Annotated in this window: 53 protein-coding genes and 2 riboswitches (1 of these 55 running past the window's edge); of the genes, 26 read left to right on the top strand and 27 right to left on the bottom strand. The window is 67.7% G+C overall.

All coding sequences use genetic code 11. From position 1 onward, the window contains the following. Positions 1-61: 61 nt before the first annotated feature. From RLN94_RS13865 to folE2, 3 genes are all read right to left on the bottom strand, one after another. Entirely contained in the window at positions 62-286 is a 225-nt protein-coding gene (locus RLN94_RS13865; RefSeq protein WP_300893876.1) for a hypothetical protein, read from the bottom strand. 128 nt (positions 287-414) lie between these two features. Continuing rightward, complete coding sequence (locus RLN94_RS13860; protein ID WP_350124259.1) at positions 415-1,083, bottom strand: hypothetical protein; 669 nt, start codon at positions 1,081-1,083, stop codon at positions 415-417. A 196-nt stretch (positions 1,084-1,279) separates the two neighbouring features. After that, the gene (folE2, locus tag RLN94_RS13855) at positions 1,280-2,386 is read right to left on the bottom strand and encodes a GTP cyclohydrolase FolE2 (protein WP_350124256.1); all 1,107 of its coding nucleotides are present in this window, start codon (positions 2,384-2,386) and stop codon (positions 1,280-1,282) included. Positions 2,387-2,530: 144 nt separating this feature from the next. Between folE2 and RLN94_RS13850 the strand changes: the two genes are divergently transcribed. Continuing rightward, complete coding sequence (locus RLN94_RS13850; RefSeq protein WP_350124253.1) at positions 2,531-2,878, top strand: ArsR/SmtB family transcription factor; 348 nt, start codon at positions 2,531-2,533, stop codon at positions 2,876-2,878. Next, entirely contained in the window at positions 2,871-3,401 is a 531-nt protein-coding gene (locus RLN94_RS13845; protein ID WP_350124250.1) for an SRPBCC family protein, read from the top strand. Before RLN94_RS13850 ends, RLN94_RS13845 begins: the two co-directional genes overlap by 8 nt. A 134-nt stretch (positions 3,402-3,535) precedes the next feature. Here the strand turns inward: RLN94_RS13845 and metZ are convergent, their stop codons facing one another. Beyond that, positions 3,536-4,714 carry an O-succinylhomoserine sulfhydrylase gene (metZ, locus tag RLN94_RS13840; protein ID WP_502949410.1) on the bottom strand — a complete coding sequence of 393 codons (1,179 nt, stop codon included), beginning with the start codon at positions 4,712-4,714 and terminating at the stop codon, positions 3,536-3,538. A 62-nt stretch (positions 4,715-4,776) separates the two neighbouring features. Then, a riboswitch (SAM riboswitch) is annotated at positions 4,777-4,855 on the bottom strand. A gap of 126 nt (positions 4,856-4,981) precedes the next feature. Between metZ and RLN94_RS13835 the strand changes: the two genes are divergently transcribed. Further along, positions 4,982-5,923 (top strand): DUF726 domain-containing protein, encoded by a 942-nt coding sequence (locus RLN94_RS13835; RefSeq protein WP_350124247.1) that lies wholly within the window; start codon positions 4,982-4,984, stop codon positions 5,921-5,923. A gap of 71 nt (positions 5,924-5,994) precedes the next feature. On the opposite strand, the gene RLN94_RS13830 is transcribed toward RLN94_RS13835, so the two are convergent. Together RLN94_RS13830 and RLN94_RS13825 are read right to left on the bottom strand one after the other, a co-directional pair. Next, a complete protein-coding gene (locus RLN94_RS13830; RefSeq protein ID WP_350124244.1) occupies positions 5,995-6,606 on the bottom strand; it encodes an inner membrane-spanning protein YciB in 612 nt (203 codons plus the stop codon). A 10-nt stretch (positions 6,607-6,616) separates the two neighbouring features. Then, positions 6,617-7,519 (bottom strand): EamA family transporter, encoded by a 903-nt coding sequence (locus tag RLN94_RS13825; protein WP_350124241.1) that lies wholly within the window; start codon positions 7,517-7,519, stop codon positions 6,617-6,619. 70 nt (positions 7,520-7,589) lie between these two features. Between RLN94_RS13825 and RLN94_RS13820 the strand changes: the two genes are divergently transcribed. Continuing rightward, the gene (locus tag RLN94_RS13820; RefSeq protein WP_350124238.1) at positions 7,590-8,072 is read left to right on the top strand and encodes an MgtC/SapB family protein; all 483 of its coding nucleotides are present in this window, start codon (positions 7,590-7,592) and stop codon (positions 8,070-8,072) included. Positions 8,073-8,077: 5 nt separating this feature from the next. Here RLN94_RS13820 and ftsY read toward each other — a convergent pair whose 3' ends face one another. Continuing rightward, positions 8,078-9,472 carry a signal recognition particle-docking protein FtsY gene (ftsY, locus tag RLN94_RS13815; RefSeq protein ID WP_350124235.1) on the bottom strand — a complete coding sequence of 465 codons (1,395 nt, stop codon included), beginning with the start codon at positions 9,470-9,472 and terminating at the stop codon, positions 8,078-8,080. A 58-nt stretch (positions 9,473-9,530) separates the two neighbouring features. Beyond that, positions 9,531-10,121: a lysoplasmalogenase family protein gene (locus RLN94_RS13810; protein ID WP_350169125.1), complete on the bottom strand. Its 591-nt coding sequence runs from the start codon at positions 10,119-10,121 to the stop codon at positions 9,531-9,533. A gap of 126 nt (positions 10,122-10,247) precedes the next feature. Here RLN94_RS13810 and RLN94_RS13805 point away from each other — a divergent pair, with 126 nt between their 5' ends. Beyond that, entirely contained in the window at positions 10,248-10,493 is a 246-nt protein-coding gene (locus RLN94_RS13805) for a hypothetical protein (protein WP_350124229.1), read from the top strand. 12 nt (positions 10,494-10,505) lie between these two features. On the opposite strand, the gene RLN94_RS13800 is transcribed toward RLN94_RS13805, so the two are convergent. Further along, positions 10,506-12,191 (bottom strand): NAD(P)H-dependent oxidoreductase subunit E, encoded by a 1,686-nt coding sequence (locus RLN94_RS13800; protein ID WP_350124227.1) that lies wholly within the window; start codon positions 12,189-12,191, stop codon positions 10,506-10,508. 185 nt (positions 12,192-12,376) lie between these two features. Between RLN94_RS13800 and RLN94_RS13795 the strand changes: the two genes are divergently transcribed. Further along, positions 12,377-13,441, top strand: a complete 1,065-nt coding sequence (locus RLN94_RS13795) for an alkane 1-monooxygenase (protein WP_350124224.1) — start codon at positions 12,377-12,379, stop codon at positions 13,439-13,441. 32 nt (positions 13,442-13,473) lie between these two features. After that, on the top strand, positions 13,474-13,869 hold the full coding sequence (locus tag RLN94_RS13790) for a hypothetical protein (RefSeq protein ID WP_350124221.1): 396 nt from the start codon (positions 13,474-13,476) through the stop codon (positions 13,867-13,869). 93 nt (positions 13,870-13,962) lie between these two features. Here the strand turns inward: RLN94_RS13790 and xseA are convergent, their stop codons facing one another. Both xseA and RLN94_RS13780 read right to left on the bottom strand, forming a co-directional pair. Continuing rightward, complete coding sequence (gene xseA, locus RLN94_RS13785) at positions 13,963-15,453, bottom strand: exodeoxyribonuclease VII large subunit (protein ID WP_350124218.1); 1,491 nt, start codon at positions 15,451-15,453, stop codon at positions 13,963-13,965. Positions 15,454-15,498: 45 nt separating this feature from the next. Then, on the bottom strand, positions 15,499-16,059 hold the full coding sequence (locus RLN94_RS13780) for a type 1 glutamine amidotransferase domain-containing protein (RefSeq protein ID WP_350124215.1): 561 nt from the start codon (positions 16,057-16,059) through the stop codon (positions 15,499-15,501). A gap of 142 nt (positions 16,060-16,201) precedes the next feature. Between RLN94_RS13780 and purD the strand changes: the two genes are divergently transcribed. Next, complete coding sequence (purD, locus tag RLN94_RS13775; protein WP_350124212.1) at positions 16,202-17,464, top strand: phosphoribosylamine--glycine ligase; 1,263 nt, start codon at positions 16,202-16,204, stop codon at positions 17,462-17,464. 116 nt (positions 17,465-17,580) lie between these two features. On the opposite strand, the gene RLN94_RS13770 is transcribed toward purD, so the two are convergent. Then, positions 17,581-18,411: an FG-GAP repeat domain-containing protein gene (locus tag RLN94_RS13770; protein WP_350124209.1), complete on the bottom strand. Its 831-nt coding sequence runs from the start codon at positions 18,409-18,411 to the stop codon at positions 17,581-17,583. Then, positions 18,411-18,734, bottom strand: coding sequence for a 2Fe-2S iron-sulfur cluster-binding protein (locus tag RLN94_RS13765; RefSeq protein ID WP_350124206.1), 324 nt, complete (start codon positions 18,732-18,734; stop codon positions 18,411-18,413). Before RLN94_RS13765 ends, RLN94_RS13770 begins: the two co-directional genes overlap by 1 nt. 126 nt (positions 18,735-18,860) lie before the next feature. Here RLN94_RS13765 and RLN94_RS13760 point away from each other — a divergent pair, with 126 nt between their 5' ends. Then, positions 18,861-19,250: an OB-fold nucleic acid binding domain-containing protein gene (locus tag RLN94_RS13760; RefSeq protein WP_350124203.1), complete on the top strand. Its 390-nt coding sequence runs from the start codon at positions 18,861-18,863 to the stop codon at positions 19,248-19,250. Between the two features lie 39 nt (positions 19,251-19,289). Beyond that, the gene (locus RLN94_RS13755; RefSeq protein ID WP_350169120.1) at positions 19,290-20,207 is read left to right on the top strand and encodes a peptidoglycan-binding domain-containing protein; all 918 of its coding nucleotides are present in this window, start codon (positions 19,290-19,292) and stop codon (positions 20,205-20,207) included. Positions 20,208-20,227: 20 nt separating this feature from the next. Here the strand turns inward: RLN94_RS13755 and RLN94_RS13750 are convergent, their stop codons facing one another. Beyond that, complete coding sequence (locus RLN94_RS13750; RefSeq protein ID WP_350124197.1) at positions 20,228-20,497, bottom strand: hypothetical protein; 270 nt, start codon at positions 20,495-20,497, stop codon at positions 20,228-20,230. Positions 20,498-20,537: 40 nt separating this feature from the next. Continuing rightward, entirely contained in the window at positions 20,538-21,638 is a 1,101-nt protein-coding gene (locus RLN94_RS13745; RefSeq protein ID WP_350169118.1) for an Mrp/NBP35 family ATP-binding protein, read from the bottom strand. 261 nt (positions 21,639-21,899) lie between these two features. Between RLN94_RS13745 and RLN94_RS13740 the strand changes: the two genes are divergently transcribed. Both RLN94_RS13740 and RLN94_RS13735 read left to right on the top strand, forming a co-directional pair. Beyond that, positions 21,900-22,115 carry a DUF1127 domain-containing protein gene (locus tag RLN94_RS13740; RefSeq protein ID WP_350124191.1) on the top strand — a complete coding sequence of 72 codons (216 nt, stop codon included), beginning with the start codon at positions 21,900-21,902 and terminating at the stop codon, positions 22,113-22,115. 281 nt (positions 22,116-22,396) lie between these two features. Then, on the top strand, positions 22,397-23,686 hold the full coding sequence (locus RLN94_RS13735; protein WP_350124189.1) for an ArgE/DapE family deacylase: 1,290 nt from the start codon (positions 22,397-22,399) through the stop codon (positions 23,684-23,686). Positions 23,687-23,726: 40 nt separating this feature from the next. On the opposite strand, the gene RLN94_RS13730 is transcribed toward RLN94_RS13735, so the two are convergent. Both RLN94_RS13730 and RLN94_RS13725 read right to left on the bottom strand, forming a co-directional pair. Next, positions 23,727-24,278, bottom strand: coding sequence for a sugar O-acetyltransferase (locus RLN94_RS13730; RefSeq protein ID WP_350124187.1), 552 nt, complete (start codon positions 24,276-24,278; stop codon positions 23,727-23,729). A gap of 26 nt (positions 24,279-24,304) precedes the next feature. Then, positions 24,305-24,571, bottom strand: coding sequence for a hypothetical protein (locus RLN94_RS13725; protein WP_350124184.1), 267 nt, complete (start codon positions 24,569-24,571; stop codon positions 24,305-24,307). 95 nt (positions 24,572-24,666) lie between these two features. Beyond that, positions 24,667-24,861: riboswitch (cobalamin riboswitch) on the bottom strand. A gap of 133 nt (positions 24,862-24,994) precedes the next feature. Between RLN94_RS13725 and RLN94_RS13720 the strand changes: the two genes are divergently transcribed. The 7 genes from RLN94_RS13720 (at position 24,995) to RLN94_RS13690 (ending at position 32,640) form a co-directional block, all read left to right on the top strand. After that, positions 24,995-25,870 carry a LysR family transcriptional regulator gene (locus tag RLN94_RS13720; protein WP_350124181.1) on the top strand — a complete coding sequence of 292 codons (876 nt, stop codon included), beginning with the start codon at positions 24,995-24,997 and terminating at the stop codon, positions 25,868-25,870. Positions 25,871-25,946: 76 nt separating this feature from the next. Further along, positions 25,947-26,930, top strand: a complete 984-nt coding sequence (locus RLN94_RS13715; RefSeq protein WP_350124178.1) for a membrane dipeptidase — start codon at positions 25,947-25,949, stop codon at positions 26,928-26,930. 63 nt (positions 26,931-26,993) lie between these two features. Further along, positions 26,994-28,637 carry a hypothetical protein gene (locus RLN94_RS13710; RefSeq protein ID WP_350124175.1) on the top strand — a complete coding sequence of 548 codons (1,644 nt, stop codon included), beginning with the start codon at positions 26,994-26,996 and terminating at the stop codon, positions 28,635-28,637. Continuing rightward, positions 28,634-29,287: a DUF3726 domain-containing protein gene (locus tag RLN94_RS13705; RefSeq protein ID WP_350124173.1), complete on the top strand. Its 654-nt coding sequence runs from the start codon at positions 28,634-28,636 to the stop codon at positions 29,285-29,287. Before RLN94_RS13710 ends, RLN94_RS13705 begins: the two co-directional genes overlap by 4 nt. Positions 29,288-29,441: 154 nt before the next feature. Continuing rightward, positions 29,442-30,305, top strand: coding sequence for a DUF2189 domain-containing protein (locus tag RLN94_RS13700; RefSeq protein ID WP_350124170.1), 864 nt, complete (start codon positions 29,442-29,444; stop codon positions 30,303-30,305). 74 nt (positions 30,306-30,379) lie between these two features. Continuing rightward, the gene (locus RLN94_RS13695) at positions 30,380-31,435 is read left to right on the top strand and encodes a proline racemase family protein (protein ID WP_350124167.1); all 1,056 of its coding nucleotides are present in this window, start codon (positions 30,380-30,382) and stop codon (positions 31,433-31,435) included. A 158-nt stretch (positions 31,436-31,593) separates the two neighbouring features. Beyond that, positions 31,594-32,640, top strand: a complete 1,047-nt coding sequence (locus tag RLN94_RS13690; protein ID WP_350124164.1) for a phosphatase PAP2 family protein — start codon at positions 31,594-31,596, stop codon at positions 32,638-32,640. A 123-nt stretch (positions 32,641-32,763) separates the two neighbouring features. On the opposite strand, the gene RLN94_RS13685 is transcribed toward RLN94_RS13690, so the two are convergent. Then, the gene (locus RLN94_RS13685) at positions 32,764-33,357 is read right to left on the bottom strand and encodes a riboflavin synthase (protein ID WP_350124161.1); all 594 of its coding nucleotides are present in this window, start codon (positions 33,355-33,357) and stop codon (positions 32,764-32,766) included. 142 nt (positions 33,358-33,499) lie between these two features. Here RLN94_RS13685 and RLN94_RS13680 point away from each other — a divergent pair, with 142 nt between their 5' ends. From RLN94_RS13680 to RLN94_RS13655, 6 genes are all read left to right on the top strand, one after another. Beyond that, positions 33,500-34,786 carry a capsule polysaccharide biogenesis protein gene (locus RLN94_RS13680; protein WP_350124158.1) on the top strand — a complete coding sequence of 429 codons (1,287 nt, stop codon included), beginning with the start codon at positions 33,500-33,502 and terminating at the stop codon, positions 34,784-34,786. Between the two features lie 96 nt (positions 34,787-34,882). Then, complete coding sequence (locus RLN94_RS13675; protein ID WP_350124155.1) at positions 34,883-36,028, top strand: polysaccharide biosynthesis/export family protein; 1,146 nt, start codon at positions 34,883-34,885, stop codon at positions 36,026-36,028. Continuing rightward, positions 36,025-38,052, top strand: coding sequence for a capsule polysaccharide biogenesis protein (locus RLN94_RS13670; protein WP_502949406.1), 2,028 nt, complete (start codon positions 36,025-36,027; stop codon positions 38,050-38,052). The genes RLN94_RS13675 and RLN94_RS13670 overlap by 4 nt, the downstream gene beginning before the upstream one ends. Positions 38,053-38,495: 443 nt before the next feature. After that, positions 38,496-39,734, top strand: a complete 1,239-nt coding sequence (locus tag RLN94_RS13665; protein WP_350124152.1) for an aspartate kinase — start codon at positions 38,496-38,498, stop codon at positions 39,732-39,734. Between the two features lie 58 nt (positions 39,735-39,792). Further along, positions 39,793-42,042: a phosphoenolpyruvate--protein phosphotransferase gene (ptsP, locus tag RLN94_RS13660; RefSeq protein ID WP_350124149.1), complete on the top strand. Its 2,250-nt coding sequence runs from the start codon at positions 39,793-39,795 to the stop codon at positions 42,040-42,042. Between the two features lie 496 nt (positions 42,043-42,538). Continuing rightward, positions 42,539-42,934, top strand: a complete 396-nt coding sequence (locus RLN94_RS13655) for a hypothetical protein (RefSeq protein WP_350124146.1) — start codon at positions 42,539-42,541, stop codon at positions 42,932-42,934. A gap of 2 nt (positions 42,935-42,936) precedes the next feature. Here the strand turns inward: RLN94_RS13655 and RLN94_RS13650 are convergent, their stop codons facing one another. Together RLN94_RS13650 and RLN94_RS13645 are read right to left on the bottom strand one after the other, a co-directional pair. Next, the gene (locus RLN94_RS13650; protein WP_350124143.1) at positions 42,937-43,704 is read right to left on the bottom strand and encodes an EcsC family protein; all 768 of its coding nucleotides are present in this window, start codon (positions 43,702-43,704) and stop codon (positions 42,937-42,939) included. A gap of 53 nt (positions 43,705-43,757) precedes the next feature. After that, positions 43,758-44,240, bottom strand: a complete 483-nt coding sequence (locus RLN94_RS13645) for a GNAT family N-acetyltransferase (RefSeq protein WP_350124140.1) — start codon at positions 44,238-44,240, stop codon at positions 43,758-43,760. Between the two features lie 103 nt (positions 44,241-44,343). Here RLN94_RS13645 and RLN94_RS13640 point away from each other — a divergent pair, with 103 nt between their 5' ends. Then, positions 44,344-44,949, top strand: a complete 606-nt coding sequence (locus tag RLN94_RS13640) for a flavin reductase family protein (protein WP_350124137.1) — start codon at positions 44,344-44,346, stop codon at positions 44,947-44,949. Positions 44,950-45,133: 184 nt separating this feature from the next. On the opposite strand, the gene RLN94_RS13635 is transcribed toward RLN94_RS13640, so the two are convergent. The 7 genes from RLN94_RS13635 to RLN94_RS13605 all read right to left on the bottom strand — a co-directional run. Beyond that, positions 45,134-46,147 (bottom strand): NAD-dependent epimerase/dehydratase family protein, encoded by a 1,014-nt coding sequence (locus tag RLN94_RS13635; RefSeq protein WP_350124134.1) that lies wholly within the window; start codon positions 46,145-46,147, stop codon positions 45,134-45,136. A gap of 84 nt (positions 46,148-46,231) precedes the next feature. Further along, positions 46,232-47,278: a diguanylate cyclase domain-containing protein gene (locus RLN94_RS13630; protein ID WP_350124131.1), complete on the bottom strand. Its 1,047-nt coding sequence runs from the start codon at positions 47,276-47,278 to the stop codon at positions 46,232-46,234. Then, a complete protein-coding gene (locus tag RLN94_RS13625) occupies positions 47,275-47,871 on the bottom strand; it encodes a heme NO-binding domain-containing protein (protein ID WP_350124128.1) in 597 nt (198 codons plus the stop codon). The genes RLN94_RS13630 and RLN94_RS13625 overlap by 4 nt, the downstream gene beginning before the upstream one ends. Positions 47,872-47,995: 124 nt before the next feature. Beyond that, positions 47,996-49,558, bottom strand: a complete 1,563-nt coding sequence (locus RLN94_RS13620) for a trimethylamine methyltransferase family protein (RefSeq protein WP_350158980.1) — start codon at positions 49,556-49,558, stop codon at positions 47,996-47,998. Positions 49,559-49,646: 88 nt separating this feature from the next. Beyond that, positions 49,647-50,540: a DMT family transporter gene (locus RLN94_RS13615; protein WP_350124122.1), complete on the bottom strand. Its 894-nt coding sequence runs from the start codon at positions 50,538-50,540 to the stop codon at positions 49,647-49,649. Next, positions 50,537-51,241 carry an HAD family hydrolase gene (locus RLN94_RS13610; protein ID WP_350124119.1) on the bottom strand — a complete coding sequence of 235 codons (705 nt, stop codon included), beginning with the start codon at positions 51,239-51,241 and terminating at the stop codon, positions 50,537-50,539. Before RLN94_RS13610 ends, RLN94_RS13615 begins: the two co-directional genes overlap by 4 nt. A gap of 9 nt (positions 51,242-51,250) precedes the next feature. Continuing rightward, positions 51,251-51,521, bottom strand: the 3' portion of a protein-coding gene (locus RLN94_RS13605) for a DUF3572 domain-containing protein (protein WP_350124116.1). Its footprint extends 14 nt past the window's final position; 271 of the gene's 285 nt are visible here — the last part of the coding sequence; its start codon lies beyond the right edge, outside the window; the stop codon is at positions 51,251-51,253.

Raw genomic sequence — 51,521 nt, 5'->3', positions numbered from 1 at the left:
GCCCGCCATTTATTACCAACACGGGGGGGGGGGCCCTGACCCCGCGCCCCCCGCAACGCGGTCAGATGTAGAACAGGTCGCGGAAGACGTAATATGGAATATCGTCCCGCTTCAGGCCCATCTTGGCGAGTTCCTCGTCGGATTTCGCCTCGAGCTTCTCGATCGCCTGCCGGCGCGATGCCACCCGGTGATGCGCTTCGAGCCCACGCATGAAGGATGCGAAAAAGCGGCTCAGGACGCCCTGCTTGGCGTCGGTTGCATGAAAGTTCGTCGTTGCAGTAGCCATTTGGAAACCTCGTCTGGTTCAGGTTCGGTTTCCTCCCTGCCACCCAAGCTAGGTCAGCAGTACTGACATGAGAAGGCTCAATTCGGTATGGCCGGTTTGCATCTGCTGCATCCCGGCCGGACCTGCCCTCACACGCCGGTCTTGCCGCTGTCGCTGCCGGTGGGCGGCATCGCCGGCGGGGCCGAGGGCTGGCGCGTGCGCTTGGCGGCAGTGTCGGCGGCCTCGGCCTTCGGCGCGTCGGATTTGGGCGCCTCGGCCTTGGCGGCGGGCTTGGGCGCATCGGATTTGGGTGCCTCGGCCGTGGCCGCAGGCTTGGGCGCGTCGGACTTGGCGGCGCCGGATTTGGGCGCCTCGGCCTTGGCGTCCGGTTTCGCCGCCTCCGCCTTTGGCGTGGCCTTCACCGGCTCGGCCTTGGCATCCGGTTTCGCCGCCTCATCCTTGGGCGTGTCCTTCACCGGCTCGGCCTTGGCCGCAAGCTTCGCCGCCTCCGACTTCTTCGCAGGCGCAGGTTTCGCCTCTGCCCTCTTCGCCGGCGCAGGCTTGGCCGCCGCTTTCCTGGCCGCCGTCTTCGCGGCCGCAGCCCGCGTCGCGGCCGGCGGCGTCGCATCAGCGGCCGGCGCCGCCTCGGCCTTCACCGTGCTCCGTGCGGCGCAATTATACGGCCGGCCCATGAACGGGTTCGTCGCAAGCGCCGCTTGGCCAAACACCTGCGCCACGCGCAGGTTGCTCTCGATCACGTATCCGGCCATCCGCATGCTGGCGGCCGACAGTTTCAGGGGGGCGGAGACAGGCAACATCGTCGTGTATCCTCTAGCTGTGGTGGCCCGCGCGGGATAGCGCGGAAACGTGACAGCAAGATAAACCCTGGCGCGTATCCACGAAACCACCCGTACCGCGACACGGGCGCCCGCTGACACGATCGCGCAAAAATCAGCCGAACCGCGCGCGAACCGCCCGGGAATCGCTCATCGGCACAACCCCAACGCCGCCGCCTCAGCCGACGTGGAACAGCGTCTTGAAGATCTTCGGATCGATGCTCTGGGCGGCGAATGTCTCGCCCTCGGTCAGGATGCTCACCGCGTCATGGCTGTGCAGGCTCTCCTGGTGGCTGGCCATGATCCGGAAATCCCCGATCCGCGCATCCTTCTGCAATTGCTCGCAAAACAGCCGCGCCGCATCCTCCACGAAGATCGGGTTCGCGGCGTTCAGCTCGGCAAAGGCCTGCTCGTCCTCGCGCTTGACCATCACCTGCGTCTCGGTCGGCACCGCCTTGCGCGCCATCTCGATCAGGTCCTCGAACCACAGGCAGCCCGTGCCCTCGCAGTTGATCTCGACCGAGATGCGCGCCACCGACCGCTGCGAATGCGGCGTGGCCAACTGCCCCCGGGCCTGCCGCGCATGTTCGCTCAGTTCCAGCGAGCACGGGCAGGTCGACGAATAGACATAGTCGAGATGCATGAACTTGCGCCGCACGCCCCCGGTCTCGACCAGCTCCAGCGCGATATCATAGAACTGGAACCCCTCCAGCCCCGACCGCAGCGAGCGGATCTTCATCGGGTAGGAAAACCGCATCTGGATCCGCGCATCCACGCTTTCGAGATCCGACATGTAATCGTCCAGCGCCGCCTCGATCACCTCGAAGCTGAAGGTCTTCTCGGCGTGCTTGTAGAAGCTCCGCATGATCCGCGACATGTTGATGCCCTTCTTGCCGGGCTCGAGGCTGACCGTCCCGGTCACCGAGGTCTCCAGCGTCAGGTCGCCGTTGTCGCGGGTATGAAAGCTGATCGGCAGGCGGAAATTGGAAATCCCCACATGCTCCAGATGCTGCTTCGCCCCCCGGATAAGCGAGGCCGGCCCGTTCTGCAGATCGGGCATCGACTTACGATAGGCGTCGTCCGGCTGGAAGGCCTCCGGATAGGTGCGGCTCAGCGCCGGATAGTTCGTCACCTCCCCGCGCGGCAGCAGCCGGGCAATGGCAGGGTCCAGATCGGCCACTTCCTCGGGGCTGGCGCTCGCCGCCCACGCGCGCAGCACCGACAGCGCCTGTTCGGCGTCGTCCCGGTCCAGCGCGTTCTCAAGCTTGCTCCGATGGATATTCATCAGCGGCCATCCCCTTCTGTCCTGCCGTCTATCACATAGTGCGTCCCGGCGGAAATTCCCAATCTCGCATAAATTTACGCCGAATGCGACAGACCGGATCATTTCCGCTCTCCCCGCTTGACATGCAACCATATGGTTGCATACATGGCCCCCATGACCGATGTCTTCCACGCCCTCGCCGATCCGACCCGCCGCGACCTGTTCGACCGGCTGTTCCTGAACGGCGGGCTCACCCTCTCCGAGCTGGCCGAGGGCGCGCCCATGTCCCGGCAGGGCGTGGCCAAGCACATCGCCATCCTCGAGGCCGCCAACCTCGTCACAACCGAATGGGAGGGGCGCAACAAGCGCCACTTCCTCAACCCCGTGCCGCTGACCGGCATCGTCCACCGCTGGGTCGGCAAATTCGAAGACGCCCGCCTCGACGCGCTGGCCGAGTTCAAATCCCGCCTCGAAACACCCCCGGACAAAAAGGAAACCAAATGCCATGGCTGACGACCTCACCCCGGCCCACGACACCCGCGCCTCGACCGGCCAGCCCACCGCCTCGGATTTCGTCTACGCCGTCTACATCCGCGCCGATATCGACACCGTCTGGAACGGCCTGATCGATGGCGAGCTCACCCGCCGCTACTGGGGGCATGAGAACCGCTCGACCTGGAAGAAAGGCGCCCCGTGGGAGCATGTCCGCACCGATGCCGACGGCACGGTCGACGTGCGCGGCCGCGTGATCGAGATCGACCCGCCCCACCGCATGGTCTGGAGCTGGGCCTTCGGCAAGGAGGCCGACAACCCCGAAAAGCTCTCCCGCGTGACCTATGAACTGGTGGCCCTCGGCCCCGACACCAAGCTCACCGTCCGCCATGCCGAGCTCGAACCCGGCTCGCCGATGGATCAGGGCGTGCGCGAGGGCTGGCCGGCGGTCCTGTCGAACCTCAAGTCGATCCTCGAAACCGGCGAGGTGCTGCGCGAGGACCAATGGCCCGACCCCGGACAGGTCGAGCACCCCGACACCTAGGCGCGGCCCTTTGGGCCCGCTCACACCCATCGCGAGGCCGTCCGCAAGGACGGACGAGCCCCGCCCGCACCGATACGCCACCGACGCAATACCGACAAAATACCGACGTTATACCGACGTCGGAATTCCCCGTCTCAGACCGCCTCCAGCGCCTGCATCACGTCGGCAATCAGGTCGTCCGTATCCTCGATCCCCACCGACAGCCTCACCAGCCCCGGCGTGATCCCCAGAACGTCCTTCTGCTCGTCCGACAGCCGCTGATGCGTCGTGGTGGCGGGATGCGTCGCGATCGACTTCGCATCGCCCAAGTTGTTGGAAATCAAAACGATTTCCAAGGCATTCAGAAACCGGAACGCCGCCGCCTGCCCGCCCTTCACGTTGAGCGAGATCACCGTCCCCCCGGCCCCCATATCGCGCTTGACCAACTCATGCTGCGGATGGCTCCCATGCCCCGGGTATATCACCCGGTCGAGCTTGCCATGCCCCTGCAACGCCTCCGCCATCGCCAGCGCCGTCTCCGCCTGCGCCCTGACCCGCAACGCCATGGTTTCCATGCCTTTCAGCATCACCCACGCGGTAAAGGGCGACATCGACCCGCCGGTATGCTTCATGTAGGGCTCGACCGTCTTGCGGATGAACTCCCGCGAGCCCAGGATCACGCCGCCCAGCGTCCGCCCCTGCCCGTCGATATGCTTGGTCGCCGAATAGACAACCACGTCCGCCCCAAGCGCGATCGCCTTCGAATAGACCGGCGTCGCGAACACGTTATCCGCCACCACCTTGGCGCCCTTGGCATGCGCAATCTCCGCCACCGCCTTCACGTCCACCACGTCCAGCGTCGGGTTCGCCATCGTCTCGAAGAACACCAGCTTGGTGTCCTCCCTGACAGCCGCCCGCCACGCCTCCAGATCCGTGCCATCGACGAACGTCACCTCGACCCCGAACCGCGTCAGCACCTCTTCCAGGACATACAAACACGACCCGAACAGCGCCCGGGCCGAAACCACGTGATCCCCCGCCCGCAGCATCGAGATCAGCGCCCCCGACACCGCCGCCATCCCGCTGGCGGTGGCAAACGCATCCTCGGCCCCTTCCAGCGCGGCGATCCGCTCCTCGAACATCTTCACCGTCGGGTTGCCGTAGCGGGCATAGATGAACTCGTCCGGCCCGGCCTCGAGGAACCTTGCCTCGGCGGCCTCGGCGCTGTCATAGACAAAGCCCTGCGTCAGGAAGATCGCTTCGCTGACCTCGTTATACTGGCTCCGGCGGCTGCCCGCGTGCACCAGCTTCGTACGTGTATTCCAGTCTGTCATAATTCCGTCCTCCGGGCCCCTTTTGCCCATGAAAAAACCCCCGACGCGGCCAAGCGAAAGGGGGTTCCTTCATCCTGACCTCTTTAGCGGTGTTGTTTTACGTGGCCCGCAATCCGGTAACAAATCGCCACGCCGAACGCTTTAGCCCCGGCCCGCCGCCGCGTCAATCCCGCGCGGGCATTGTCACGGTCCCTTAACCGTAGGTTCAAATTAGTTTCGTATGGTGCGCGTAACCCCTCGCCACAAGATGTAGTGGGATTACGAGCAGTGCCGCTTCTTCAGATCTCCGCCGGCCCCGACGGGCCCGAACTCTACGGCGCGCCGCGCCCGCTCGGCCCGGCGCTGGCCGAGGGGCTGCAACACCCCGGCCCGGTGATCGTGATGATCCACGGCTTCAAGTTCGCCCCCGGTGACGCCTTCGACTGCCCGCACCGCCACATCCTCTCACTCGACCCGGCCCGCGACTGCTGGAAGGCGATGAGCTGGCCGCGCGCCCTGGGCTTCGGCTCGGGCTTCGCCGACGAGGGGCTGGGCCTCGCCTTCGGCTGGCCCGCCCGCGGCACCATCTGGCAGGCCTACGACCGCGCCGAAAAGGCCGGCCGCGCGCTCGCCACCCTCATCCGGCAGGTCCGCCACCTGGCGCCCGACCGCCCGGTCCACCTGCTGACCCATTCGCTCGGCGCCCGCGTGGCGCTCTCCGCCCTGCCGCACCTGGCCGAGGGCGACGTGGGCCGCGCCATCCTGCTCAACCCGGCCGAGTTCGGCGGCCGCGCCCGCGCGGCGCTCGCCACCCCCGCCGGCTGCGGGGCGGAGGTCTTCAACGTCACCAGCCGCGAGAACGACTTTTTCGATTTCCTGCTCGAACGCCTCATCGCCCCGCCCGAACGCGGCGACGGCACGCTGGCCCAGACCATGCCGCGCCGGCCCAACACCCTGACCCTGCAACTCGACCACCCCGGCACGCTGCGCGCGCTGAATGCCCACGGCTTCCCCGTGGCCCCGCCCAGCGGGCGGATCTGCCACTGGTCGTCCTACCTGCGCCCCGGCGTCTTCAGCCTCTACCGCACGCTCCTGCGCCACCCCGAGGCACTCTCCCAGGCCCGGCTCCGGTCGATCCTCCCCGACCGCCCCGACCCGCGCTGGTCCCGCGTGCTGCAATGGCCCGACTGGCGCGTGCCGTTCCCGGTCCGCCGCAATGCCTCGCTCTGAAGCGGCGCGGAAAACGCCCCTGCATTAACGGTTTGTTAACCTTCGCCGCACAGCGGCCGAACCGACAAGCCTCACGCCTTGTCGTCGCTCTCCCCTTGGGTGCCATGCTCCTTGAACAGGCCGCCCTGGAAGATGAAGAACAGGAAGATCGCCGCCGTCAGCCCGAAGGTCTTGAAGTACACCCACGTCTCCTCGGTCATCGTCCGCCAGATCACCTCGTTCAGGATCGCCAGCCCGAAGAAGAACAGCATCAGCCGCTTCGTCAGCAGCATCCACCCCCGATGGGTCAGCGGCATCACCCCTTCCATCACGTATTCCAGCCACGACTGACCGCGCAAAAGCCCGATCCCCAGCAGCCCGCCGAACAGCAGGTAGATGATCGTCGGCTTCATCTTGAAGAACCGCGGGTCGTTGAACCACACGCTCATCCCCCCGAAGACAAGGATCAGCACCGCCGTGATCATCTGCATCTTCGACAGATGCCCGGTCAGCTTCCACAGGATCGCCATCGACAGCAAAAACACCGGGATGAACCCGGCGGTGACCACGATGAACCCGTCATACTCCCGCCCTGCGATAAGGAACGTCCCGTCCTTGAGCCAGAGATACGCCACGAAGAACCCGATGATCGGGCCCAGTTCCAGCGCCGTCTTGAGCCCCTGGTTGATCTGCCGTCCTGCCATGTCCTGCCTTTCAGCCTCCGAATTCCACAATCACCGCGCCCACTGCGATCAGCGTCATCAGCGCGATCCGCCGCGGGCCCACCGTCTCGCGCAGCACCAGCCAGCCAATGAGCGCGGCAAACACCGTCGAAGTCTCGCGCAGCACCGCCGCCTCGCCCACCTTGTCCAGCCGCGTGGCCAGCATGATCGACCCGAACGACATATAAGCCACCAGCGCCCCGATCACACCCCTCGCCAGCAACCCGCCGGTCTCGGGCCGCACCTCCATCCGCCGCCAGCGCCAGAGCGCATAGATCGGAATGCAGATGCCGTCGACCAGGAACAGCCAGACGATGAAGGTGAAGGGGTTCGCCGTGGCCCGGATGCCATAGGCGTCGATCGTGGTGTAGAGCGCCACGAAGATCCCCGTCATCACCGCCAGCCCCAGCGCCGCGGGCAAGGTCTCCCGCGCCACCCGGATGGTCCGCAGGTTATAGACCGCCAGCCCGTAGATCCCCGCCAGCAGCACCGCCACGCCCAGCCACTGCACCGGCGTGAACACCTCGGAAAACAAGAGCCACGCGCCGATCACGGTGAACAGCGGCCCCGTCCCCCGCACCACCGGGTAGACCACCGTGTACGCCCCCCGCATATAGGCCATGCCCTGGAAGATCTTGTAGACAAGGTGCACCACCGCGCAGAGCGCGAAGATCGGCCACATATGCGGCTCCGGCCACGGCACCACGAACAGCGCCAGCGGCACCGACAGCACGAAATAGCTGGCGTCGATCGCGCCCCGGCTGGTCCACGGGTCGAACCGCCCCTTCTGCAGCGCCCCCATGACGGCGTGCAGGAAGGCCGCGAACACCGCCAGGCACATGGCCAGCGTATGCCCCGCCCCGGTCCCCTCCAGCGAGATCAGCCAGTCACTCATCCGCGCCCGGCCCCCCGGAACCGCAGCGCCCCGAAATCGTTAGACTGTCAGGTAGGAGACAAAGGGCACCATGTTCGACCATTTCGCCGACGTGTTCACTGGCAATTTTTCCGCCGTCCCGGCCTCGATGGCCTTTGCCCGGCTCACCGCGGCCGTGTTTCTCGGCGCGCTGATCGGCTTCGAACGGGAATGGCGCCACAAGCCCGCGGGGCTGCGCACCCATATCCTCGTCTCGGTCGCCGCCTGCCTGTTCGTGATCATCGGCCAGGAGCTTGCCGCCCTCGAATTCGGCGGCGACGGCGAACAGCAGAACGACCCGATCCGCATGATCGAGGCGGTCACCGCCGGCGTGGCCTTCCTCGCCGCCGGGCTGATCTTCACCTCCAAGGGCGAGGTCCAGAACGTCACCACCGGCGCCTCGCTCTGGCTGGCAGGCGCCGTCGGTCTCGGCTGCGGCGCGGGCCAGATGCCGCTCGCGGCCATGACCACCGCCATCGTGATCGTCGTCCTTCTGGTGCTCCGTCAGATCGAGAAGTGGATGGGCACCCACTGACGGGCTCACCGCGCCTCGAGCCCGGTCAGCGCGGCGGCGAACTCCTCCGGATCGAACGGCGCCAGATCGTCGATCTGCTCGCCCACCCCGATCGCATGGATCGGCAGGCCGAACTTGTCGGCCAGCGCCACCAGCACGCCGCCCTTGGCGGTGCCGTCCAGCTTGGTCATCACCAGCCCGCTCACATCCGCCAGCTTCTGGAAGGTCTGCACCTGTGACAGCGCGTTCTGCCCCGTCGTCGCATCCAGCACCAGCAGCGTGTTATGCGGCGCGCTCTCGTCCTTCTTGCGGATCACCCGCACGATCTTGGCCAGCTCCTCCATCAGGTCGGCCCGGTTCTGCAACCGCCCCGCCGTGTCGATCATCAGCAGGTCGGCGCCATCCTTCTGCGCCTTGTCCATCGCGTCCCACGCAAGGCTCGCGGGGTCCGAGCCCTCCGGCGCCGTCAGCACCGGAACCCCGGCCCGGTCGCCCCAGATCTGCAGCTGCTCCACCGCCGCGGCGCGAAACGTGTCACCGGCGGCAATCACCACCGACTTGCCCGCCGCCTTGAACTGGCTCGCCAGCTTGCCGATCGTCGTGGTCTTGCCCGACCCGTTCACACCGACCACCAGCACCACCTGCGGGCGGTTGGGATAAAGCGGCATGGGCTTGGCCACCGGCTCCATGATCCGGGCGATCTCGGTTGCCAGCAATTCCTTGATCTCCGGGCTGGACAGGCGCTTGCCCATCCGCCCCTCGGCCATGTTCGCAGTCACCCGCAGCGCGGTATCCACGCCCATATCCGCCGTGATCAGCAGCTCCTCGAGCTGCTCCAGCATGTCGTCATCCAGCGCCCGGCGCACCACCTTCTTCGCCTCGCCCCGGCCGAACAGCCGGTTCAGCAGGCCGGGCCGTGGCGCCGCCTCCGGCGCCAGCTCCCCCTGCGGGCCCGGAAGGGGCTCCGGGATCGGCTCCGGAATGGGGGCCGGCATCGCCTCGGGCGCCACGTCCCGCGCCGGCGGCACGTCGCGTGTCGGCACTTCCTGCGGCGGCTCCGTGGGCTCGGGCAGGTCCGGCTCCGGTGTCTCAGGGGGCGATCCGGGCGCGGGCGGCAGGTCGGGCTGCGGGTCTTCCCTCGGCGCATCCGGCACCGGCGGCTGGTCCGGCTGCGGCGCTTCCGGCGGGGCCTCCGCGGGCTTCGGCAGGTCCGGCTCCGGCGCCTCCTGCGGCGGATCCGACGGCTCCGGCAAATCCGGTTCCGGAACCCCCGGCGGCGCCTCCGGCGGCTCGCGCGGCTCGGATGGCTCGGGCGCCGCGGCCTCTTCCTCGCCCCCGTCCTCGACGATCGCGTCCAGCCCCTCCTCCAGCTTCGAGGAAGATTTGAACAAGCGTTCCTTTAGTTTCGAGAAAAACGCCATGGGCCCTCCGGGTTGCCTGCCCTTTTCACCTAATCCCATTGTCCGGGATTTGGAAGCCTCAGCCCGCCAGCGCCACCGCCATCATCACCTGCGCCCCGAAATAGAGCGCCCAGAGCACCACCGACAGCGCCCGGTCAAACCGTTCCGCCACGTCCCGCCGGAACATCTGCACCGCCAGCAGCGTGTCCGACAGCACGAACGCCCCCGCCCCCAGCGCCGCCAGCCACAGCGCCCCCGGCAGCGCCAGCGCACAGCCCGCCATCACCGTGATCAGCCCCACGTAGCCCCTGACAGGCCAGCGCATCTCGCCCGTATGCGGCGCCAGCCAAAGCTCCGTCGACACTGCCAGCGCGACCAACGCCACCAGCGGCACCACGGGCGGCATCCCGTCCACCAGCCCGAACAGCAAGGCAATATACGCCACATGCGCCAGCGCAAACGCGCACAGCCCAACCAGGAACGCCCGCTCCCCCGCCCGCGACAGCGCGTAATCCCCCACCGCCGACAACGCCAGCGCCGCCACCAGCCACACCGGCCCATCGGCCAGCGCCGCCCATAATGCCAAAACCGCCACCGGCACCGTCTTCACCACGCTGCGCCATACCGAAACCGGCCCGTGACAGAACCACAGGCCATAGATCACGGCCACACCGCACCCAAGGGCAAGGAGCGCACCCATTACCGGTTATTTACCATTCGCCGCCCATCATCTGCTTCTTCTGACGCGAAACCTGCGCTAAAGTCACGACATTCCAAGGCTTGCGGAGGGACAAACATGTCGGAAGCCACAACTACCAGACCAGCCACATGGCGCGTCGTCGTCGCCTTTATTCTCGACCTGCTTTTCAGTTTCTTAATATTCGGCTTCATCATCGCCAAGATCACCGGCGATACCACCGAAGGCGGGTTCGAACTGAACGGCCTGCCCGCGATCATCCTCTTCGCGCTGGTGATCATCTACATGGTCGGGATGCCACGCCTCGGCGGGCGCCTGTTCCAGAGGCTTTTCAAAGCGATCTGAGGGGCTTACCCCTCAGACCTCATCCGGGAAATGCTTCATCGTCAGGCGAATGGGGTTCGGCGCCGCCTGCCCCAGACCACAGATCGAGGCATCGCCCATCGCCTGGCACAGCTCTTCCAGAAGCGGCTGATCCCACCGGTCCGCCTCCATCAGCTTGACCGCCTTCTCGCACCCCACCCGGCACGGCGTACACTGGCCACAGCTTTCATCCTCGAAGAACCGCAGCATGTTGAGCGCGGCGTCCTTGGCGCTGTCCTTGTCCGACAGAACCACCACAGCGGCCGAGCCGATGAACGTGCCATGCTCCTGCAGCATGTCGAAATCGAGCGGCACATCGGCCATCGACGCCGGCAACAGCCCCGATGACGGCCCGCCCGGCTGATAGGCCTTGAAAACATGGCCATCGAGCATCCCGCCCGCCGCTTCGATCACGTCCGCAATGGTCGACCCGGCCGGCAACAGGTGCACGCCCGGCTTCTTGACCCGGCCAGACACGGAGTAGGAGCGCAGCCCCTTCCGCCCGTTCTTCTCGGTCCCGGCCAGCACGTCCTTGCCCTCACGCAGCACCCGCGTGACCCAGTAAAGCGTCTCGACATTGTTCACCAGCGTCGGCCGGTCGAAAATCCCCACCTGCGCCACGAAAGGCGGGCGATGCCGCGGCAGGCCCCGCTTGCCCTCGATCGATTCGATCATCGCGCTCTCTTCGCCGCAGATATACGCCCCCGCGCCCCGGCGCAGGTCGATATAGCCCTTCTCGACGATCCCCGCCTCCTCCAGCGCCGCGATCTCGCGCCGCAGGATCTCCAGCACCGCCGGATACTCGTCGCGCATGTAGATGAAGCAGGTCCCGGCCTCCACGGCCCAGCCGGCAATCAGCATTCCTTCAAGGAAAACATGCGGTTCCCGCTCGAGGTAAAAGCGGTCCTTGAACGTCCCCGGCTCGCCCTCGTCACCGTTCACGGCCAGGTAGCGCGGCCCTTTCTCGGCCCGCACGAACCCCCATTTCCGCCCCGACGGGAACCCGGCCCCGCCAAGCCCCCGAACGCCCGCATCCAGCAGCGTCTGCTGGATATCCTCGAACACGCCGCTCTTGCGCACCTCCACTAGCGTGGCATAGCCACCACTTTCACGATAGGCCGCAAGCCCTTGATATTCCGGCAAATGCGCGTGCGTGTCATCCGCCGCGATCGCCGCCTTCACCTTCTCCGGCGTCGCGTGGTCGATATGGTTGTGCCCCAGCTCCAGCACCGGCGCGGTGTCACACCGCCCCATGCATGGCGCCCGCAGAACCCTCACCTCCGACGCATCCAGCCCGCTTTCCAGCGCCGCCTTCAACTCCTGCGCCCCGGCCAGCTCGCAACTCAGCGAATCGCACACCCGGATGGTCAGCGCCGGCGGCGGTGTCTCGCCTTCCTTCACCACGTCGAAATGCGCATAAAACGTCGCAACTTCATAGACTTCGGCCTGCGCCACGCGCAGCTCTTCCGCCAGCGCCCGCAGGTGCGCCGCCGACAAATGCCCGAATTCATCCTGGATCAGGTGCAGATACTCGATCAGCATGTCTTTCCGCCGCGGCCCGTCGGCCAGAAGCCCGCGCACGTCCTCCCACGCCTGGTCCTCGAGCTGACGGCCCTTCGGCGTGCGCCGGCCCTTGCCGCGCCCCGATTTCCAGACACCCTTGCGCTCATCCAGTGCCATCCGACACCTCCTTTGACGTGGTTGTCCGGTTTCTACCGGTGGCCCGCCCGCAACGCGATGCCAAAAACGACAAACAAGCGCCCGGAAGCGTTGCGGTTTCCTTTACCGCGCGTGTAGTAGAGCTGTTCGGAAACGGGTTTCCCGCGCCGCATCTCCGGCGGTCGGGGGCGAAAGGACGGCAAAAAGTGCTTCTCTTCGCCGGTGTCACGGTCACGGCCTTCGTGCTTGTCGGTCTCGCCGCCCTCGTCGGCGGCGCCTGGCCCTGGCTTGCCGCCCTCTACCTCACCGGCTTCGTCTTCCTGTTGGACAGGCTCATGCCCGACACCATCGCCAACGCCGATCCCGACACGGAATTCCCGGCGGCCGCGCCCCTCCTCGTCACCCTCGGCCTCGCCCATTTCGCCCTTCTGGCGCTGGCCACATGGGCCGTCGGCGGCCCCAGCGGCCTTGCCCCGGCCGAGCGGGTGCTGACCGCCCTCGCCTCCGGTCTCGTCTTCGGCCAGATCTCCCACCCCGTGGCGCACGAGCTCATCCACAAACCAAGCCGCTTACTCCGCCACCTCGGCCGCTGGATGTACACCACCCTCCTCGTCGGCCACCACGCCAGCGCCCATCTCCTCGTTCACCATGTCCACGTCGCCAGCGCCGCCGACCCCAACAGCGCACCGCGGGGCGAGAATTTCTACCGCTTCGCCCTCCGCGTCGGCCGGCAATCCTTCCTCGCCGGCCTTCGCGCCGAAAACCGCCGCCGCCGGAACGCCTCGACCCCCGGCCTGCACCCCTACGTGACCTACGTGGGCGGCGCCCTCGCCACCATGGCGGCGGCCCTCCTCATCGCCGGGCCAACCGGCCTCGCCGCCCTCCTCGCCATGGCGATTTACGCGCAATTACAGATCCTTATGTCCGATTACGTCCAGCATTACGGCCTGCGCCGGGCCACGCTCCCCAACGGCAAGCCCGAACCCGTCGGCCCCCGGCATTCCTGGAACGCGCCGCAAGCCTTCTCCTCCGCCCTCACCGTCAACGCGCCGCGCCATTCCGACCATCACGTCACCCCGTCGCGCGCCTACCCGGCCCTGCAGCTCGACCCGGGCACCATGCCCTGCCTGCCCCGCTCGCTGCCGGTGATGGCCGCCATCGCCATGGTCCCGCCGCTCTGGTTCCGCATGATGAACCCGCGCTGCGACCGATGGCAGCCGGTTGACGCTACGTCGCCCGAAACCCGCGCCGACGCTGTCGAAATCGTCTAGCGCCCCGCCATCGCATCTGCCAAACTCGCCCCATGCGAAAAGCCCTTCTGTCCCTCTGCCTGCTGACCCTGCCCCTGCCCGCCTCGGCGGACGTCATGGACGCGGGAGAGTTCGAAGCCTACACCAAGGGCAAGACCTTCTATTACGGCTCGCGCGGCGAACCTTACGGCGCCGAGGAATACCTCGCCAACCGCCGCGTCCGCTGGACCTTTCTCGACGGCAAGTGCCAGGAAGGCGTCTGGTACGAGGATGACGGGCTGATCTGTTTCGTCTACGACAACCAGCCCGATCCGCAATGCTGGAGCTTCACGCGCCGCTCCGGCGGGCTGATCGCCCAGTTCGAGAACGACCCGGCCCAGACCGAGCTCTACGAGGTGCGCCAGACGGACGAACCGCTGATGTGCATGGGGCCCGACGTCGGCGTCTAGGCTTGTCCTTTCACGATGCGGACGGGCATCTTAAACATCGAAATGCCGCGAATGCTTTCCAAATCCTGACATAACGGGCTCAACCCGCAAATATCAGAACAACGACCCCTGGTCCGGCGCATCCGGCTTCGGTTTGCCCCTCTTCACAGCCCCGCCGCCGCCCGACACCACCGGCAGCCGCCCGTCGGCGAACTCGATCTCCAGCGCCCCGGCCTGCTCCGCCGCGGCCTTGGTGGTCACCACGCCGCCATCGCCCCGCACCACGGCATAGCCGCGCCTGAGCGTCGCCTCGTAGCCCACCGTTTCGCGCAGCCGCTCCAGCCCGTCGATCCGCTCGCGCCAGCGCTGCACCTGCCGCGTCCCGGCATCCGACAGCCGCCGCGACAGCGTCGATAAATCCCGCGACTTCCGTTCGATATCCCGCTCGATCGCCCCGGTGCTCAGCCGGCCCACCGCCGTCTCCAGCCGCCGCCGGTCGCTTTCCCACGCCCGCCGCAAAAGCCCGGGCCGCAACGCGCCGGAGCACTCGAAAAGCTGCACCCGCCTGAGCTGGACCGACCGCGTCAGCGCATTGGGCAGCCGCTCGGCCCAGCCATCCAGCCGCTGACGCGGCCCGTCCAGCAAGGTCTCGACCCGCGGCAAGGCCCGCGCCAGATCGCGCAGACGCTGCCCCCGGTCGCTGATCCCCTTGGTCAGCGCATGGGTCAGCCGCGCCTCCTGGTTGTCGAACCACGCCAGCAAATCCAGCCGCACCGGCACCGCCAGTTCCGCCGCCGCCGTGGGCGTCGGCGCGCGCACGTCCGCCGCGAAATCTATCAGGTTGGTGTCGGTCTCGTGCCCCACCGCCGAGATCAGCGGTATCTGCGAGGCCGCCACCGCCCGCACCACGATTTCCTCGTTGAACCCCCACAGATCCTCGACCGAGCCGCCACCCCGTGCCACGATCAGCAGATCGGGCCGGGGCAGCGCGCCGCCGGGCGTCAGCCGGTTGAACCCCTCGATGGCCCTGGCCACCTCCGGCGCACAGCGATCGCCCTGCACGGCGACGGGCCAGATCAGCACCTTGCGCGGAAACCGGTCCCGCAACCGATGCAGGATATCCCGGATCACCGCCCCAGAGGGCGACGTGACAACTCCAATGATTTCAGGAAGATACGGCCGCCTCTTCTTGCGGGCCTCGTCGAACAGCCCCTCCGCCGCCAGCGCCTTCTTGCGCTTCTCCAGAAGCGCCATCAGCGCGCCCACGCCGGCGGGCTTCACGTCGTCGATGACGATCTGGTAGCGCGACTGCCCCGGAAAGGTGGTCAGCCGCCCGGTGGCGACAACCTCCATCCCCTCCTCCGGCTGCACCGCCAGACGCTGGGACACCCCTTTCCAGATCACCCCGGCCAGCACGGCCCGGTCGTCCTTCAGGTCAAGATAGATATGCCCCGACCGCGGCCGCGACACGCGGCCCACCTCGCCCCGCACACGGACGAACCCGAACTCCCCCTCGACCACGCGCTTGACCGCGCCGGACAGCTCGGAGACGGAAAATTCTGGGGCGTTCTCACCCGGGGCCGGGTCATCGATCAGATCGGACATGACCCATTCATGCCCGATCCGATCGGCGATGAAAAGCGCCCGCGCCTACGCGGCGCGCTTGTTGTGGCGACCTTCGGCGATCTCTTCGATCATCTTGGCGCTGAAGGCCGGCAGGTCATCGGGGTTGCGGCTGGTGACAAGGCCGTTCTCGCAGACGCATTCGCTGTCTTCCCAATCGCCGCCCGCGTTGATCACGTCGGTCTTGATCGAGTGGTACGAGGTCACCTTGTTGCCTTTCAGCACACCGGCTTCCACCAGCATCCAGGGCCCGTGACAGATCGCGCCGATCGGCTTGCCGGCGGCCCAGAATGCCTTGACGAACTCGACGGCGGTCGGGTTCGCGCGGAGCAGGTCGGGGTTGATCTGCCCGCCGGGCAGCACCAGCCCGTCATAGTGATCGGGCTGCGCATCGTCGAGCAGCTCGTCGACCTTGACGGAGGTGCCCCAGTCGCTGCCTTCCCAGCCCTTGATCTCGCCGCTCTCGGGCGAGACGACATGCACCTCGGCGCCGGCTTCGCGCAGCGCCTTCAGCGGGTGTTCCAGTTCCGATTGCTCGAAGCCATTCGTCGCCAGGATGGCGACCTTCTTGTTGTCGAGACGTGCCATGTTGCGTGTCCTTTGGTTGAAGTGGATGTCTTGCCAACCCAACGTGCCCGAGCGCCGCCCTGTTCCCGCCCGTTTCCACCGCTTGCCACCTTCCGCCGCTGCCGCTATCGAGAGGCCGGAACCGGGCAAGGAGGCGTGCGCCATGAACATTCTCATTCTCGGCGGCGGCGGGCGCGAACACGCGCTGGCCTGGGCGGTCATGCAGAACCCGAAATGCGACAAGCTGATCGTCGCACCGGGCAATGCCGGCATCGCCGAAATCGCCGAATGCGCCACGCTCGATATCGAGGACGGCGCGGCGGTGGTGAATTTCTGCGACGTCAACGCCATCGAGTTCGTCATCATCGGCCCCGAGGCACCGCTCGCCGCCGGCGTCGGCGACCGCCTGCGCGACGCGGGCCTGCTGGTCTTCGGCCCCTCCGAGGCCGCGGCCCGGCTGGAGGCCTCGAAGAGCTTTACCAAGGAAATCTGCGACGCGGCCAAGGCCCACACCGCCGCCTATGGCCACTTCACCGACGCCGCCGCCGCGAAGGACTACGTGACAGACCAGGGCGCGCCCATCGTGGTCAAGGCCGACGGGCTCGCCGCCGGCAAGGGCGTGATCGTGGCGGAAACGGTCGAGGACGCCTACGCCGCCATCGACGACATGTTCGGCGGGGCTTTCGGCGGCGCCGGTGCCGAGGTGGTGGTCGAGGAGTTCATGGAAGGCGAGGAAGCCTCCTTCTTCATCCTCTGCGACGGGGAAGAAGCGCTCCCCATCGGCACCGCGCAGGACCACAAGCGCATCGGCGAAGGCGACACCGGCCCCAACACCGGCGGCATGGGCGCCTACTCCCCGGCGCCGGTCCTGACATCAACAATCGCCGACAAGGCCTTGAACGAGATAATAAAACCCACCCTGCGCGAAATGGTGAAACGCGGCACACCCTACCAGGGCGTCCTCTATGCCGGGCTGATGATCAAGGACGGCGAACCCCGCCTCGTCGAGTACAACGTCCGCTTCGGCGACCCGGAATGCCAGGTCCTGATGATGCGCCTCGGCGCCCAGGCCTTCGACCTCCTCCACGCCGCCGCCGAGAACCGCCTCTCCGAAGCCCGCGTCAACTGGGCCGACGATCACGCCATGACCGTGGTCATGGCCGCAGACGGCTACCCCGGCGCCTACGAGAAAGGCAGCACCATCAAGGGGCTGGAGGACGTGGCCGAAGACAGCTTCCACATGGTCTTCCACGCCGGCACGGGCCGCAAGGACGGCCATTTCGTCGCCACCGGCGGCCGCGTACTGAACGTCACCGCGCGGGGCGCGACATTGCGCGAGGCGGCGGACCGGGCCTACGGGATGATCGACAAGATCGACTGGCCGGAGGGCGTGTTTCGGCGCGATATCGGGTGGCGGGCGCTCTAAGCCTCTGGGATCGAATGGCCTTTGGCCATCCGACCGGAGCGAGGGGCCAGCCCGTCGCACCGCAGGTGCGCTTCATCAAACCGGCGCTCCCCGGGATATTTTTGGCCAGAAGAAGATCAGGGGCAGTTTGTTGCCGCGTTGAGGCTTTCAGGGCCGGTGTAAGGGCCGAGATCGCGGCGGGTGATCCGGCCTGATGTGAGCCGGGCCGCCACGATGCGGGTCCAGTCTGAGTTGGCAGTGATGATCTCCGTGGTGCCCCCACACCGCCGCACCCCGCCGGCAATAAAATCCCAGCCGATCCGGTGATTGGTGAACCCTTCACTATCCGCCACGTGCTCGAGCTTGCCACCCCGGAACCGCCACACCCGCAGCCGCTTGGTCAAATGCGGCCGGTCCACATAGGCCAGCTCCACATGCCCGTCGCCATCCAGGTCCGCCACCGCCACAGGCGCCAGCCAGCGATGCCGCTGTCCGATATGGGGCGTCGCCGCCACCAGTCTGGCGCGCCGGTCATAAACCGCCAGCTTCGCCCCCGTCGCCGCGTTCGACTGCACCGCCACGATCTCCGGCAGACCGTCGCCATCCAGATCCGCCAGCCGCGGCGCGATATCCTCGAACACCTCGCCCTGCGGAAGGATCACCTCCGCCGGGCAAGTGATGCGGCTGTCGCCGGGTATCCGCAGATGAATGGTCAGTGCCTTGGCGTCGCGCAGATCGCCCAGCACGCCATGCCCGTATTCGTCCGTTTCCTGCAAAAACCCCGCATGCATCACCAGCCGGGCGCTTCGCGGCGCCCAGCCTTCATGAAGCCCGCCACCGGGCGCCTCGTTGAGAATCTCGGCCTCGGCAAACCGCCCCAGCAGCCCCTCCCCGTCGGTCCGCGCCTCGCAGGCCCATCCAGCAACCGGCAGCAGCAGCCCGAAGGCAACGGCCGCCAGCCGCCGCATCAGATCTGCTTTTCCGGCATCTGCACCACCAGCCCGTCCAGCGCATCGCTCACCTTGAGCTGGCAGGTCAGGCGAGAGCGCGCCGGGTCGGGCTCGTATGCGAAGTCGAGCATGTCCTCTTCCATGTCGTCCTTCTCGGGCAGCTTCTCCACCCAGGCCGGGTCGACATAGACATGGCAGGTCGAACAGGCGCAGGCCCCGCCGCAATCCGCCTCAATGCCGGGGATGTTGTTGTCGCGCGCGCCTTCCATCACGGTCAGCCCGTTGGCCACCTCGACCACATGTTCGGTCCCGTTGTGCTCGATATAGGTGATTTTCGCCATGACTGCGGTCTCCCTCGCCTCGGATTTCAATGGTTCCTAGCCAAGCCATGTAGGAGAGGCCAGCCCCATTTGCGACAGGACGCGCCGGGAGTTGCGACAAATCCCGAATGTTCTATATTCGTTCTCATGAAAGTCGTCTCTCCCCCCCGCCCCGGCACATGGCCGCGCCCGCCCGCGGCGCTCGTCGCCGCCCGGCTTGACGAGCCGCCCGGCGGCGCCCGCGTCACCGTGGCCGGGCTGGTCATCCTGCGCCAGCGCCCCGGCACCGCCAAGGGCGTGATCTTCCTCACGCTCGAGGACGAGACCGGCGTGGTCAACATCGTCGTCTGGCGCAACATGTATGAACGCTTCCGCCGGGCGGTGATCTCGGGGCGGCTCCTGCGGATCACCGGCCGGGTTCAGCGCGAGGCCGGCGTCGTCCATGTCGTCGCCGAAGAGATCGAGGATGTGTCCCCGCTGCTAGACCGGCTGCTCGATCCCGATTGCCCGCTTCCCCGCGGCGGCGAAACCGGCTAGACTGCGCCGCAACAAGACCGCCCGCAAGAGGCATCGAGCATGAAAATCAACCTGTTACCAGCCGTTGTTGCGGCCACATCCCTGCTTGGCGCCTGCCAGGCGGGCCTGCCCGAGATGGCCGAACCCGCCGAGGTGGTCGCCCGCGACGCCCCCCCCGGCGCCCAGCCCGGCACCTGCTGGGCGCAGGACGAAACCCCCGCCGTGATCGAGACGGTCACCGAACAGGTCGTGGTCCAGCCCGCCGGGCTTGCCACCGACGGCACCGCCGGGACGCCCGCCGTCTACAAGACGGAAACGCAGCAGAAGATCGTCAAGCCGCGCAAGGCCACCTGGTTCGAAACCCCCAGCGAGTACCAGCTCACCCCGGAATTCAACACCTCCCTGCAACGGGCGCTCAAGGCGCGCGGCCATTACCGCGGCCCGATCAACGGCGAGATGGACGGCGTCACCAAGGCCGCCATCCGCGCCTATCAAAAGCCGCAGGGGCTCGATTCGGCCAAGATCTCGCTGGCCGCCGCCCGGCAGATGGGCCTCTCGCCGGTCGAGCTTCCCGGCGAAAAGGAACGCCGGCTCGAGGCCGCGGCCAAGGCCGAGAAGATCCTCAAGGCCGAGGAAGCGCGGATCGCCGCCGAACAGGCCGCGCTCCGCAAGGAGGCCGAGAAGATCGCCCGGCTCGAGGCCGAGAAGGACGAGGCTGCCCGGCAGGAGGCCGAACGCCAGGCCAAGGCCGTGGCCGAGGCCGAAGCCGCCGCAAAGCGCGAGGAAGAGCGCCGTGCCGCCCTCGAGGCCGAGAAAGCCGCAGAGGCCCGGCGCGAGGCCGAGGCCAAAGCCCGCGCCGAGGCCGAAGAGGCCGAGAAGGCCAGACGCGCGGCCGAACTGGAAGCTGCCCTCGAAGACGAGAAGAAGCGCAACAACGGCAGCCTCACCCCGCTGCCGATCTCCACGGAAAGCAACTAGGGGCGCGACTCCCGCGCCCCTCACGCCCCCCGCCGGGTCCGGACATAGATCAGCGGGTAGAACACCAGCGCCAGCCCCGCCCCGATCAGGATCACCATCCGCGTCAGGTCGCCCGCGCCGTCCCCGTCAACCCGTTGATAGATCATCCAGAAAACCAAGCCAAAGGCATTCGGCAACACAAGCACCGCCACCGCGTACATCCCGGCGAACCGCAGGCCGCCCTCCGCCTGCGCCGCATAATACGCGCAGCCCCAGACCCCCATGTAGATGCAGATGACCGCGATCAGCATGACCCGGATCTAGCGCGATCCGGCCCGCGGGCGACCGGCCTCAGGCCATCCCGCCCTGCACCAGCCGGTCGGCCAACTGCGCATAGGCCTGCGCCATCGGCCCGTCGCCCAGCGCGATGGGCTTGCCCGCGTCCCCCGCCAGCCGCGTATCGAGGTCGATCGGCAGCGCGCCCAGGAACGGGATCCCCAGCTTCTCGGCCTCCTTCACCACGCCGCCCTGCCCGAAGATATGCGCCTCAAAGCCGCATTGGGGGCAGTGAAACACCGACATGTTCTCGATCAGGCCAAGGATCGGCGTCTTCAGCGTGTTGAACATGTCCATCGCCTTGCGCGCATCCAGAAGCGCCACGTCCTGCGGCGTCGACACGATCAGCGCGCCGGTCGGCTGCGCCCGCTGGCTCAGCGTCAGTTGCACGTCGCCCGTGCCCGGCGGCAGATCGACGATCAGCACATCGAGCTCGCCCCAGTTCACCTGGCTCAGCATCTGCTTCAACGCCCCCATCAGCATCGGCCCCCTCCACACCACCGCCTTGTCGGGGTCGAGCATCAGGCCGATCGACATGAAGGTCACCCCATGCGCCTTGAGCGGTTCGATGATCTTGCCGTCGGGGCTGGCCGGGCGCTTGCTCTCGCCCATCATCCGCGGCTGGCTGGGCCCGTAGATATCGGCGTCCAGAAGGCCCACCTTGCGCCCCTGCTTCGCCAGCGCCACGGCAAGGTTCGACGACACGGTCGACTTGCCCACGCCGCCCTTGCCAGAGCCCACGGCGATCAGCGACTTGACCGAGGCCGGCCGGATCGAGCTCTGCCCTCCCTTCGGGTGCCCGCCCAGCTTCAGCGAGGGCGCGCCCTCGTCCGATCCGCCGGCCGGTTTCGGCGGCGCCTTGGTGCTCTGCTCATGCGCCGTCAGCGCGACCGAGGCACGCTCGACCCCCTCGACCGAGGCCGCCGCCCGCTCGGCCGCGGCGCGCAGCGGCTCCATCTTCTTGGCGATGTCGGCACTCGGAGCCTCGATGACGAATCGTGCCACTCCCCCCTCCACGGACAGCGCCCGCACCATGTCGCGCGAAATCAGGTTGCCGCCGTCGGGAAGCTCCAGCCGCTTCAGCTCGGCTTCGATCGCGGCGCGGATATCGGTCATGCCCATTCTCCCGTCAGTTCTGCTGCAATAGGTGGCAGATATTTCTGCACCTGCAAGGGGTAGATATTTTTCGCTTAAAAAACAGCCGTCTTGCCTTGTTTTAGGTCAGCTTTGCTTATGCATTTTCTGCATAGCAGCAATGCTTTTCTAGGTATTGTGCAGATGCAGCATTTGGCTATCTTTGTACTCAACGAGACGACATAAAAAGACGACGCCCACCAACGGCTGCTCGGGCCGGGGCACTCAGGAAAGAAAACGGATATGGCATACGCAAGCGAGAAGAGCGCCGCACAGACGGGCCTCGCCATCGAAATCAGCGCTGCAGCGCATCACCTGATGCAAGCGGCATACGACTACCTCGCCTATCGCGCAACCGTGCGCGAACTGTCCGAGCTGGACGCGGCCACCCTGGCCGACCTCGGTATCCACCGGTCCGGCATCCGCGCTGCGGCGCGGGAGGCAGTCTACGGCGAATAACAAGGTTCGGGTGTCCCTCTCCTCCTCCCTGGGACATCCGGAAATGGCGGCGGCACCTCTCCTCCTCCCTGGTGTCGTCGCCCAAAATACCGGGGCCAATTTTCGGCCCTGACAGCTGCGTAAGGCCCTACTCCTCCTCCCAGGGCCGAACGTAATGGAACGGCGGCGCCACTCCTCCTCCCAGGCGCCGCCGTTTTCATTTTCTCCCCCCTCTTTCGACATCCGCCTTGACGGGCCGCCCCCCTGCTGCTCCCCTCCCCGGGACCACAGAAGGAGCCGTCATGTCCGCCATCCCCGATAAAACCCGGAACGCCATTCTCGACGCGGTCGAGGCGGGTTTCGACGATCAGGTCGCCTTCCTCGCCGACCTCACCCGCATTCCCAGCCGCCGGGGCAAGGAAGGCGCGGCGCTCGATTTCATGGCCGACGCGCTCGCCACCCGCGGATGGGAGGTCGATGACTGGACCGTGCCGATGAGCGAGCTGGCAAGCGAGCCGGGCTTCTGCGATTCCGCCGGCTACATCACCGAAATCCGCGCCGTCAACGGCACGCTCGAAGGGGCGGGCTCCGGCGGCAAGTCCCTGATCCTGCAGGGCCATCTCGACGTGGTCCCCGAAGGCCCGGAAGAGATGTGGACAACCCCGCCCTACGATCCGGTCGTCAGGGACGGCTGGATGTACGGCCGCGGCGCCGGCGACATGAAGGCCGGCGACACCGCCGCCCTCTTCGCCGTCGACGCCATCCGCCGCGCGGGCTTCGCCCCCGAGGGCCGGCTGCACTACCAATCCGTGATCGAGGAGGAAAGCACCGGCATGGGCGCGCTCGCCACCCTCGCCCGCGGCTACCGCGCCGATTGCGTCTTCATCCCCGAACCCACCGGCCACACCCTTGTCCGGGCCCAGGTCGGCGTCGTCTGGTTCAAGCTGCGCGTCCTCGGCAAACCCACCCACGTGGCCTATGCCGGCACCGGCGCCAACGCCATCATGGGCACGTTCCAGCTTCTCACCGCGCTGGAAGCGCTCTGCGAGGACTTCAACGCCCGCGCCGCCGACCACCCGGCCTTCGGGGGCACCGAACACCCGGTCAACTTCAACGCGGGCAAGATCAAGGGCGGCGACTGGGCCTCCTCCGTGCCCTCATGGTGCGAGGTCGACTGCCGCATGGGCCTGCTGCCCGGCTGGTCGGTCGAAGACGTGAAGGCCGAGATCGCCGAAACCGTCGCCAAGGCGGCCGAGGCCCACCCCTTCCTGCGCTCCAACCCGCCCGAGATCGTCTGGAACGGCTTCCAGGCCGACGGCTTCGTGCTCGAGAATGCCGAGGCGCCCGAAACCGCGCTGGCGGCGGCCCACAAATCCGTCTTCGGCACCGAAGGCCCCGAAGACCGCCAGTTCACCGCCCTCACCGACACCCGCTTCTACGGGCTCTATCACGGCATCCCCAGCCTCTGTTACGGACCCATAGCCGAAAGCATCCACGGCTTCGACGAGCGGGTCGACCTTGCCTCGGTCAAGCAATCGACGGGCGTCATCGCCCTCTTCATCGCCGAATGGTGCGGCCTGACCGAGGCCTGACGGGGGCCTGACCGAGACCTGACAGGGGCCTGAACCGGATCTACCCGGCGCGCACCCGCGCCGGGTTGCCGAACACCACCGTGTCCGGGGCCACGTCCCGCGTCACCACGCTGCCCGCGCCGACAATCGCGCCATCCCCGACCGTTACGCCGGGCAGGATGATCGCCCCGCCCGCGATCCACACCTCGCGCCCGATCACCACCGGCCTTGCCCGTTCCAGCCCGGCCACCCGCTTCGCCCGGTCCCGGTGATGCGTCGGGCAATAGATCTGCACCCCCGGCCCCAGCATCGTGTCGTCCCCGATCCGCACCTCTGCGGTATCCAGAATCGTACAGCCCGCATTCATGTAGACCCGCGCACCAAGCCGGATGTTCACGCCATAGGCACAGTGAAACGGCGCCTCGATCATGCAGCCCTCGCCCACTTCGGCGAACAACCCCGCCAGCGCCGCCCCAATCGGCCCCCGCTCCGCCGGAACGCCGGTGTTATGCGCATGGCACGCCGCCCGCGCCGCGTCCTGCATCGCGAACAGCTCCGGGTCATGGCACGTATACCATTCCCCCGCCTGCATCTTCTCTTTCTCGCTGGTCATGCCGAACCCTACCGGGCAGGGCCCGCTCAGTGAAGCGCCCGCCGCCGCCCCCGGCGCGCACCGCCCGTCATCGGCCGCGTCGCCTGCCGCAGGAACACCACGAAGGCACAGGCCGCATCGCTCTCCGGCCCCTGCGCCTCGGCACTCACCAGCGCCGCCCGCGCCTTCGCCGGCGTCACCTCGCCCTCGAGGCCAAAGGCCCATTCCAGGAACCCCAGCCGCGCCACGCTGTCGGCCTCGGCCCCCGTGGCCTCGCTGCGTTCCAACCCGTCCAGTATCCGCGTCGCGGTCATGGCATCTCTCTCCCCCGGCCACACCCCGGGCCGGACTGGGGCAAGGGACGACAGGGCGATGCGCCGAAACCCATCCGCCCGCACCGCCCCCCGCGGCTTGACGTTGGTCCAAGGCTGGTTTCCGGGCTCGCGGGTCAGGACAGGGGCACCTTCCCGGACAAACACGTCCAGTGGCGTCTCGCCCCTGCCCCCACGCTTACCGTTGCGGGGGCAGCGCCGGCCTTGCACCGGCTTCCCAATTCTCCGGCCACCTCGGAAAGGGAACCGGCACCTCGGACATCCACTCTGGCACCTCGCCCGGCGCGGTACAAGCGAAGATCCTTGCAGCCCGGCCCGTCCTGCGGCATGGACCCCTCGCACCGGGCCGCTGGACATTCAAGTGAACCTGATGTTCCTTGCCGGAAATTTCAGGAAAGCTTCAACTTGGCCATCAAGATCGAAATGCTCCGCTGCTTCAAGGCCGTCGCCGATCATGGCGCGCTGGCCGACGCGGCGCAGGTGCTGAACCGCACCCCCTCCGCCGTGTCGATGATGCTGCGCCAGTTCGAGGATCACGTCGGCGCCCCCCTCTTCGAGACCGGCCGCAAATCCCGCCTCACCCCGCTGGGCGAGCTGATCCGGCAGGAGGCCGGGCGCGAGCTGGCCCATTTCGAACGCACCGTCTCGGCGATCGAGGGGCTGGCCCGCGCCGAACGCGGCTTCGTCCGCATCATCGCCACCCCCTCCATCGCCCAGATCGTGATGCCCCCGGTGCTGCGCCGCTACATCGCCGATCACCCGGCCGTGCGGATCGACATGCGCGACGCCGATTCGGCCACCATCGAACAGGAACTCCGCAGCGAGGGCGCCGATATCGGCCTCGCCAGCCTCGGCCCCATCCCCGGCTTCGACCGCCGCCGCATCCTCTCCGACCGCTTCGGCGTCGTCTGCCGCGCCGACCATCCGCTCACATGGCACTGGCAGACCCTCACCTGGGCCGACCTGCACGGCACCGCCTTCATCGCCAACGGCCTCTGCCGCCAGATCGAGGACGACGCCTTCGCCCCCCTCCTCGAGGCCGCCCGCCTCTCCGTCCGCAACACCGCCTCGATCCTCAGCCTCGTCCGCGCCGGCGTGGGCATCACCGTCCTGCCGGAACTCGCTGTCCTGCCCGAGTTCTCCGACCTCGCCTTCCTGCCCCTGCAGGATGTCTCCGCCCGGCGCGAGGTCTTCATCTTCACCCCCGACGCCGCCCTGATGACCCCCGCCGCCCGCGACATGGCCGCTGCCATCCTCGCCTCCGAACTTCAGCCGGACTGAAAACAACTACACCATTTTGCGATTGATCTGAATTCCCTGCCGTGCCCCACTGCGCCCCATCCAGCCGGAGCCCGCCATGCCCCACCGCATCGACTGCCTGCAATACGCCAACTGGTCCGAGAAGATCTTCCGCCAGATGCGCGAGGGCGGGCTCGACGCCGTCCATGTCACCATCGCCTACCACGAGAACTTCCGCGAAACCGTCCTCAATATCGAGGCGTGGAACCGCCGCTTCGAACGCTTCCCCGACCTCATCTTCCACGGCCGCACCGGCGAAGACGTGCGCCTTGCCCGCCAAACGAACCGCACCGCCATCTTCTTCGGCTTCCAGAACCCCTCGCCCATCGAAGACGATATCGGCCTCGTCGAGATCACCCACACCCTCGGCGCCCGCTTCATGCAGCTCACCTACAACAACCAGTCGCTCCTCGCGACGGGCTGCTACGAGGCCGAAGACCCCGGCATCACCCGCATGGGCAAACAGGTCATCCGCGAAATGAACCGCGTGGGCCTCGTCATCGACATGAGCCATTCTGCCGACCGCTCCACCATCGAGGCCGCCGACCTCTCCCAGCGCCCCATCGCCATCACCCACGCCAACCCCCACCGCTGGCAGCCCGCGCTGCGCAACAAGCGCGACGACGTGATCCGCGCGGTCACCGAAAACGGCGGCATGATGGGCTTCTCCCTCTATCCCCATCACCTCAAGGACAAGTCCGACTGCACGCTCGACAGCTTCTGCGCCATGGTGGCCGACGCTGCCGACCGCTTCGGCGTCGAACATTTTGGCATCGGCTCCGACCTCTGCCAGGACCAGCCCGACAGCATCGTCGAGTGGATGCGCACCGGCCGCTGGACCAAGGACACCGACTATGGCGAGGGCTCCGCCGCCGCCCCCGGCTTCCCGCCGCAACCCTCGTGGTTCCGTGACAACCGCGATTTCGCTAGTATCGAGCAAGGATTGCGCACCAAAGGCTTTGACGACGGGGAAACGGCCGCTCTCATGGGGGAGAACTGGCTGAGATTTTTCGATCAGAACTTCGGGCCCGGCGCCAAGTGAAAGACCTGAACAATGTCCGAGGCCGAAACGCCCACCATATCATGCCGCGCGCCAGACACGGTCATGAAACTGGCCCGGCTGGGGGCGTTCCACCAGACCCGCCTGTCCTTCATGCGCCAGCTCCTGCGCCGCATGAAGGCCGAGCAATGGCGCTTCGAGAAACGTGTTTTCGACATTGATTCCAACGGCATAGGCCACGCCGTTTACGTGGCCCACACGCCCCGGCACAGCTATTCCCTGATCGCCTTCTCCCACGACCTGCCCGCCGACCAGCGCTCCGACCGGGTCATCGCCACCGCGTGGGATGCCACCTTCACCCTCTTCGACGGCATCCCCGACGAGGCCGACATCGCCCGCCTCGCCGAAAACGTGCCCAAACAGGAAGCCGGCCGCATCTCCGAACGCGAGCTTTCCCTCTCCCGCGCCAACCGCTCCGTCCGCCTCTGGGACTACGTGGTGGGCCGCCTCGCCGCCGGAAAACAGCCCGATGCGCGGAAAATCGCCGAAGTCGGCTACCTCATGCGCACCACCGCCGTCTACGGCTCGGGCAAGTTCGGCGCCGCCGACCGCGACGCGCTGGCCGACCGGCCCGAATTCCGGGCCCCCTTCCAGGTCGAGATGCTCTCGGTCTACCTCACCCGCGCCTTCGTCATGGACATTGTCGAACACATGGCCCGCGCCCGCGCCCCGGGCAAGGCCCTCGCCCTCGACCCGGTGCTGCGCCGCCGCTTCGGGATCGGCAATTCCACCGGGCTCGGCATGGCCCCCTTCCTGATCACCCACCCGGCGCTCCTCAACAACTGGGTCGCCGCCCGGGAAGAGGCGCTCCGCCGCGTCCGCGCCCTCCCCGAGGCGCCGCGCGCCACCGTCTCCGCCTTCCGCCACACCGCCGCCCGCGCCCGCATCCACGCCCATGGCTGGCGCTCCGAGCATCCCGGCCAGCAGGCCAAGCTGGAAGACCTGCGCGCCGACATGCTGGCGCTGACCGAACATCTCGCCACCGCCGACATGACCGCCCCCTACCCGTGGGACCGGCTCTGGCGCTGGGGCGAGGCCACGCTCTCCCTCGAAGGGCAGGAACAGCTCGTCTCGCTCCTGCTCGAACCGCATGGCGACCTGGTCGACGACCTCTGCGAGACCATGAGCGCCGACGAGGAGGATAACTGGCGCATCGACGGCGCCATGCCCCTCGCCGACCTCCGCGCCATCGTCGAGGATGTCTACGGCTGGGCCCTCACCATCGACTGGAGCGCGAAGCCCTCGCAGGCCCGCATCTGGTACACCTCCGAGGAAAAGCTCGAACCCCGCATGGGCGAACGGTTCGAGGAACCCCTCAACCCCTACGAACAGCCGCTCTGCCCGGGGCGCGACGCCGCCCTGATGCACGCCGCCCTCACCGCCTCCGACGCGCCCACCGTGGCCGAGTTCCTGCTCAGGCACCCCGAACACCGCCACATCGCCCGCCGCGCCCAGATCGCCGCACAGATCCCCTATGCCGAGATCCGCGACAACACCATAGACGCCTCGGTCATGCCGATCGACATGCTGCGGATGAAGCTCAGCTTCTTCGGCGCCTGCCATTTCGACCCGCGCTCCGACCGCTGGGTGCGCATCAACATGTACCAGAACGCCCCCTTCCCCGAGGACCTCGCGCGCAACGCCGCGGATGACTGGACCCTGCCGCGCCTGCCCGAGGTCGGCGAGTGAGCTGGTCCCTGAACGAGATCGAGGCGCTTTCGCGCAAGGCCGCCCGCGGCGGCGGGATGGATTGGGGGCTGGCCGAGGAAACCGGCAAGGCCGTCCGCTGGCTCTGCGCCGCCGGCTGGCCGGGGGCCGAGACGCTGGCCGCGCTGCTCCTCGCGCAGGACGGTGTCACGTGGGACGCCGTCCGCCCCCGCACCGAGGCCGAGCCGTGGGCCGCCCGCGACGGCCTGCTCTGCCCCTCCGCCGCCGGCGCCGCGCTCACCGACCGCGCCCGTGACCTCGCAGAGGGCCGCCCCATCACCATGGCCGCCACCGCCCGCCCGCTCCTCCTCGTCCCCTACACCGCATGGGCCGCGGACCTCGCCAACCGCCCGCTCTCGATCCGCTGGCCCGGCGTCACCGTCACCTGCGGCGGCGACGGCGTCTTCGCCGACATCGCCGACCCGGCCGCGCTCACCGCCACCCGCACCGAAACGCTCTCCATAGGCCCCGCCACTTCCACCACCGGCACCTCCGTCCCGCGCCACACCCGCGGCTCCCTCCCCGCGGGCGCCGTCGAAACCCTCGCCGCCTTCGCCCACCGCACCTACGCGCCGGGCACCCCCGAAAGCCGCGCCTCCGGCGCCGGCGCGGGCCTCACCGACAACGACTGAGCCCGCTTCACACCTCGGTGATCCCCCTCGCGCGAATCGCCATAACATGCGACACTTGCGCACTAACTCCTTGGAATGGCGGGCCGAAACCGGCGCCGCCGGCACCCGTCCGGGACGGGTCTGACCGTTCCGGCACCCGATCGGGAGGTCGATCATGGTCAAGACAATCGGAAACCCCCTCACCTGGCTGGCCCAGGGCGCCTCCGGCACCGGCCGCGCCATGGGCAGCGCCGCCGACGCCCTCGGCAGCGAACTCACCGAGATCCCGGAAACCAACATCCTCACCACCGCCGACATCCGCGCGGCCCTCTCCGCCGGCTTCGCCGACTTCTCGCGCTACCGCACCGACGTGATGTTCATCGTGCTGATCTACCCCGTCATCGGCCTCGCCCTCTCGGTCATGGCCTTCAACGAGGCGCTGCTGCCGATGATCTTCCCCCTCGCGGCGGGCTTCCTGCTGCTGGGGCCGGTGGCCGCCATCGGCCTCTACCAGATGAGCCGCAAGGCCGAGACCCAGGCCAACGTCAACTGGAGCACCGCCATCACCGTCCTGCAGGCCCGCAATATCGGCCCGGTGCTGGCCATGGCCCTCTACCTGCTGGCGATCTTCGTGGTCTGGATGTTCGCGGCCCTGCAAATCTACGGCTGGACCCTCGGCCCCGAACCGCCCGCCTCCGCCAGCGCCTTCCTCAGCGACGTGTTCACCACCTCCGCCGGTTGGACGATGATCGCCACCGGCATGGCCGTGGGCTTCGTCTTCGCCGCGCTCGTGCTGGTCATCAGCCTCATTTCCCTGCCCATGCTGATCGACCGCCACACAGGCGTGCCCGTCGCCGTCGCCACCTCGCTCCAGGTCGCGCGCGAGAACCCGGTCACCGTCGCCACATGGGGCGCCGTCGTGGCAGTCCTGATGCTGCTCGGCACGCTGCCGCTCTTCCTCGGGCTGATCGTCGTCCTGCCGGTGCTGGGCCACGCCACCTGGCACCTCTACCGCGCCGCCGTCCCGCGCGACATCTGATCGGCTCGGAAGGCCTTCCGCTTTCCGTCCGCAGCCCGTAGCCTCCCCTCCGACACCGAAGGGGAGGCACCGGATTGCGCGCCACGAGAATGATCACCGCCGTCGAGGCCCATGCCGAGGGCGAGCCCGGCCGCGTCATCACCGCCGGCGCCCCGCCCCTGCCAGGCGCCACCGTCTTCGAGCAGATGCAGCACCTCCGCACCCATGCCGACGACCTGCGCCTCCTCATGCTCCGCGAACCCCGCGGCCAGCCCGCGCTCTGCTGCAACCTCCTCGTGCCTCCCTGCCACCCCGACGCAGACGCCGGCTTCATCATCATGGAGCAGACGGAATACCCGCCCATGTCGGGCTCCAACACAATCTGCGTGACCACCGTGCTGCTGGAAACCGGCATCCTGCCGATGACGGAGCCCGTCACCGAGCTCACCCTCGAGGCGCCGGCCGGCCTGATCCGCGTCCGCGCCGACTGCCATGACGGCAAGGTCACCCGCGTCACCTTCCGCAACGTGCCGGCCTTCGCTCTCCACCTCGACGCCCCGCTCGACGTGGCCGGGCTGGGCCGCATCAAAGTCGACATCGCCTGGGGCGGCATGTTCTACGTGCTGGCGGATGCCGACACGCTGGGCATCTCCCTCGACGCCTCGAACGGCGCCGAGATCGTCCGCACCTCCGAACGCATCCTCGCAGCCGCCCGGCAACAGCTCTCCGTGACCCACCCGGAGAACCCCGCCATCACCGGCCCCACCATCACCAACCTCACCGGCGCTCCCACCACCCCCGGCACCCATGCCCGCCAAGCCGTCACCGTCTCCTCCGGCGGCTACGACCCGGCCCGCCCCCACGCGCTCCCCGGCGTGCTCGACCGCTCCCCCTGCGGCACCGGCCTCTGCGCCCGCATGGCGGCGGCCCACGCCCGCGGCCAGCTTGCCCCGCAGGAGGATTTCATCACCGAAGGCCCCCTCGGCACCACCTTCACCGGCCGCATCGAGGAGATCACCACCGTCGCCGGCCACCCGGCCATCCTCCCTTCCATCTCCGGCCAGGGCTGGATCACCGGCACCACCCAGCACCTTCTCGATCCCACCGACCCCTTCCCCCGCGGCTACACCATCGGCGACATCTGGGCCTAACCTAACACCCCGAAATATTTAAAAGATTTCGGACCGTTTTCTTTTCAAGAAAACGCCCCCACACCCCGACATCGCCCCGAAAATGGCCCAATCCGGTCGACCCCGCGCCCATTTCCCCCGTCATACCCCGCCCCCGAGGCAGTCATGAGGGTGGCGGAATGACCATGCAGACGGATATCCTGACCGGCGGATCGGCCATCGGCCCGGCGCTCTGGCGCATCCGGCTGCTGATCGGGCTGGTCGCGCTGCATTTCCTCGGCGTCTACACCGCCTGCCTGATCCTCGGCCACCCGTTCGGATCGGGCACGGCTGCGACGCTGATCAGCCTCCTGCAACTGCAGGTGCCGCTCTTCCTGGTGATCCTGCTCTTCTGGCGCTTCGGCTGGATGATCGTCACCGTCCGCCCCAAACGCCCCACCGCGTGGTTCGCCAACGACCTCAAGGACACCCTCCTCGACCGCGACCGCATCTTCACCGGCATCTTCGCCTTCCTCGCCATGTGCCTCTTCGCCGGAAGCTTCACGGTGGGCAAGGACCTCATCCCGCTCATAAACCCGTTCTCGTGGGATCCCACCTTCGCCTGGCTCGACCGCGCGCTGCACGGCGGCACCGACCCGTGGCACCTGCTCTTCCACCTCACCGGCACGCCCGCCATCACCACCGCGATCAACGCGGCCTATCACCTCTGGCTGATGCTGGCCTATTTCCTGATCTTCGTGGCCTGTTTCAACGTCTCGCGCCACGACAAGCACCGCCACTACCTCGTGGCCGACGTGCTCTGCTGGGTGATCGGCGGCAACATCCTCGCCACGCTCTTCTCCTCCGTCGGCCCGGTCTATTACGAGGCTTTCGGCTACGGCGCGGATTTCGTGCCGCTGATGGACACGCTCCGCGACTTCAGCGAGACCAGCCCGGTCTGGGCGCTCGACCTGCAGGTGATGCTGCTCGACGGTTACATGAATGACGGCCCCGTCCGGGGCATCTCGGCCATGCCCTCGATGCACGTGGCCTCGACCGTGACGATGACGCTCTACGCCTTCTCGGTCTCCCGCGTCTTCGGCTGGATGATGACGGGCTTCGCGGCGCTGATCCTGGTGGGTTCGGTCCAGCTCGGCTGGCACTACGCCATCGACGGGTATTTTTCGATCGCCCTGTCGCTCGGCTGCTGGGCCCTCGCCCGCCGCCTGCTGCGCGGCTTCGCCTGAGGGGTGTTGCGTGCCGGGCTGAAGCCCGGCCTACGACGGCAACGCGCCCGGCTCCCGTAGGCCCCCGTAGGCCGGGCTTCAGCCCGGCATTTACCGACACTACCATCCTGGCTCGACGGGTAATCACCCCGCCACGACCTCCTGCAACCGCGCCACGTACCGCGCCAAGGTGTCGATCTCCAGGTTCACCCGGTCGCCGACCGTCACGTCGCCCCAGGTCGTCACCTCCTTGGTATGCGGGATGAAGTTGATGCCGAAATCGCGCCCATCAACCTCGTTCACCGTTAGCGACGTTCCGTTCAGCGCCACCGAGCCCTTGGGTGCGATGAACCGCTCCAGCCCCTCGGGCGCCCGCAGCGTCACCCGCGTGCTGTCGCCCTCGTAATGCAGCTCGACCACCTCGGCGATCCCGTCGACATGGCCCGACACGATATGCCCGCCCAGCTCGTCGCCCACCTTCAGCGACCGCTCGAGGTTCACGCGCTTCCCCTCGGCCCAGGTGTCGAGGTTGGTCTTCGACACCGTCTCGGCCGAGATATCCACCTCGAACCAGCCCTGGCCCTTGCCCACCACCGTCAGGCACACCCCGTCGCAGCAAATCGACGCGCCCATGTCGACCCGGGCCATGTCGTACCGCGTGCCGATCCGGGCGCGCAGGTCGCCGCGTTGCTCGGTCCGTTGCACCTCGCCCACATCCGTGATGATCCCCGTGAACATGCGCCGTCTCCTTTGGCCATCCTGCCGTCTGCACCTACCGCCCGCCGGGCCGGCGGACAAGACCGCCCGCCGATAAAGACTTAATTTCGCCCAACTCCCATACTAATAATCGCGCGAACAACGTAGCGAGTATGATCTGACCATGGTTTCGGGCAACGAACGGGTATTCCTGTTTCTGCAAGGGCCGCACGGGCCGTTCTTCAGCAAGCTGGGCCGGATGATCCGGCGCACCGGCGCGTCGGTCTGGCGCGTGGGCTTCAACGCGGGCGACCGCGCCTTCTGGAAGGACGGCAAAAGCTACATCCCCTACACGCAACCCGCCGCCGAATGGCCCGACCGCTTCCGCGCCATCGTCGCCGAGAAGGGCGTGACCGACCTCGTCCTCTACGGCGACATGCGCCCGATCCATGCCGAGGCCGTCGCGACCGCCAAGACGCTGGGCCTTACCGTGCATGTCTTCGAGGAAGGCTACATGCGCCCCTACTGGGTCACCTATGAGCGCGGCGGCTCGAACGGCAATTCCCGCCTGATGGAGATGAGCGTCTCGCACATGCGCAAGGCGCTGGAAAACTCCGACATGGACACCGCCCTGCCCCCGGCAAGCTGGGGCGATATGCGCCAGCACATCTTCTACGGCGCCGCCTACCACGGCTGCGTGCTGCTGCTGAACCGGCGCTACCGCGGCTTCCGGCCCCACCGCGCCATGACCGTGCGGCAGGAATTCGCCCTCTACCTCAAGCGCCTCCTGCTGATGCCCGCACAGGCCATCGAACGCCGCATCGCCACCCTGCGCATCCGCCACGGCGGCTTTCCCTACCACCTGGCGCTGCTGCAGCTCGAACACGATTCCTCGTTCCAGTCGCACTCCCCCTTCTCGACCATGTCCGAGTTCCTCGAAACCGTGGTCGAGGCCTTCGCCCAGGGCGCGCCGCTCCACCACCACCTCGTGGTCAAGGCCCACCCGCTCGAAGACGGCCGCGTGCCCATCCGCCGCGACCTGCGCCGCCTCGCCCGGCAGTACGGCATCTACGACCGCGTGCATTTCGTCCGCGGCGGCAAGCTCGCCCAGCTCCTCGACGAGGCCCGCAGCGCCGTCACCGTCAACTCCACCGCCGCCCAGCAGGTGCTCTGGCGCGGCATCCCGCTCAAGACCTTCGGCGACGCGGTCTATGCCAAGCCCGAATTCGTCTCCACCAAGCCGCTGCGCGATTTCTTCCAGCTGGCCGAACGGCCCGACCGCAAGGCCTATGCCGATTACCGCCGCTACCTCCTCGAAACCAGCCAGGTCGCGGGCGGCTTCTACTCCGCCTCCGGCCGCCGCCAGCTGCTGCGACAGGCCGTCGACATGATGCTCATCCCCGAGGACCCCTACGAGGCGCTCGAATCCGGAACCGCGGCCCCGAGGCAACAGTTGCGGGTCGTTACCTGACGGGCACAATTTCTAGCGCTGGATTTTTCCTTCGGATTCCGTTACCTTGGAAGAAAAACCTGAGGCAGAATAATAATAGGTCGAGGAGACCGAGCAGTGAAAACCCGTTCAACCCGCTGGGCGAGAACCGTCGCCCTGACTCTCGTTGTGGCGATGGTCGCCTCCTGTGGCCTGCCCCGTGTCGGTCCCAACAAACGTGAAATCTACGCCGGCTCGGTCCAGCGTCAGGGCGATGCCTTCGTCGTCGCCGTGAACGACCGCGTCACCCGCGCCACCGCCGTCCAGCCCGCCTTGGGCTTCACCGAGGACTTCAAGCGCGCCGGCCTCGTCGGCTCCGACACGATCCGTCCGGGCGACACGCTCGGCATCACCGTGTGGGAAAACGTCGAGGACGGCCTGCTCGTCAACGAGGGCGTCTCCGCCGCCGTGCTCGACGAGGTGCAGGTCGACGGCGCCGGCTTCATCTTCATCCCCTACGCCGGCCGCATCCGCGCCGCCGGCAACACGCCCGAGGCGATCCGCCGGATCATCACCCAGAAGCTCGACGTGCAGACCCCCGACCCCCAGGTCGAGGTGCGCCGACTCGCCGGTGACGGGGCGACCGTCTCGCTGATCGGCTCGGTCGGCGCCCAGGGCGTCTACCCGATCGAACGGCCCACCCGCACGCTCTCGACCATGCTGGCCGCCGCCGGCGGCGTCACGGTCGAGCCCGAGGTTGCCCAGATCACCGTGATGCGCGGCGACCAGCGCTCCAAGGTCTGGTTCCAGGACCTCTTCAAGCATCCCGGCTTCGACATCGCCCTGCGCGGCGGCGACCGGATCCTGGTCGAGGAAGACACCCGCGCCTTCACCGCCCTCGGCGCCACCGGCGCCCAGGCCCGCCTGCCCTTCGACAGCCCGACCCTGTCCGCGGTCGAGGCCATCGCCCAGGTGGGCGGCCTGCAATCGTCGACCGCCGATCCCACGGGCGTCTTCATCCTGCGCAACGAACCGGCGGACATCGCCAACATGGTGCTGGGCCGCAACGACCTGATCGGCGCCCAGCGCATGGTCTACGTGCTCGACCTGACCCGCCCGAACGGCATGTTCATGGCCCGCGACTTCGCGGTGCGCGACGATGACACGCTCTACGTGACCGAAGCGCCCTTCGCCCAGTGGAGCAAGGTGATCTCGGCCCTGACCGGCTCGCTCGGCTCGATCGGGTCCGTGGCCACGGCGGTCGATACGCTCGGCGGATCGTGACACCCACGGACAATGACGGCAAACCCGCCGGCCACGCAGGTGACCGGCGGGTTTTCTATTTCAACGCCGGCTTCTTCCGCCAGCGCCGCACCCGCCGGATCATGGAACTGGCAGGCTACCCGCTCCGCCTCGGCAAGCCGGGGCCCGACGATCTCATCGCCGTCTGGGGCCACTCCCCCTACGCCACGCGTGGCGAGAAGGTGGCCGAAGCCACCGGCGCCGGCCTCATCCGGGTCGAGGACATCTTCCTCCGGTCCCTCTTCCCCGGCCGCAGCGGAGAGCCGCCCATCGGCCTCGCCATCGACAGCCAGGGCGTCCATTTCAACCCCAACACGCCCACCGATCTCGAAACCCTGCTGGCCACCCACCCGCTCGACGATACCGTGCTGATGGACCGCGCCCGCGGCGCCATCGCCCGCATCCACGAGGCGCATCTCACCAAGTATACCGGCTTCGACCCCGAAACCCCCGTGCCGGACCCCGGCTATGTCCTCGTCATCGACCAGACGAAGGACGATGCCAGCGTCACCCACGGCAATGCCGACGCCAACACCTTCCGCGAGATGCTCTATTACGCCCAGGAAGAGAACCCCGGCGCCCGGATCCTCGTCAAGAACCACCCCGAAACCCAGCACGCCCACCGCGACGGCTATTTCACCGGCGCCGACGAAACCGGGCGGGTGCTCTTCATCTCCGACCGCGTCAGCCCGTGGGCCCTGCTCGAAGGCGCCATCGCCGTCTATACCGTCTCCTCGCAACTCGGCTTCGAGGCGATCTTCGCCGGCCACCGCCCCAAGGTCTTCGGCCAGCCCTTCTATGCCGGCTGGGGCCTCACCGAAGACCGCCACCCGCTCACCCTCCCCCGCCGCGGCCGCCGCCTCTCCAAGGCCCAGCTCTTCGCCGCCACGATGATCCTCTACCCGGTCTGGTACGACCCCTGCCGCGACCGGTTGGGCACGCTGGAAGACGCCATATCGGCGCTCGAGGCGCAAACCCGCGCCTGGCGCGAAGACCGCCACGGCTGGGCCGCCTACGCCATGCGCCTGTGGAAACGCAAACCCCTGCAACGCTTCTTCGGCCGGCACGAGGCCCTGCGCTTCGCCGCCGACAACCTGCCCGCCGGGCCCCGCCCCGCCATGGTCTGGGCCTCCAAGCCTGACGTAGCCCCCGAGGGCGCGGTCCGGGTGGAAGACGGCTTCCTGCGCTCCCGCGGCCTCGGCGCCGACCTGATCCCGCCGCTGTCGCTGGTCTGCGACGACCTCGGCATCTACTACGACCCGTCGAAGGAAAGCCGCCTCGAACGCCTCATCGCCCAGCGCGCCACGCTGCGCCCCGACCAGCAGGCCCGCGCCGAGGCCCTGATCAAAACGCTGACCCGCCAGCGCCTCAGCAAGTACAACCTCGGCGACACTGCCCCCGACCTGCCTTCGGGCCACCTGATCCTCGTCCCCGGCCAGGTCGAGGACGACGCCTCCATCAAGCTCGGCGCGGGCGAGATCCACACCAACCTCGCGCTCCTCGAGAAGACCCGCGCCGAGAACCCCGACGCGGTCATCCTCTACAAACCCCACCCGGATGTCGAAGCGGGCCTGCGCACCGGCCACGTGGATCAATCCGACCTCGACCGCCTCGCCAACATGGTCCTGCCCCGCACCAACCCCGCCGAACTGCTCGACCGCGTCGACGAGGTCTGGACCATGACCTCGCTGATGGGCTTCGAGGCCCTCCTGCGCGGCGTGAAAGTCACCACCACCGGCGCGCCCTTCTATGCCGGCTGGGGCCTCACTCGAGACCTCGGCCGCATCCCCGCCCGCCGCGCGGCCCGGCCTACGCTCGAAGGCCTCGTCCACGCCACCCTCATCGACTACCCCCGCTACCACGACCCGGTCACCGACCTCCCCTGCCCGGTCGAGGTGGTGGCCGAGAGGCTGGCGGCGGGCACGGTGCCCCGCCCAAGCCGCGCCAACCGGGTTTTGGCGAAGCTGCAGGGGGTGTTTGCGTCCTACGCGGGGTGGTGGCGGTAGGCAGCCGACGCGCAACGCCGAGAAGCCGCGCATCGCCGGGCCGCGGTGCGGCGAACCGGCGGGAGTGGACGCCACTTTATCCCCGCCAAGCACGTCCACCCTCGCGAGGTCGCGCTCACCTCACCCAATCGCCGCGCCGTCCGGGCGGCCCGGCGATGCGCGGCGGGCTTCGCCCTTGTTCCGCGCAAGGCGCTTGTCAGTGCCGTTTTTATACCCCAACCCACATCTCGTGCCTTACTCCACCGCACGCCACATTCACACTCGCCCGATACCGGCCCCGCACCGACGCAATACCGACGAAATACCGACGTGATACCGACGTCCCCTTCCCTTCAAAACAACGCCGTTAACCTTCGAATCGCCGCCACCCCGCATCGCCGCCACTTGCGCCGGTCCCAAACCGCGCGTAAACCGCCCCCGGACCAAGCCCAAGGATGCGCCCCATGCCCATTCTCGTCATGAAATTCGGCGGTACCTCCGTCGCCAACATCGACCGCATCCGCCGCGCCGCCAAGCGCGTGGGCGTCGAGGTGGCCAAGGGCTACGACGTCATCGTCATCGTCTCCGCCATGGCCGGCCGCACCAACGAACTCGTCGGCTGGGTCGACGAGATCTCGCCCTTCTACGACGCCCGCGAATACGACGCCGTGGTCAGCTCCGGCGAAAACATCACCGCCGGGCTCATGGCGCTCACCTTGCAGGAAATGGACGTCCCCGCCCGAAGCTGGCAGGGCTGGCAGGTGCCCCTCAAGACCACCTCCGCCCACTCCGCCGCACGGATCGAGGAGATCCCCACCGACAACATCAACGCCAAGTTCTCCGAAGGGATGCGCGTCGCCGTTGTCGCCGGTTTTCAAGGGGTTAGCCCCGAAGGCCGCATCACCACTTTGGGCCGGGGCGGCTCGGACACCACCGCCGTGGCCTTTGCCGCCGCCTTCGATGCCGAGCGCTGCGACATCTACACCGATGTCGACGGCGTCTACACCACCGACCCGCGGATCACCAACAAGGCCCGCAAGCTTGACAAGATCGCCTTCGAGGAGATGCTGGAACTGGCCAGCCTCGGGGCCAAGGTGCTGCAAACCCGCTCGGTCGAACTGGCCATGCGTTACAATGTCAAACTGCGCGTTCTCAGCAGTTTCGAGGAACAGTCGGACACCGCGGGCACGCTGGTCTGTGCCGAGGAGGAAATCATGGAATCAAACGTCGTCAACGGCATCGCCTATTCCCGCGACGAGGCGAAGATGACCCTCGTCTCCGTCGCCGACCGCCCCGGCATCGCCGCGGCCATCTTCGGCCCCCTCTCGGATGCCGGCGTCAACGTCGACATGATCGTCCAGAACATCTCGGAAGAGGGCCGCACCGACATGACCTTCTCCTGCCCCGTGGGCCAGGTCACCCGCGCCGAGAAGGCCCTCCGCGAGGCCAAGACCCGCGGCCACATCAACTTCCACGACCTGATCGCCGATACCGAGGTGGCCAAGGTCTCCGCCGTCGGCATCGGCATGCGCAGCCAGTCCGGCGTCGCCGCCACGATGTTCAAGACGCTCAGTGCCGAGGGAATAAACATCAAGGTGATTGCAACCTCCGAGATCAAGATTTCCGTGCTGATCGACCGGAAATATATGGAACTCGCGGTCCAGGCCCTGCATGATGCCTTCGGATTGGAAAAGGCGGCCTGACACTCCCGCGCCGGGGTGACAGGGTCGGACCGCCACAAGGACAGGTCCCGCAAAGCGCATGACTGCACCGCAGGAACATCAGACCGACAGCCGGCAGATGCTCGGCCGCCTGCGCTCGGTGATGGCCGAGGACGCGGCCGGCCAGACGCGGCTTGACCGGATCACCTCGCTGATCGCCGAGGAAATGCACTGCGAAGTGTGTTCGATCTACCTCTTCCGCGACGAGGACACGCTCGAGCTCTGCGCCACCGAGGGGCTCAAGCCCGAGGCCGTGCACCAGACCCGCATGCGCCTCGGCGAAGGGCTCGTCGGCCGCATCGCCCAGCGTGGCCACATCATCAACACCGACGACGCCCCCGGCACTCGCGGCTTCCGCTACATGCCGGAAACCGGGGAAGAGGCCTATTGCTCGATGCTGGGCGTCCCCGTCCAGCGGCTGGGCGAGACCCTCGGCGTACTGGTGGTCCAGTCGAAAGAGGCCCGCATCTTCTCCGAAGAAGAGGTCTACGCCGTCGAGGTCGTCGCCATGGTGCTGGCCGAGATGGCCGAGCTCGGCGCCTTCGTCGGCGAAGGGGCGGCGATGAAGGCCCGCCACCAGCAGGCCGTGCTCTTCCACGGCGCCGCCGGACAGGAAGGCGCGGCGCAGGGCCATGTCTGGCTGCACGAGCCGCGCGTCGTGGTCACCAACCCAATCGCCGACGACCCCCACCGCGAGATGGAACGCCTCACCGCCGCCGTCGACGAGTTGCGCGTCGGCGTCGACCGGATGCTGTCCAACGCCAAGACCGGCGACAGCGAACAGCTCCAGGTGCTCGAGGCCTACCGCATGTTCGCCAATTCCAAGGGCTGGATGCGCCGGATGGAGGAAGACATCTCCCGCGGCCTGTCGGCCGAGGCGGCGGTGGAAAAGGAACAATCCGTCGCCCGCGCCCGCATGTCCCAGGTGACCGATCCCTACCTGCGCGACCGGCTCCACGACCTCGACGACCTGTCGAACCGCCTCCTGCGCATCCTCACCGGGCAGGGCAACGAAACCGGGGCGGAAATGCCGCCCGACCCGATCCTCATCGCCCGCAATATCGGCCCCGCCGAACTGCTCGACTATGGCCGCCGCCTCAAGGGCATCGTGCTCGAGGAAGGCTCGGTCGGCAGCCACGCGGCCATCGTCGCCCGGGCGCTGGCCATCCCCCTCGTCATCCATGCCGAGCGCATCACCACCGAGGCGCTGAACGGCGACCTGATCCTTGTCGACGGCGATCAGGGCGTCGCCCACCTGCGCCCCGACGAAACCGTCGTCACCGCCTTCCGCGACAAGATGGCGATGGCCGCCAAGGCCCAGGAACGCTACGCCTCGATCCGCGACAAGCCCGCCGAAACCACCTGCGGCACGCGGATCGCGCTTCTGATGAACGCCGGCCTCATGGCCGACCTGCCCAGCCTCGACGGCTCCGGCGCCGAGGGGGTGGGCCTCTTCCGCACGGAACTGCAATTCCTCATCCGCAACCACATGCCCAAGCGGGCCGAACTGAGCGAGCTCTACGCCCGCGTGATGGACGCCGCCCACGACAAGCGCGTCACCTTCCGCACGCTCGATATCGGTTCCGACAAGGTGCTCCCCTACATGACCGCCACCGACGAGCCCAACCCGGCGCTCGGATGGCGCGCGGTGCGCGTGGGGCTCGACAAGCCCGGCGTCATGCGGATGCAGCTTCAGGCGCTCATCCGCGCCGCCAACGGCCGGCCGCTTTCGGTCATGTTCCCCTTCGTCGCCCAGCGCGAGGAATACACCGCCGCCCGGGCCGAGATGGACAAGGCGCTCGAACGCGAGCGCATCCTCGGCCACACGCTCCCCGCCTCGCTCGAGGTCGGCGCGATGCTGGAAACCCCGTCGCTGGCCTTCGCGCCCGACAGCTTCTACCGCGAGGTCGATTTCCTCTCGATCGGCGGCAACGACCTGAAACAGTTCTTCTTCGCCGCCGACCGCGAGAACGAGCTGGTCCGCAAGCGCTACGACACGTTGAACGTCAGCTTCCTGACCTTCCTCGAAGGCATCGTCGACCGCTGCAACCGGCTTGGCACACCGCTCTCCTTCTGCGGCGAGGATGCCGGCCGCCCGGTCGAGGCCGCCTGCATGGCCGCCATCGGCCTGCGCTCGCTCTCGATGCGCCCGGCCTCCATCGGCCCGGTCAAGTCCATCCTCCGGCGCACCGACCTCTCCGAACTCCGTGCGGTCATCCACGAGGCCCGCGAGGCCGGCGTGCAATCCGTCCGGCCCCAGGTGATGGAGTACCTGCGCGGGAAGCTGTAGGCCCCGCCGGGCAGCGCCCGACCGCAGGTGGGCGCACCATCGGTCTTGATGGTCGATTTATTGCGCAGCCCACATCCAACGATGGCTCCGCATGGCCCCGTTGCAGAAGCGCCCGCCCGGGGGGCGGTCGGGCGCTGCCCGGCGCCGCGCTTTGGCGCGGCTTTATTCCGGGCTGAAAGTGCCCTGAAGCGAAAGCGTCGAAAAATCTCCCCGACCCCTGTGACTTTTCAGTCACCGCAAGAATCGGGGCCTCCGCATGGGACCAATACCAAGGCTAGTACCCCCCGCCCCGAACGACTTGAAAACCGTTCCTTAACCGCCTGATTCACAAACTGAATAATATCACCCGGCTTGAGGAACAAACCGTGTCCTGCTACCGTTCTTTCCAAGGCGCAACCATAGCGCCACAATTGAGGACGACAGCACCATGGCGCTTACGGGCACATCCCCCCATCCGTTAACCAATTGTTTACCACCGCTCCGCCGGCCGGCCTCCATGTCGATGCCCGTGCCCGGCCCGGCCAACCATCACGCGCCGGCCGATGCCTCGGCCCTCGCCGCCCTGCCGCGCCGCGAGCGGGTGGAACAGGCCTTCGCCGACATCCCCCTCACGCCGAACGAGCGCCGCGCCATCCAGGCCCTGCTTGACGCCCCCGACAGCACGGCGCCCGAACTCGGCGCCGCCTGCGGCTGGCAGAACGCGGCCTGGCGCACCCAGATGATCCTGCTCTGCCAGCGCCGCCGCCGCTATTTCTGGCCGAACGGCATGGCCGCCGACATCACCAACGGCGCCATCCTCGCCGCGCTGACCGAGTACGATTCCGCCACCCTGCGCTTCAGCCCGCAACCGGACATCCTGCACATCCTCTACGAGGCGGTCGACGCCGGCTGACGTCAGGCCTTTTTCACCGGCACCTCGACCAGCTTGCGGAAATCCTCGATCACCTCGCCATGCGGCTTGCCGGCGTCGATCGCCAGCCGCCGCAGGCCGAAATGCACATGCGCCATCTGCTGGTAATAGCTGGTATAGGCGTAATTCGTGGCCGCCCCCGCCGCCGCGCCCAGCACCGGCACGGTCTGCGCCGCCAGCTTCTGGCCCAGCACCGTCGCCAACCTTGGCGCGACCCTTGCAATCAATGACTTGATCGCCGTCCCGGTCACCGCCATCCGCGTGCTCAGGAACGCCAGGTCCGACCCGTCGTCATGATCCAGCGGCCCGGCCGCCGCGAATACCTGGATACAGTCATACTGCACCCCCGGCTCGGCCGGATCGAACCCGTGCTCCACCGCCACGTCCTGGATCGTCCGCAGCAGCACCGTCACCGTCACCGGCAGTTCCGCCAGCGCCGTGGGCAAACCGCCCATGCCGCCGGCCGCCCCCATCGCCGTGGTCAGCGCCCGGCCCATCCAGCTCGGGCTGACCTCGACCACCCCCCGCGACCGGTGCGCGGCGTCCATCGCCAGGGTCAGCGCCTGGTCGGTTCGCTCGGCCAATTGCGTACGCACGCCATTGGGCAGCCGGTTCAACAACGTCTCCGCCTGCCCGTCGATCACGTTCAGCACCTGGATGCCCACGTTGCTGGCCCGCGAATGCCGCTGGGCCAGCACTTTCAGCCGCGCCTCCACGGCCTCCGGCGTAATCGGGGCTTCGAGAATCTCCATCCGCCACTCCTTCACAGGCTACCCCCTGAAGATCGGCGCAAACGCCCCCCGTTTCAAGCGCAGCGTGTCACCGGCCCGGTGACCCCGTCCCACGCCCCCTCGGCCAGCGCCACGCCCAGAACCCTTGCGGGGTTGGTCGGCGGCGGCATCTCGACGCCTTCCAGCCGGTGAAACCCGAACCGCCCGTAATAGGGCGCATCCCCCACCAGCATCGCCCGCTCCCAGCCCAGCTCCCGCGCCCGGTCCAGGCTTTCGAGGATCAGGAACCCGCCCAGCCCCTCGCCCTGGTGCGTCGGGTGCACCGCCACCGGGCCCAGAAGCAGCGTCCGCTGCCCCCCCACCAGCACCGGCCAGAACCGGATCGCGCCCGCCACGATCCCCTCCTCCCGCGCCACCAGGCACAGCTCCGCCACCCGCGCCACGCCCTCGCGCAGCCGGTACGACGACAGCGCTTCGCGCCCCGGCGCGAAACAAAGATCGTAAAGCGCCTCGACCTCCCACCAGTCGTCGGAGGTTTCTTCCTTGAGTGAAAACACCGCCCGCCCCTCGAAAAACAGGTAGATAGTCGCGTATCACGCGGTTAGGGCTGGTTCAAACCGCAACTACAGTCGGGGTGCAAGCCCCACACAAGGGAGCCCCATGTTCTACAAACCCGAAGACGGCCACGGCCTGCCCCACAACCCGTTCAACGCCATCGTCACGCCCCGGCCCATCGGCTGGATCTCGACCCGCGGCAGCGACGGCTCCGAAAACCTCGCCCCCTATTCCTTCTTCAACGCCGTGGCCTACGTGCCGCCGCAGGTGATGTTCGCCTCCACCTCCGCCAAGGAGGATCGCGACGGCACCAAGGACAGCGTTGCCAACATCCGCGACACCGGTTTCTTCTGCGTCAACATCGTCGAATACGCCATGCGCGACGTGATGAACAAATCCTCCGGCCCCTGGGAAAAGGAGGTCGACGAGTTCGAGCTCGCCGGCATCGAGCGCACCGAGTGTGAAACCATCCCCTGCTCGCGCGTCGCCAACGCCCCCGCCTCGCTCGAATGCAAGCTCACCCAGATCGTCAAACTGCCCGGCGAGGCCAATTTCACCGTTTTCGGCGAGGTCACCGGCATCCACATGCGCGACGACTGCCTCGTCGACGGCATCTTCGACGTGCTCCGCTTCAACCCGCTGGCGCGCATGGGCTACCGCGACTACTCCGTCGTGCGCGAGAAATTCTCGCTCAAACGCCCCGGCGAATAGGCCCCTGCTTCATCTTTCCCGAAATACTCCGGGGGAGTCGTTGAAATCCTTCGGGATTTCAACGGCGGGGGCAGCGCCCCCTGCCCCGTTTCGAACCTTGAAATAATCAGGATCGGAGGTTCGACGGATCTTGCTGCGCCATCGTCACGCTCGAGGCAATGCAAGAGTGCCAAAGCAGCGCCCCCTACTTCCCATAATACTCCCGGAACCACGCCACGAACCGCGCGATCCCCTCGCGCACATCCGTCTCGGGGCGATAGCCCGTCAGGCTCTGCAACAGGCTGGCATCCGCCCATGTGGCCGGCACGTCGCCCTTCTGCATCTCCATCAGGTTGCGCTGCGCCTTTTTCCCCAGCGCCTCCTCGATCGCCTCGACGAAATCCAGCAGGCGCACGGTCTGCGAATTGCCGATATTGACCACCCGGTAGGGCGCCACCGGCGACAGGCTGTCGCCCTCGGCGATATCCTCGGGGCTCTCGGGCCGCACCGGCGCCGCGTCGATCAACAGCCGGATGCCCCGCACCAGGTCGTCGACATAGGTGAAATCCCGGAACATCTCGCCGTGATTGTAGACGTCGATCGGCCGATCCTCGAGGATCGCGTCGACGAACTTGTACAGCGCCATGTCCGGCCGCCCCCACGGACCATAGACCGTGAAGAACCGGAACATCGTCGTCGGCAGGTTCCACAGATGCGCATAGGAATGGCCCATCGCCTCGCAGGCCTTCTTGGTGGCCGCGTAGATCGTCATCTGCGTGTCGGCCTTCTGCGTCTCCCGGTACGGCATCTCCGTCTCGGCGCCATAGACCGAACTGGTCGAGGCCATCAGCAGGTGCCGCACCTCGTGCCGCCGCGCCGCCTCCATCACGTTGAACGTGCCCACCACGTTGGCATCGATATAGGCCCGTGGCGCCTCGAGGCTATAGCGCACCCCGGCCTGCGCCGCGAGGTGCACGATCACGTCCGGCCCGAACCCGTCCACCGCCGCATCCAGCGCGACCTGATCCTCCAGCATCGCCTCGGTCGCGGCAAAGCCCGGCTTCTGGTGCAGCATCTGGTGGCGGCGCTCCTTCAGGCTGACATCGTAGTAATCCGTCATCCCGTCGAAGCCATGCACCTCGATCCCCTCGTCCAGCAGCAGGCGGGCCAGGTGATAGCCGATGAACCCCGCCGTGCCGGTGATGAAAACCCGTGTCATGCCCGCTCCGCCCCGATCATTCTTGTATCGAATCGATAGCCCCTGGGCCCTCGCGGCACAAGCTTTGCCGGGGCCCGCCCGCGGTCAGCCCGGGCCGCCCGCCCCCATTTGCCCCAGTTCGGGCGTGTACAGCCGGTAGATGCCGCGCCCCGCCGCCTTCGCGGCGTAAAGCGCGGTGTCGGCGTCATGCATCATCCGCACCGGGTCGAGCGGCTGGTAATCCCGGCTCAGGCTCGCCCCCACGCTGGCCGCCACCTTCAACAGCCGCTCGCCGAACGGCACCGGGCGCGAGATCTCCCGGATCAGCCGGTGCGCCAGGTCGGCCACCGTCTCGGTCCTTGAATGGCCAGGCAGCACCAGCAGGAATTCGTCCCCGCCGATGCGGATCAGCGTGTCGCGCTCGCGGGTGCAGCCCGTCAGCCGGCTGGCCACGGCCTGCAGCACCGCATCGCCGGCGGCATGGCCATAGGTGTCGTTCACATGCTTGAAGTGGTCGAGGTCGAGATGCATCAGCGCGAAATCCGTCCCCGTCTCGGCCATCCGCGACAAGACTGGCTCCAGCGCGCGGCGGTTGCGCAGCCCGGTCAGCTTGTCGGTCACCGATGCCTCCAGCGCCTCGATCCGCGCGCCGTCCAGCCGCGTGTTCAGCCGCCGCAGCTCCTCCATCGCGGCCGATTTCGCCTCGACGAGGTAGAGCATCTCGATGGCCAGGTCGGTGGCGGCGAAATCGGCGCTGGTCAGGGCGAAATCCCGCACCGCGTCGACGATCGAGATTCCGAAGGACAGGTTCAGCACCGCGCCCGCCGGCGCCTCCGCCCCCGCCGCCCCCGCCTCTGCCGGCAGCGGCACCAGCACGCCCTTCAGCTCGGTCCGTGGCGGCGTGCGCAGCGCGAAATGCAGCTTCCGCCCCGCCAGCGCCAGCAGCGCCTCCATCCGGTCCGAGGCGCGCGGGCGGCGCAGGTCCAGCAGCTCGCTCAGGTGCATCCCCTCCGGCGTCCCGCCGGGGCTCAGCTTGCGCATCGCCGGGCCGGCATGGCGGATATGCCCCGTGCCGTCGAGCAGCAGGTGCATCGGGCAGAGCGTGTCGAGCACCGTGCCCAGCGTCTCCGCATCGAGGCCTGCGAAACTCATGGCGCCCGCGCCCCGAGATCGAACGCCCGGCCCTCGGCGAACGACGCCTCCAGCAGCATGATCGCGATGATCTCGCGCCCCGGGCTCGCCCCCATATGCTCCAGCACCACGAGCGCGCCGTAATCATCCGCCATCGCCCGCAACAGGCCCACCATCACGTGCCCGAACCACGGCTTGCCCGCCCCGTCCGTCCGCACCACGAAGCTGAACGACCGCGCCCCGTGCTCGCGCAGCTCCATCTGCGGCAGCTCCAGCTCCGGCACCGCCAGCCTGACGCGCGCGGGCAGATCGTCCAGCGAAAGAAGGAAGTCGACGAACCCGGTGCCCCCGAAACGCAGCAGCCGCCGAAGCGCCACGGTCGAGGGCGAGGAGACCAGGAAGGTGCCGATATCCTCCAGCACCTCGCTCCGCGCCTTGCCCAGCGCGTCGGCGATGCCGTCAAGCAACGCCTCCGTCACCTCGGGGTCATAGCTCTGCATGGCCTCGAAGGACAAGACCGGCAGGTTCCGGCGGCGGCACACCCCCTCCCAGAACCCGTCTCCGTATGTGCCGCGCGCGAAACGCTCGATGGCCTGGTTGATCAGCCCGTGCATACTCTGCCTCCAAGACGCGGGTATATGTGACAGGCCGACGTTAAAGAAGTGTCAATAAATTCGCGTTTCGGCAATTCCGCCCCCGGCGCCACGCGCCCCGGCGGGCGGAAATCCTGAAAATCGTTTAGAAATCCGTCGGCGCCCCGCCCTCTTCCTTGCGGCGGTCGACAAAGGCCGCCAGCTCCTCGCGGATGCCCTCGTCCATCGCCGGCGCCTCGAAACTCGCGATGATGTCGCGATAGACCTGGTGCGCGCGCTCCGCCGTCCACCGGCTTCCCGCAGCCTCCCACGCCTCGTAGTTCCGCCAGTCGCTCAGGAAGGGCTGGTAGAAGGCCGTGGTGTACCGGTCCTGCGTATGCTGGATGCCGAAGAAGTGGCCCTGGTCGCCCACCTCGCGCACCGCGTCGAAGGCGATCTCGTCCGGCCCGGTCAAGGTCAGCATCGGGTCCATGTAACGCTGGATCTGCTGCAACACCTCGCAATCCATGACGAACTTCTCCGGGCTCGCGATCAGCCCGCCCTCCAGCCAGCCGGCGGCGTGATAGATCATGTGCGCCCCGGCCTGCACCCCCGACCACAGGCTGTTCGAGGTCTCCCACATCGCCTGCCCGTCCGGCACGTTCGCGGCGCAGACGCCGCTGGCCCGCATCGGCAGCTTGTAGAACCGCGCCAGCTGCCCGGTCATCTGCGTCGCCCGCATGTATTCCGGCGTGCCGAAGGCCGGCGCGCCCGACTTCATGTCGACGTTGGAGGTGAACGTGCCGATGGCACAGCACGCCCCCGGCCGAATGAGCTGCGCCAGCACCACCGCGCACAGCCCCTCGGCCAGCGACTGCGCCACAGCCCCCGCCATCGTCACCGGCGCCATCGCGCCCGCCAGCGTGAAGGGCGTCACCACCAGCCCCTGGTTGCGCCGGGCAATCCGCATCCAGCCATCCAGCATCGGATAGTCATGCTTCAAGGGCGAGGTCGAATTGATGTTGGTGTACATGTGCGGCCTAGCCTCGAACTCGTCGCTGGTCAGCCCGCCGGCGATCCGCACCATCTCCATCACGTCCTCGACCCGCTCCTTGCCCAGGCAATAGGCATGCGCCACCTTGTCGGTCAGCGTCAGCTTGTCATAGAGCACGTCGAGATGGCGGATCGAGGGGTGCACGTCCTGCGGCTCCACCGGGTAGCCGCCGACGAAATGGATGCAGTTGAAGTACTGGCTCAGCTTCAGCAGGTTCGCGCACATCTCGCGCGTGCCGGTCACCTTCCGTCCGATATTCATGTCCCAGTAGCTGGGAGGAGACGACACGTTGCCGAAATTCAAGTGCGGCCCGCCGATGGTCAGCATCCGGTCGGGGTTGCGCGGGGTGATCGTCCATTGCTCGGGCGCCTTGGCGATCATCTCCATGACGAAATCGCGGCCCATGCGGACGTTCTCGCCCTCCACGGTGCAGCCGCCCGACGCTTTAAGGATTTCTAAAGCTTCGGGGTTCAGGAACTCGATCCCGATCTCCTCGAGGATCCGCATCGCGCCGTCATGGATCGCCTGAACGCCGGCCTCGTCCAATGGCTCGACCGGTCGATCGATATTAACCGGCGGGCCCCAAGGCATCTGTTCGATGACCGCGGTGCCCCGGCGTTCGGCATTGCCCGCGCGGCCGCCGCCGCGCTTCCTGCGTTTGGCTTCTACTGCCATGGGAGACTCCTGTTTCCACTGTCCGGCATGACAGCACCGGTGATTGACAGGAAAATGCCGGTTAGCGACACGACATGTCGCTTTTGTTCTACCCGTGCGCCTGTTTTGGCCGAAGCCCCCGGCCGGTCACGATCAGGTAGACCGCCAGGCTCACGACCACGACGGCGCCGCCGATGGCCATGTTCACCGTCGGCCGCTCGCCCACCCCGATCCACACCCAGACCGGCGCCAGCACCGTCTCCAGCAGCATCAGCAGGCTTACATTCGCCGCCTGCGTATGGCGCGACGCCAGCGACAGGGTGAAGAACGACACCGGCAGGATCACCGCCCCCGTCATCACCATCGCCCATGGCCGGCCCTCGGTCATCTCGCCGAACCCGGTGATCGTCAGCCCGGTCAGCCCGGCCATCCACGCCCCCACCCCGATCACCAGCATGATCGGCAGGCCCGGCCGCGCCCGAAGGATGGTGAAGTTGAGCGCCAGCATCAGCGCCACGGCCAGCCCGAACCCGGCCCCGGCCAGCGCCCGCAGGTTCAGCGTCACATCCTCGCCATCCCCGCCCGAGACGGCGATCGCGATCCCCGCCATCACCGCCGCCATCGCCACCCAGGTCGCCAGGCGCGTCGGCTCGGCCAGGATCACCCGGCTCAGCAGCGCCGAACAGACCGGCACCGCCGCCACCCCGATCAGCACCACCGCCGCCGGGGCCGAGGCGATGCCGAGACAGAAAAAGACCGAGTTGAGAAGCTGGCAGCCCATGATCGCCACCCCGGCGCCGGTGGCCAACTGGCGGATATCGCCCCGCCGGTCACGGCTCAGCACCGCCCAACCCAGCACCATGACAGAGCCCATCAGCATCCCGCGCCACGCGACCATCTGGAACCCGTCCATCCCCGACAGGCGCATGAACAGCGCATCCGGCGTCAGGAACAGCGCCCCGGCGGTGGCCAGCAGGATACCGTAAAGCGGATGCCGGCTCATGCCGCCAGCCAGTCCGGGATCTCTCCGATATGCGCCAGCACATGATCGGCGAAGGGCGCAAGCTCGCCGGCCCCGGCCGCACCGGTCAGCACCGCCAGCGTCTGCATCCCCGCGGCCCGCCCGGCCAGCAGGTCATGCGTGCTGTCGCCCACCATCGCCACCCGCCCGGGCCTCAGGCCATGGGCACGCGCGAAGGCCAGCAGCGGGCCGGGCTCGGGCTTGGCGCCATAGCCCGAATCGTAGCCCGCGACGAAGTCGAACAACTCCGCCACCCCGGCCGCCTTCAGGTGCACATGCGCCGTCGATTCACTGTCATTCGTCATCACGCCCAGGATCAGCCCCTGCGCCCGCAGCCCCTCCAGCAACGGCGCCAGCGGCACGGCGGGCGACAGCGGCGCATGCCGCGCGTGATAGTCCAGCACCGCCTCGACCGCGTCCACGTCGGCGGTGCCCAGCGCGCCGGCCACACAGGCCACAACCTCGCGGTTCGGGCTGGCGATGGCGGGGCTGCCGGGGCGGAACCGCTCCGCCTCGAGGTCGAATTCCAGCGCCGCGGCCAGCGCCTCGGCCACGCCCGGCCGGCCCTCGGCCAGCGTGACGATCAGCCCCTTGGCCCAGGCGCTCCACGTGGCGTGGAAATCGAACAGCGTGCCGTCCTTGTCGAAGAGCAGCCCGTCAAGCTTCGTAACCGGTTTCTTCACGATCTGCCCTTACGTCCAATGCACCTGCGTGCCCCCGGGAAGGGCCGCGCGGGCGGCCATCGGCGCGCTGGTGTCAAGCCCCGTGTCGGCGCAGAAGGCCAGCACCCAGGCATCGTCCATCAGGATGAAATCCAGCACGGAGCCAAGAAAATCAGGGTCTTCGGCGCCCGCCCGCAGGTCCGCCTCCGACGCGCCCGAGGCACCGAGGAAGACCGGCAACAGCTCGTCATTCCCGGCCAGCCAGCCGAGGGCCTGCAACGCGATCGCTTCGGCGGATTCC

Source organism: Roseovarius sp. (assembly GCF_040223625.1).
GTDB lineage: Bacteria > Pseudomonadota > Alphaproteobacteria > Rhodobacterales > Rhodobacteraceae > Roseovarius.
Note: the sequence above shows the minus strand (reverse complement) of the source record. Positions and strands in the feature narration are given on the sequence as shown.

Excerpts from the sequence above, each read along its gene's own strand:
- RLN94_RS13700 (WP_350124170.1), top strand. The coding sequence starts at position 29,442 with ATGGTCAAGACAATCGGAAACCCCCTCACCTGGCTGGCCCAGGGCGCC.
- RLN94_RS13715 (WP_350124178.1), top strand. The coding sequence starts at position 25,947 with ATGCCCCACCGCATCGACTGCCTGCAATACGCCAACTGGTCCGAGAAG.
- RLN94_RS13635 (WP_350124134.1), bottom strand. The coding sequence starts at position 46,147 with ATGACACGGGTTTTCATCACCGGCACGGCGGGGTTCATCGGCTATCAC.
- RLN94_RS13765 (WP_350124206.1), bottom strand. The coding sequence starts at position 18,734 with ATGGCGAAAATCACCTATATCGAGCACAACGGGACCGAACATGTGGTC.
- RLN94_RS13710 (WP_350124175.1), top strand. The coding sequence starts at position 26,994 with ATGAAACTGGCCCGGCTGGGGGCGTTCCACCAGACCCGCCTGTCCTTC.
- RLN94_RS13845 (WP_350124250.1), top strand. The coding sequence starts at position 2,871 with ATGGCTGACGACCTCACCCCGGCCCACGACACCCGCGCCTCGACCGGC.
- RLN94_RS13650 (WP_350124143.1), bottom strand. The coding sequence starts at position 43,704 with ATGGAGATTCTCGAAGCCCCGATTACGCCGGAGGCCGTGGAGGCGCGG.
- RLN94_RS13760 (WP_350124203.1), top strand. The coding sequence starts at position 18,861 with ATGAAAGTCGTCTCTCCCCCCCGCCCCGGCACATGGCCGCGCCCGCCC.
- RLN94_RS13770 (WP_350124209.1), bottom strand. The coding sequence starts at position 18,411 with ATGCGGCGGCTGGCGGCCGTTGCCTTCGGGCTGCTGCTGCCGGTTGCT.
- RLN94_RS13830 (WP_350124244.1), bottom strand. The coding sequence starts at position 6,606 with ATGGCAGGACGGCAGATCAACCAGGGGCTCAAGACGGCGCTGGAACTG.
- ftsY (WP_350124235.1), bottom strand. The coding sequence starts at position 9,472 with ATGGCGTTTTTCTCGAAACTAAAGGAACGCTTGTTCAAATCTTCCTCG.
- RLN94_RS13615 (WP_350124122.1), bottom strand. The coding sequence starts at position 50,540 with ATGAGCCGGCATCCGCTTTACGGTATCCTGCTGGCCACCGCCGGGGCG.
- RLN94_RS13745 (WP_350169118.1), bottom strand. The coding sequence starts at position 21,638 with ATGACCGATATCCGCGCCGCGATCGAAGCCGAGCTGAAGCGGCTGGAG.
- purD (WP_350124212.1), top strand. The coding sequence starts at position 16,202 with ATGAACATTCTCATTCTCGGCGGCGGCGGGCGCGAACACGCGCTGGCC.
- RLN94_RS13665 (WP_350124152.1), top strand. The coding sequence starts at position 38,496 with ATGCCCATTCTCGTCATGAAATTCGGCGGTACCTCCGTCGCCAACATC.
- RLN94_RS13805 (WP_350124229.1), top strand. The coding sequence starts at position 10,248 with ATGTCGGAAGCCACAACTACCAGACCAGCCACATGGCGCGTCGTCGTC.
- RLN94_RS13640 (WP_350124137.1), top strand. The coding sequence starts at position 44,344 with ATGTTCTACAAACCCGAAGACGGCCACGGCCTGCCCCACAACCCGTTC.
- RLN94_RS13620 (WP_350158980.1), bottom strand. The coding sequence starts at position 49,558 with ATGGCAGTAGAAGCCAAACGCAGGAAGCGCGGCGGCGGCCGCGCGGGC.
- RLN94_RS13630 (WP_350124131.1), bottom strand. The coding sequence starts at position 47,278 with ATGAGTTTCGCAGGCCTCGATGCGGAGACGCTGGGCACGGTGCTCGAC.
- RLN94_RS13750 (WP_350124197.1), bottom strand. The coding sequence starts at position 20,497 with ATGCTGATCGCGGTCATCTGCATCTACATGGGGGTCTGGGGCTGCGCG.
- RLN94_RS13680 (WP_350124158.1), top strand. The coding sequence starts at position 33,500 with ATGGTTTCGGGCAACGAACGGGTATTCCTGTTTCTGCAAGGGCCGCAC.
- ptsP (WP_350124149.1), top strand. The coding sequence starts at position 39,793 with ATGACTGCACCGCAGGAACATCAGACCGACAGCCGGCAGATGCTCGGC.
- RLN94_RS13655 (WP_350124146.1), top strand. The coding sequence starts at position 42,539 with ATGTCGATGCCCGTGCCCGGCCCGGCCAACCATCACGCGCCGGCCGAT.
- RLN94_RS13860 (WP_350124259.1), bottom strand. The coding sequence starts at position 1,083 with ATGTTGCCTGTCTCCGCCCCCCTGAAACTGTCGGCCGCCAGCATGCGG.
- RLN94_RS13740 (WP_350124191.1), top strand. The coding sequence starts at position 21,900 with ATGGCATACGCAAGCGAGAAGAGCGCCGCACAGACGGGCCTCGCCATC.
- metZ (WP_502949410.1), bottom strand. The coding sequence starts at position 4,714 with ATGACAGACTGGAATACACGTACGAAGCTGGTGCACGCGGGCAGCCGC.
- RLN94_RS13825 (WP_350124241.1), bottom strand. The coding sequence starts at position 7,519 with ATGAGTGACTGGCTGATCTCGCTGGAGGGGACCGGGGCGGGGCATACG.
- RLN94_RS13790 (WP_350124221.1), top strand. The coding sequence starts at position 13,474 with ATGCGAAAAGCCCTTCTGTCCCTCTGCCTGCTGACCCTGCCCCTGCCC.
- xseA (WP_350124218.1), bottom strand. The coding sequence starts at position 15,453 with ATGTCCGATCTGATCGATGACCCGGCCCCGGGTGAGAACGCCCCAGAA.
- RLN94_RS13850 (WP_350124253.1), top strand. The coding sequence starts at position 2,531 with ATGGCCCCCATGACCGATGTCTTCCACGCCCTCGCCGATCCGACCCGC.
- RLN94_RS13800 (WP_350124227.1), bottom strand. The coding sequence starts at position 12,191 with ATGGCACTGGATGAGCGCAAGGGTGTCTGGAAATCGGGGCGCGGCAAG.
- RLN94_RS13735 (WP_350124189.1), top strand. The coding sequence starts at position 22,397 with ATGTCCGCCATCCCCGATAAAACCCGGAACGCCATTCTCGACGCGGTC.
- RLN94_RS13755 (WP_350169120.1), top strand. The coding sequence starts at position 19,290 with ATGAAAATCAACCTGTTACCAGCCGTTGTTGCGGCCACATCCCTGCTT.
- folE2 (WP_350124256.1), bottom strand. The coding sequence starts at position 2,386 with ATGAATATCCATCGGAGCAAGCTTGAGAACGCGCTGGACCGGGACGAC.
- RLN94_RS13690 (WP_350124164.1), top strand. The coding sequence starts at position 31,594 with ATGACCATGCAGACGGATATCCTGACCGGCGGATCGGCCATCGGCCCG.
- RLN94_RS13725 (WP_350124184.1), bottom strand. The coding sequence starts at position 24,571 with ATGACCGCGACGCGGATACTGGACGGGTTGGAACGCAGCGAGGCCACG.
- RLN94_RS13625 (WP_350124128.1), bottom strand. The coding sequence starts at position 47,871 with ATGCACGGGCTGATCAACCAGGCCATCGAGCGTTTCGCGCGCGGCACA.
- RLN94_RS13685 (WP_350124161.1), bottom strand. The coding sequence starts at position 33,357 with ATGTTCACGGGGATCATCACGGATGTGGGCGAGGTGCAACGGACCGAG.
- RLN94_RS13780 (WP_350124215.1), bottom strand. The coding sequence starts at position 16,059 with ATGGCACGTCTCGACAACAAGAAGGTCGCCATCCTGGCGACGAATGGC.
- RLN94_RS13865 (WP_300893876.1), bottom strand. The coding sequence starts at position 286 with ATGGCTACTGCAACGACGAACTTTCATGCAACCGACGCCAAGCAGGGC.
- RLN94_RS13820 (WP_350124238.1), top strand. The coding sequence starts at position 7,590 with ATGTTCGACCATTTCGCCGACGTGTTCACTGGCAATTTTTCCGCCGTC.
- RLN94_RS13730 (WP_350124187.1), bottom strand. The coding sequence starts at position 24,278 with ATGACCAGCGAGAAAGAGAAGATGCAGGCGGGGGAATGGTATACGTGC.